Here is a 55,734-nt window from a genome sequence, read left to right on the forward strand (position 1 = left end):
CGGCTCATCGCGCGCATCAAGGAGAAGGGCGAGCGCCGGCCGCCCGAGACCGTCAAGCCGTCCTTCCGCATCGTGCGGCGCGAATCGACCGGCTTCGCCGACACCACGGCCGACTAGCGCCGTGGAGGATCACGGGTGCCGCCGCCCGCGGCATCCGCGATCCTTCGTCAGATGACCGCCTCCGACCAGGGGTCGGGGTTGCCGAAGCGGTGCGCCGTGATCGTCACAGACTGCTCACGCAGGAACGGGAGCAGCTCGAGCCGCCCGGCGGTGGTGACCTCGTTGTCGTAGATCGCGAGGTCGGGGTCGCCGCCCACAGCCGCTGCCACCGTGGCGTGCAGCGCCGCGACGGACTCCCGCGGGCCGATGAGGCGCGCGCGCGACGGCCGGGGAGCCGGGTCCGCGTCGGCGACGGCCGCCATGAGGTCGTCGCCCACCACGATGCGCTGCAGCCACTGCTCGTCGGTCTCGACGTACACGGCGACGTCCTCGTCGGCGAGCACGCGACGCACGGCGGCCGGGAGCCCGACGGGTGTGCTCAGCGTCAGACCGGAGCCCGCCCGGAGTCCGGCGACCACCACGCGCAGCACCGCCTGCCACGAGGCGTCCGCCGTCGCCCGCAGCGCGACGGCCGGGATCGGGCGGTAGCGGAACAGGTTGCGCTCGATGCCGAGGCCGGAGACGTCCTTCACCTGCCCGAACTCGCGATCCCACACGATCGCGTCCGAGAGCGCGCCGCGGCGCAGCCACTCGAACGCCTCGTAGTCCAGCGACGGCTGGGCGGCTTCGATGAGGGCGGCGATGCGGGTGTCGAGCCCGCGCAGGTGCAGCGTCGCCGACGGCGGCGCACCGGTGGTCGCGCGCCAGCGGCCGAGTCCGACGAGGTAGTTCGGGCCGCCGGCCTTCGCGCCGGCTCCCACCGATGACCGCTTCCAGCCGCCGAAGGGCTGCCGCTGCACGATAGCGCCGGTGATGCCGCGGTTGACGTAGAGGTTGCCGGCCTCGACCCGGTCGAGCCACAGGGCCAGGTCGCCGGGGTGCTGCGTGTAGAGGCCCGCCGTGAGCCCGTACGACACGGCGTTCTGCAGCTCGATCGCGTGCGCGAGCGATGACGCGTGCATGATCCCGAGCACCGGCCCGAAGAACTCCTCCTGGTGGAAGCGCGACCCCGGCTGCACGCCCGTGCGGATGCCGGGCGTCCAGAGCCGGCCCGCATACTCGGGCGGTCCGTCGACCTGACGGGGCTGGACGAGCCAGGACTCCCCCTCGTCGAGCGTGGTGAGCGCCCACCGGAGCTTGCCGCGCGGCGCCTCGACGACGGGCCCGACCTCGCTGAGCGGGTCGGACGGCGGCCCCACCCGCAGCGAGGTCGCGGCATCCACCAGCTGACGCGCGAAGCGCTGCGAGTGACCGACCGGTCCGACGAGGATCGCGAGCGACGCCGCCGAGCACTTCTGCCCCGCGTGACCGAATGCACTCTTGATCAGATCGGATGCCGCGAGGTCGAGGTCGGCGGTCGGCATGACGATCATGGCGTTCTTGCCGCTGGTCTCTGCGAGCAGCGGCAGGTCGGGCCGCCAGGATCGGAACAGCGCCGCCGTCTCCCATGCACCGGTGAGGATGACCCGGTCGACGTGGGGGTGCGAGAGGAGCGTCTGCCCGAGCCCGCCCTCGTCGATGTCGACCAGGGCCAGCACGTCGCGCGGCACCCCGGCATCCCACAGCGCCTCGGCGACCACGGCGGCGCAGCGCCGGGCCTGGGGCGCCGGCTTGAACACGACGCCCGACCCCGCGGCGAGCGCGGCGAGCACGCCGCCCGCGGGGATCGCGATCGGGAAGTTCCACGGCGGGGTGACGACGGTGAGCCGCGCCGGCTCGAACACCGCGCCGCTCACCCGGTCGAGCTCGCGCGCGGTCGCCGCGTAGTAGTTCGCGAAGTCGACGGCCTCGCTCACCTCGACGTCGGCCTCGGCGAAGACCTTGCCGGTCTCGGAGGCCGCGACCTCGATGAGCTCGCCGCGGCGGGCCTCGAGGGCCTTCGCGGCGGCGGCCAGCACGCCGGCGCGGTCCGCGGCGGGCAGGGCGCCCCAGCCCGCCGCCGCAGCGCGCACGCCCCCCACGATGTCCTGGAGCGCGGGCTCGTCGGTGACACGCGCGGCAGCGATGGTCGCGTCGCCCGCGCGGGAGGTCTCGACGCGCGACAGGATGTCGCGAGCCCACGCGCGGTTGCCCGGCAGTGCGGGGTCGCTGTCGGCCGTGTTCCGGAACCCCGGGGCTCCGGCGGCCCGGACGCCGCCCTCGCGCGGTGCGAAGACCGCCGTCTCGACGAACGCCTCGGCGCCGAACACCTGCTCGGGCACTGCGCGCTCGAGCGGCGCGGTGTCGCCGGGCGCGGCGGAGCGGGCGATCCCGATCACCGCCTGGGTCAGACCCGCCTCGTCGGCGGTGGCTGCGGCACGGCGCAGGCGCGCCTGCGCCCGCGGCGAGTCGGTGCGGTCGATCGACTCGGCTCCGTCGGCCGCGGTTGCTGCGGCCTCCTCGGCGGCACGGTCCTGCGATCGGTTCGGCCCGGTGGCGAGCCCGGCATCGCCGGCGCGCGCGAGCGAGCCGAGGAAGCGGTCGCGCTCCCGCTCGAACATCGCGGGCTCGTCGGCCAGGTCGAACGCGGCCGAGAGGAAGTTGTCGCTGGACGCGTTCTCCTCCAAGCGGCGCACGAGGTAGCTGATCGCCACGTCGAACTCGTCGGGACGCACGACCGGGACGTACAGCAGCACGTGGCCGACCTCGCGCGTGACCGCCTGCACCTGGCCCTGCGCCATGCCGAGGAGCATCTCGAACTCCACATCCGGCGACGCGCCGCTCAGGCTCAGCGAGCGCGATCGGGCGAGCAGCCACGCGTAGGCGATGTCGAAGAGGTTGTGGCCCGCGACGCCGATGCGCACGGCGGCGGTGCGCGCCGGCTGCAGCGCGTAGCGCAGGCACCGGATGTAGTTGGCGTCCGAGTCGACCTTCTCGCCGTAGGTGGCGAGGCTCCAGTCGTGCATGATCGCGTCCACGCGCTCCATCGCCAGGTTCGCGCCCTTCACGAGGCGCACCTTGATGCGCGCTCCGCCGGCGGCGACGCGCTGCTGCGCCCAGGCGGTGAGCTGCTCGAGCGCCGGCAGCGCGTCCGGCAGGTAGGCCTGCAGCACGATGCCCGCCTCGAGCAGGCGCAGCCGCGGGTCTTCGAGCAGCCGCGTGAACACGGCGATCGTGAGATCGAGGTCGCGGTACTCCTCCATGTCGAGGTTGATGAACGTGCCATCGGTCGCGGCGGTGAGGTACAGCGGACGCAGTCGCTCGACGACCTTGTCGACGACCTCGTCGAACGCCCACATCGAGATGTGGCTGGCGATGGCGGAGACCTTGACCGACACGTAGTCCACGTCGGGACGGCGGATGAGCTCGTGGATGCCCTCGAGCCGTCGCAGCGCCTCCTTCTCGCCGAGCACCGCCTCGCCCAGGAGGTTGAGGTTGAGCCGCGCCCCGCTCTCGCGCAGCGTCGCGATGGCCGGCCCGAGCTTGTCGGGGCGCGCGTCGACGACGAGGTGGCCGACCATGCCGCGCAGCACTCGCCGCGCGATCGGCACGACCGGCGACGGCAGCACGGGCGCGACCGCGCCACCGAGCCGGACGGCACCGCGCAGGTGCCACGGCAGGAAGTCGGGCACGAGCGGCGCGACGCGGTGCAGATGGGATGCCGCGGCCGAGAGGCTCTCGGGCCGCATGACGCCGTCCACGAAGCCGATCGTGAACGGCAGCCCGTTGGGGTCCTTCAGCACGCCGGCGAGCCGTTCGGCCGCCGGGTCGACCTCGACCTCGGCGCTCTCGGACACCCATCGCTGCGCGAGCGCCACCGCCTCGGCGGCCAGACGCTCCTCGACTCCGTCTTGCATGCGCACTCCAGACGTCACATCGATCGACTCCGTGAGTCCAGCCTGCACCTCGACGTGCCCAGCCTGCGCGTCCCCGGGCATTGCACGGTCAACTTGCTGCATGAGGTCAAGGGTGCGGCATCCATTCATTCGTGAAAAGCGATGATCTACGATCAGTATCGTTCGAGATTCTCGATGGGATGCCGATGTTCGAGCTGCGACGCCTGCGCCTGCTGCATGAGCTCGCGCTGCGCGGCACCCTCACCGCCGTCGCCGACGCGCTCTCGTACAGCCCGTCGACGATCTCGCAGCAGCTGGCGCTGCTCGAGAAGGAGGCCGGTGTGACCCTCCTCGAGCCGGAGGGCCGCCGGGTGCGACTCACCGAGCACGGGCACGTCCTCGCCGCCCACGCGGCTCGTGCACTCGACCTCGACGAGCGCGCCCGTGGCGAGCTCGAGTCGCTGCACCCCGGGCTCGCGCCCGTGCGCGTCGCAGTGATGCAGACCGCGGCGCTCGCGATCGTTCCCGCCGCGCTCGCCCTCCTGGCCGTCCGTGCTCCGCAGCTGCGCGTCGAGCTCGTCGAGATGCCGCCCGAGCTCGGGCTGTTCGAGCTGACGGCCCGCGGCGTCGATCTCGTCATCGCCGAGCAGTACCCCGGGCACACGCGCGCGCACACCGACGGCTTGGACCGCGAGACGCTCGGCATCGATCCGATCCGCATCGCCGTGGGTCCCGCCGATCCGGCCCGCTCGCTCGGCGACCTGCGTGAGCGGCCGTGGGTGATGGAGCCCGCGGGCACGGCGGCACGGCTGTGGGCGGTGCAGCAGTGCCGAGCTGCCGGCTACGAGCCCGACGTGCGCTACGAGCTCGCCGATCTCTCCGCGCACGCCCGGCTCGTGGCCGCGGGCCAGGCCGCCGCCGTGCTGCCGGATCTCCTCTGGGAGGGGACGCGTCCACCGGTGGCGCTGCTCGATCTACCTGGGCGGCCGACGCGCGAGATCTTCAGCGCCCAGCGCACGGCGTCCCAGGCTCGGGCCGGCATCCTCGAGGTGCGTCGCGCGCTGCGCGACGCCTTCCCCGCGGCATCCGGGGCCCGGCCGCTCTCGCCCTAGGCTGGCCTCGTGTCCGAGTCGCCGACCACCCCTGCCGAGCCGAAGCGTCGGTTCGCCTGGGTGCGCGCGGCGACCGATCGGGTCCCGACCAGATGGTTCGCGGGCATCGCCACCGGAGCATTCCTGCTCGTCACCGCGGCCTTCGGCGGGCTCGCCACGGCGGCGGCGCCTGCGCCCGCGAGTCTCGAGCCGGGGGACGCACACATCACGGCCGAACGATCGCTCACGGTGCAGCGGGCGGTCCTCATCGACGAACTGCCCGACGCGGGCGTCTTCACCGAGCCCGGCGAGCGTGTCTTCGCCGTCGTCGCCGACGTCGAGAACGAGTGGGATCGTCCGGTGACCGCGGGTGCCGGCGGCGTCGGGAGCTCGCTCACGGTGGAGGGCATCGACACCGAAGTCAGCGCCGCGCGGTACGACGACACGACTATCAGCCCCCGGCTGCAGCCGCACGTTCCCGCACGGATCGTCTTCGCGTGGGCCGTCCCCGCCGACGCGTTCGCAGCCGGCGACGAGGTGCCCGTCACGCTGTACGCACGATCGCTGTACACCGGTTCGTTCGTCACGACCGGCCAATGGTGGATCGACCCGGTGCGCGACGCGGTCGTCACCGTGGAGGTCGAGGACGTGGGTGCCGGTGCGGACGCGGAGGATGCCGATGGCCAGGGCTGATCGCACCCTCCCCCGCTGGGCGGCGTGGTCGGTCGGAGCGGGGCTCGTCGTGGTCGCGTGGTTCGTCGCACTCGTCACGCCCGGAGAGGAGCAGATCCAGGCGCCCATGCCGCTGATCGCGGCCGTCGGCGAGGAGGCTGTCGGCCGCAACATCGCCGCCACGATCAGCGACGTCCGCCGCACGTCGGAGCTGCACGCCGGCGACTGGTCCGCGGAGGGGAACTGGATCGTCGTCGATCTCGACGTCGCATCCGTGACGTCGGAGGATCTCGTGAGCCTGAATCACGCCGAGCTGGTCGTCGACGGCGTCCGCTACGGCGCGAGCGAGCGGCCGGACTCGCTGTTCAGGGAACAACTGTCAGCCGGCGTTCCGATCGGCGGCGGTCTGGCGTTCGAGCTGCCGGCCGACCTGGACTCGGGTGACGCCACTCTCGAGCTCGCACTGTCATCCGACCGCCGGCTCGACTCGATGATCGTCCTGGAGTTCGACCTCGGCGCGGTGCCCACCGCGCCGAGCGACGAGCTCCCCGAGACCGGATGGGCGAACCTGTGAGCGGGTGGTGGCGCAGGAACGCGGTGGCGGTCGGCGTGCTGGTGATCCTCGTTCCCGCGCTGGCGGCGACCGTCGCCTGGCACGAGTGGAGCGAAGCCAACTCCGGCGCGCCGGCCGTCCCCGCCGTGCTCGAACAGGGACAGCACACCAGCTACGGGGAAGCGGTCGTAGGTCCCGCGGTGGCGGAGTTCGTCGACGACCCGCTCGCGCCGCGCGACGCGCGGGTCCTGAGGGTTCAGATCGACATCGACCCCCGAGCATCGGAGCTCGCGTGCGCGGAGCCGATGCTCCGCGAGCTGCAGGGGGCGAACCGCGAGTGGGATGCCGACACCTCCTCGCTCACCACGGACTGGGACCCGCTGCGTCCGGCATCCTGCTCGTCCGACGTGACCGAACCGTACACACTCGACGTGCGCTACGTCGTGCCGCAGGACGCCGCCGGCCCATTCGCGGTGGACGTCATATCGGCGGATCTCTGGCCGGAGAACGTCCGCTTCATCGTCGAGCCCTGATCATGCAGATGCATCCGCTGCATCGGACGGCGCGGCGGACGCTGGCTCACTCGAGGGCGCGGCGGCGGCGCGGCGCGAGACGAGGCGGCCGATGACGGCGTCATAGCCGCCCGCCACCAGCGCGATGCGGATGGGCTCGATCAGCACCGGGACGACGAGGAAGATCACCTGATCGAACACCAGCCAGAACTCGTCGAGGTCGTGCGGGCCGACAAGTCGCAGCAGACCCCATTCCGCCCATCCCTGCACGGCGAGGAGCACCGTGTAGAGCAGCACGAACCCGCCGATGAGGACCGGGCCCGCGCGCCACATGAGCACGATCGCGTCGCCGATCGGGGTGAACCGCGACACGAGGTCCGCCCAGATGTCGCCCAGGCGCGCACGGAGCCGCCCCGGAAGCGAGCGGTAGCGGCTGCGAAGGCGTGCTCCGACCTCGCCCCCGAGCGAGTCGGCGGGCACGGGCTCGGGCGCGACGGCCTGCCCGTACACGACGCCGGCGATCGTGAGCCACGCGAGCGGCAGCAGAATGATGCCGCCGGCTTCCCCGACGAACCACTCGATGCCCTCCCAGACCCACGCGAGCGGCGCGAACGCAGACGAGACGGTGGCCCGGAAGTCGTCAAGCCACACCATCCCCTGTCGTGTCTGCACCCAGCCGGCGACGGACTCGATCGCGACGGACAGGACGAGGGCCGCGAAATACACCCAGACGGCCTCGAGGTACGCGGCGACGACGCCGAACCATCGCGGCAGTCGTTCGCGAGAGCGCTTCAGCACCCACCGCAGCGCGAACGCCACCACCACGATCGCGAACGTCACCGGAGTGAGGGTCAGCGCACCCGCCAGGCCGTCGCCCGCCGCATCGGTCTCGTCCACGATCGCCGCGAAGTTCAGTCCCGCGCTCACCTCGAGTGCACGAGCCGAGTACGCCGCAGCATCCTCGCGCAGGAATCCCCACGCCGCATAGAACGCGAAGAACGGCAGGATGCCGGCCAGGAGCGCGTCCGTGAACTGCCGGCGACGCGTCGCCGCGTCTTCGGGCAGCGGCGAGATCTCGTCGAGCTGCCGCATCCCGTCCCGCACGACGAGGAGCATTGCGACGAGTGCCACCAGACGGGAGAGGATCGCCAGCGGCAGCAGCAGGGATCCGGCGACGGCGTTATAGGCACCGACGAAGCCTGCCGCCTCGATCACGACATACCGACCGAGCACGCCCGCCGCGTACCACGCGAGCAGCACCGGCCAGTGCCGCCACAGCAGGCGGCCCGCGGTGCGGAGCACGTCGAGCACGGCGATCACGCACCCACGCTAGCGGGCGACGTGCCGTCGTGCTCGACGTGCGTGTCAGGCGCGGTCTGTTCGCGTCTGCGGCGCCGGAGGCCGCGTGATCTGCTCGTCCGCGGTGGTGCGCTCGTCGACCGTGCCGGCGTCGCGGACGGCGGCGCGGTCGTCTACGACGTCGCCATCGCGGACCGCCGCACGGTCGTCGACGGTGCCTCCATCGCGTACCGTCGCGCGGTCGTCGACAGTGCTTCCATCGCGGACCGCCGCACGGTCGTCGACGGTGGCTCCATCGCGTACCGCCGTGGCGGAACGAGCGTCGTCACCGACGTACGGGTCGACGTCGTCCGCCTTGCGCAGCGTCTCGGCCTGCTGCTCGCGCAGCTTCTCGGCTTCCGAGCGGTGATCGTCGATCGTTCCGGCTCGGCGCTCGGCGTCGATCGACGCCTCGGCGGCGCGGGCCTTCGCCGCCTCCGCCGCCGCAGCGGCCGCTGCGGCGTCCGCACGCGCGCGGGCCGCCTCGGCCTCGTGCTCGCGCGCTTGGAGCTCGGTCTCCCGGGCGTCCGCGCGGAGCTTCTCGGCGCGGTCGTGCTGCTGCTCCACCCGACGCGCGCGGCGCCCCCGTGCCGTCACCAGCAGGGCGACGACGACGACGATGAGCACGATGGCGATGCCGACGATGATCCAGATAAGGGTGGTCGTATCCACGGCGCACTCCTCCCCTCCCGCGCCGGCGGGATCGCCGGCGCCTCGATCGTCCACGCAACAGCACCTGGACCGGTCGGGCAAACCGCTTGCGCCGCGGATCGCCGTGCGCTAGCGGCCGCACCAGCCGGTGTGGAGAACACTTCGACGCCGAGCGGGGTCACGCATATGATTGAGAACCTCGCCAACGCAGTTCCCCCCGTTTCCCCATGCACCGAAGGGCATGCGTTGACCGACCTCTCTTTCCGGATTTTCGATGGCGACCACTCACGCGATGCCGCGGAGCAGCTGCGGCTGCAAGAGTGCGCGACCGAGCCCATCCGCACCATCGGGCGGATCCAATCCCATGGGATCCTCTTCGGCGTCGACGAGCCGACCGGTGTCGTCGTCGTGGCCAGCGAGAACGTCGAGCACTGGCTCGGCCGCGACCTGCGTGAGGCGGGAAGCGACAAGCTGACATGGGCGATCGGCGAGGGCGTCGCGGTGGACCCGGTTCGTGCCGATTTCGAGGGCCGGGCGTACGACGTCATCGCACACCGCGGCACGACCCCGCTGCTCCTCGAGCTGGAGCCTGTCGTCCCCGACCTCGACTACGTCCGCACCGGCGTGGTCAGCGCGATCCAGCGCCTGTCCGGCGTCTCCGATCCCGACGAACTGCGCCGGCGGGCGGCCCGTGAGATCAAGGACATCACCGGCTTCGACCGCGTCATGTGCTACCAGTTCCACGAGGACGGCCACGGCCAGATCGTCGCCGATGAGCGCGAGCCCGACATGGAGCCCTACTTCGGACTGCACTTCCCGGCATCCGACATCCCCTCTCAGGCGCGCGCCCTGTACATCGAGAAGCGGTCGCGGGTGATCGCCGACACGGACGACCCGGGGCTCGCCCTGCACACCCTCCTGCCGGAGGTGGCTCCCGCGGATCTCGGCATCACCGAGCTTCGGGCCGTCTCGCCGCACCACCTGCAGTTCATGCGCAACATGGGTCAGGCGTCGACGGTGTCGTTCGGCATCGTCATCGACGATCATCTGGTGGGCATGTTCACCTGCGCGCACCGAACGCCCCGCCGGATCCCCGTGCTCCTGCGGCGAGCGCTCGAGGTCATGGCCTCGCAGGTCGGCACGCAGCTGGCCGCCGCCCAGCAGATCCATCGCCTGCGCCGGCAGCTCGAGGCCCGTGAGCGGCGGATCTCGATCATCGCCCCGCTCTACAGTCGCGCCGACGTCGGAGGAGTGCTCATGAGCGGTGCACGCACCGTCCTCGACGTCGTGCCGGCCGACGGCGCCCTGCTGCGCATCGGAGACCTCGTTCACACCGTGGGCGTCGTCCCGCCGGCCGACCGCCTGTTCGCCGTGGTCGACGAGCTCGAAGTCGGCCGGTTCGTGTGGGAGGCCCTCCCACTCGAACGGCCGGAGCTCGCCGTCGAGATCCCCGACGTCACGGGCCTGCTCATCGTCCCGCTGGGAGGAGAGGGCGACCTGCTCGTGTTCGTCCGCAGCGAGGTCGCGCGATCCGTCGACTGGCTCGGCGACCAGCGCGCCGAGAACCGCGATCACCCGCTCTCGCCGCGACGGTCGTTCTCGGCCTGGCGCGAGAGCGTCACCGGACGCAGCCTGCCGTGGGGCGAGCACGCGCAGGACGCGTTCGAGCTGGGCGAGGAGATCCGTTCGGCCATGGCGGCGCGCACGCAGGCCGAACTCGCGGAACTCGCCCTGCGGGACCCGCTGACGGGCCTGCACAACCGCCGCTTCCTGGACGACCGTCTGGAGGAGCTCCTGCAGAACTCCGACAAGCCGCTGGCCGTCGTGTTCCTCGACCTCGACGACTTCAAGGCCGTCAACGACACGTACGGGCACGAGATGGGCGATGCGGTGCTGGCGGCGATCGGCCGGCGCCTGAGCGGCGTGGCACGAGGTTCGGACGCCGTCGTCCGGCTGGGCGGCGACGAGTTCGTGATGGTGTGCGTCGGCGCCGGAGCCGCCGAGGCCGCGGCGATCGCCGGCCGGGCGGTGGCCGCCATCCGGGAGCCGATCGTCGTCCGCGGCACCGAGATCTCGGTGAACGCCTCGGCGGGCATGGTCGCCGCCGAGCGGGGCGGCTCACCCGGTGAGCTGCTGGATGCCGCAGATGCGGCGATGTACCGGGCGAAGCGAGACGGCGGCGGACGCGTCTCAGCGTGAGCGGACGCGTCTCAGCGTGAGGGGAGCTCCGGCTCCGGCACGAGCCGCAGGCCGCTGGAGGAGTTCGCGGTGTCGACGAGGTCCTGCAGCCACAGCCGGTTGATCTCGGGCATCGGGCCGTCGTACTCGAAGCGCAGGGTGGTGACCGGTGAGATCCACATCGCCTGCCGCACGGAGGTCTTCTCGTCGACCAGCGAGAACGACAGGTTCTCGCGCCGGCGCAGCTTTGCCATCACCACGAGCTCGACGTGAGCGAGAGCTCGATCGTCGATCTGGAACGAGGCCGGCGGGGAGCCGTAGTGAAGTGTGCCCACCGCTCGATCCTAACCGGCGGCGATGGGCGGGTACTGTGGGGCCATGGCGATCGTGAACCGACTGACCGTCGACGGACGCGACTATTTCCTCCCCGACCCCGTGTCAGAGCTCAAGGGCAGGATCCTCGAGGCGATCAAGGCCGGGGGCGGCTACGTGAACATCCCCCCGCTGCGCGGAGGCCCCGGCGTCGACATCCTCTTCTCACCCGGGATGCCGGTCACCTGGTCCCAGTTCGAGGTCGGCGATTCGAGCGGCCAGGCGGACGACCCCTCCGACGACACGACCGACTACGGGCTCTGAGCACGCGTCCGCCTCGAGGCGGACCGGCGTCGTGACGACCCTGCCTGGCGCGGATCGTCAGATGCCTGGCGAGGATCGTCAGATCTGCGCGAGCCGCGTGTCCATCTCGCCGGCCGTCAGCGGGAGGCCCCACAGGTAGCCCTGGCCGCGGTGGCAACCCCGCGCGCGTGACCGTTCCAGGTCTGCGATGGTCTCGATCCCCTCGGCGACCACTCGCCAGCCGTGGTCGCCGCTGCTCTCGACCACGGCGGCGATCGCGTCGTCCGCGGCGGCGTCCGTGCGCTGCGTGAGCGATCGGTCGATCTTGACCTCGTCGATGGGGATGGCCTCCAGCATGGCGACGGTGGTGTCGCCGGCCGCGTAGTCGTCGACCGAGATGGCGACGCCGACGGCGTGGAGCGACTGGATCGCGGACAGCATCGGCGGACGGAGCTGCGGCGCGGGCGCCTCCGTGATCTCGATCGTCACGACGGCGGGATCGAGGTCGAGCTCATCGAGCCGGGCGAGCACCGCGTCGGCGTAGTCCGACGAGAAATGCGCCGGCGACGCGTTCACGGCAAGGCTGAGCAGGTGACCCTCCGTCCGCCACTGTGCGAGCTGAGCCGCTGCGCGGGCGAACACGTGCGCGTCCATCTCGTCGAGGAACTCCGCCTCCTCCGCGAGCGGGATGAACCGCTCGGGCGACACCGCGCCCAGCAGCGCATGGTTCCACCGGCAGAGCGCCTCCACGGCGACCGGCTCGGGAAGGGCCGCGCCGGGCGGTGCGATGGATGCCCCGAGGTCGAATTGCGGTTGGAACGCGACCGACAGCTCGCCGGCTGAGAGCGCCGCACGCAAATCCCGAGTGAGTTGAGGCGAGCTGACCATCCACCCAGAGTCGACGAGGCGGTCGATCCACGCAACACCAGACAACGGCACCCGAAACGCGTACAATGCCGCCTCGCATGTTCCGAGCCACACTCGCAGGCCCAGTTCCGCCAGACGGACGGCTACTGTGGAGGCGATGGGAACGCTCACGTACGACTCGCGGGTCACCGCCTCCTTCGACGACCGCATCCTCGCGCACCTGCAGGCAGTCATCTGGGCCAAGCTGCGGCGAGGCGAGGCCTTCCCCTTCACCTGGACCGACCCGATGCGCAGCGGCCTCGGCCGCACGTCGATCTGGCTGAGCCCGAACGTCACGCTGACGTTCGAGTACTTCGGCGGACGCCAGCCGCGCCTCAACCCGGCCTGGGTCGAGGCGCTGACCAAGGCCGCCAACTCCCCCGGTGGTCTGACGCTCGTTCCCGAGCCCGATCATCCCGCGGGCGCCGTCTAGCAGCCGAGGTCAGTTCCAGACGCTGGGCGCCTCGGCACGCGTCGGCGGGAGAGCGGATGCCGCCGCCCACTCGTGCACCCACTCGTCGACTTCCGGAACCCCCTCAGGGCGACCGACGGCAGCGAACAGCTCGTCGTGCGAGAGCGTGCCTCCGGAGCGCTTCATCATCCGCGCCCGGATGATGGCGCGGGCGTAGACCTCGCCGCCGACCACAGCGCGGTGCTCGAGGTAGACGGCTTTGTCGTCGTGGCCGATCATGCGCGACTCGACATCGAACCGCTGCCACAGATTCAGCGACTTGCGGAAGGTGACGGTCTCGCTCGACACGACCGCGTACCAGCCGCGCGTCTTCATGACGTCCCACAGCCCGGTGCGGACCAGAAGATCCCAGCGGCCGAGATCGAACAGCGACAGGTAGCGGCCGTTGTTCATGTGACGCAGCAGGTCGATGTCGGTGAGCAGCGTGGTGAGCCGGATGCGACTGATCTCGCTCGGCCCGAGCCGCCCGCCGCGGCGCAGGCGCCGGCGCGCGGTGAGCATCACGATCAGGGTCCGCCACATCACGTTCACGAGGTGCGATGGTAGCGATCCTCGACGGATAAGCCGATTCGATTGTCGATTCCCGACATCTGGGCCTTCACCGGTCCATCCGCCGCGCACAAGCCGGTCGCGCGGAGCCCACCCACCCAGAGCTGCGGCATCCGCTCGCCACCCGGTGTTCACCCGGCGTTGGCCGGATTTCGGGTCTCGCGCCGACGCGCGTAGAGTCTGGCCATGGAAGCCGAAACCCAGACCGACATCGTCGTCCGTCCGGTGCGCGACGTCGACGCGGAGGCCCTCGGCCGCGTTCACGCGACCGCCTGGCACGAGACGTACGACCACCTGATCAGCAAGGCCGCCCTGGAGGCGGTCTCACCCAAGCGCCTCGCCGAGCTCTGGACCCACTGGGCCGTCCAGGGTCCCGAGTTCAAGATGTTCGCCGCCCTCGTGAACGGCGAGATCGTCGGCTTCGCCGGCTCGGGTCCAGCCCGCGACAAGGACGCCCCGCGGTTCCGCGAGCTGTACTTCATCTACCTGCTGGACTCCTTCCACGGCACCGGCATCGGTCAGAAGCTGTTCGACGCGGTCGTCGAACCCGCCGAGGGCCTGTACCTGTGGGTCGCCGACGACAACCCGCGGGCGCACCGCTTCTACACGCGAAACGGCTTCACGCTCGACGGAGCCTCGCATACCGAGCCCTTCCTCGGCGAGACGCTCACCGAGGTGCGCTTCGTGCGCTGATCCACCGCTGTCCGCTTTCGCGAGGGGGCGTGTCCGGTTCGCCGGACGCGCCCCCTCGTCGCTTGCACGCGGTCGTTGAGCGAGCGAGGAACGAGCGAGCCGAAACGCCTCGGAGGCATCACAGGCGTTCGGCTCGCAGACTCGCCGACGACCGGCACTCGAGTTTCCGGAAGACTGGACCCATGCCGCCTCGCACCGCGCTCACCGTCTGGCCCCTCGAAGGCATCCCCGAGATCCAGGCAGGTGCCGACCTCGTCGATGTCATCGTGCAGGCCGCGGGAGACGAGCTCGCGGACGGGGACATCCTCGTTGTCACCTCCAAGATCGTGTCGAAGGCCGAGGACCGCTTCGTCGAGGCCGAGGACCGCGAGGACGCCATCACCGCCGAGACCGTGCGGGTCGTGGCATCCCGCACCTCGCCCAACGGCTCGACGACGCGGATCGTCGAGAATCGCCTCGGCATGGTGTCGGCCGCCGCCGGAGTCGATGCGTCGAACACGCCGGACGGCACAGTGCTGCTGCTGCCGGTCGATCCCGATGCGTCCGCCCGGGCGATCGCGGCGGGGCTGCGCGAGCGGCTCGGCGTCGAGGTCGGCGTCATCGTGTCGGACACGCTGGGCCGCGCCTGGCGCGAGGGGCAGACCGACCACGCGATCGGCGCAGGCGGCGTGCAGGTGTTCGAGGACCTTCGCGGGGGGACGGATGCCGAAGGCCGCCCGCTCGTCGTCACCATGCCCTGCGTGGCCGACGAGCTGGCAGCGGCCGCCGACCTCGTCAAGGGCAAGGCCACGCGCCGCCCGGTGGCCGTCGTCCGCGGGCGCGCCGACCTCGTCGGAGCCCTGGACCTTCCCGGCGCGCGGTCGATCGTGCGCCCGCTCGAGCGCGACATGTTCCGCCTCGGCGCCGACGAGGCCTACGCCGAGGGGTTCGCCGCGGGAGCGGCCGCCTCCTCGGCCTGACCACCCCGTCCCGACCCCGTGCCGCGTGCTTGGGGCGCGTCACGCGCGTTCGGGGCGCACACCGCACGCCCCGAACGCGCGTGACGCGCCCCAAACCCCCACAGCTGGGGGCGGGGCGTGCAGCGACACCTCAGGCGTCAGAGCCTCAGCGAGTCAGCGCCCGGACTGCAGCACTGCCTGACCGGCCGACACCTGCACCCGGATCGTGCTCGAGGCTCCCGGCGTCGAGCCGATGCCGTTCTCGAACTCGCCGGCCGACACGTCGGAGGTCACGTCGTAGTCGCCCTCCGGCACGGTCATCCGCAGGGTGCCGGCGCTCACGTCGGCCTCGATGACATCGGGCCGCGAACCGGTGAGGACGGCATCGAGCGAGCCGGCGCTGACCGTCAGCCCGGCCCCGCTCACACCGTCGAGTTCGAGTGTCCCGCGGCCGGCGCTGACGTCGGCGCTCAGCGACTGGGCCGACCCCGACACGTCGAACGACCCCGCCGCCAGCGACAGGTCGAGTGCGCCGAACTCGCCGTCGACCACGAATTCGCCGGCCGCGAGCGAGACGTCCGCATCGAGGCCCTCGAGGGAGGACGGCAGCCGCAGCACCGCGTCCGCTCCCCCGTCGCCGAACCACCCGCGCCAGCCGAACCAGCCCAGCCGATCGGGCGATGACACCTCGAGCGTGTCACCGTCGCGCTCGAACCGCCAGTTGTCCGCTCCCCATGAACTGGTCACCTCGAGTTCGGCCTCCTGCACGTCGGTGAACTCGACGCGGAGCGTGCCCGCCGCCGTGTCGATGTCGAGGTCTTCGACGCCGGCGGCGTCCACCGACCGCGTCGAGGTGTGGACGGATGCCGACGCGATCGTCCCGATCGCGGCCGAGGTCATCGTGCCCAGCAGCACGATGGCACCCAGCACGATGATCACGATCGCGACGACGCGCGAACCGCCGGCGGGCGGCCGAGGTGCCTCGGCGGTGCGTTCGGGAGCCGCAGGAGGAGGCGTCATGGTCGTGCTCATCGGTTCGTTCCTGTCTGCGGCCCGCGGCCGCCCTGTGTCGTCGAAGGAGGTGTCGGCGCGGGCGGCGTCGTGCCGCCGTGCTCGAGGTGGGCGATCGCGGCGAGGACGCGGCGGTTGCCCGACTCGTCGGGTTCGAGGTCGAGCTTCTGGAAGACGGCGGTGATGTGCTTCTCGACACTGCCTTCGGTGACGTGCAGCGTCTTCGCGATCGCCTGGTTGGAGCGGCCTTCAGCGATGAGCGCGAGCACTGAGGCCTCGCGATCGGTGAGGCGCAGCATCCGTTCGTCGCGCGTGCGACGGCTGAGCAGCTGCGCCACGACCTCCGGATCGAGCACCGTGGCACCGGAGGCGATGCGTTCGATCGCCTCGAGGAAGTCCGTGACGTCGGCGACCCGGTCCTTGAGGAGGTAGCCGAGCGCGCCGCCGCTGGACGAGATGAGGTCGGCGGCGTAGCGCTCCTCGACGTACTGCGACAGCACGAGGACGGCGAGCTCGGGCAGCCGCGCGCGCAGCGACAGCGCGGCACGGATGCCCTCGTCGGTCCACTTCGGCGGCAGGCGCACGTCGAGGATGCACAGCTCGGGGGCGGTCCTGTCGACGGTCTCGTCGAGGTGCGAGGCGTCGGGGAGAGCCGCGACCACCTGGTGACCGGCGTCCTCGAGCACGCGGACGAGGCCGGCGCGCAGCAGCGCCGAGTCCTCGCAGATCAGGATGCGCACGGGATGCTCACCTCCACGCTCGTCGGTCCACCGGCGGGACTGTCGATGCGTGCCTCGCCGCCGGCCGCCAGCACGCGGTTCACGATTCCGTCGAGCCCGCCGCCGGGGATGACGCGTGCGCCGCCTACCCCGTTGTCCTCGACGCGCGCCCACAGGGTGCCGGGCTCACGCAGGCGTGCGACGACCCGCACCTCGGTGGCCCGGGAGTGCTTGGCGGCGTTGGTGAGCGCTTCGGCGATCACGAAGTAGGCGGCCGCCTCGGTCTCGCGGCTGCAGCGCCCGTCGAGGCGCACGTCGGTGTGCACGGGCACGACCGACCGAGCCACGAGCGCCGACAGCGCAGCATCGAGGCCGCGATCGTCCAGGACGGATGTGTGGATGCCGCGGGCCAGCTGTCGCAGCTCGGTGATGGCCGCCTTGGTCGACGTGTGGGCCTCCGCGATCAGCGCCTTCGCGGCATCCGGGTCGGCGTCGATCTTCTGCTGTGCGAGGCCCAGCGTCATGCCGACCGAGACCAGCCGAGGCTGGACGCCGTCGTGGAGGTCGCGCTCGATACGGGTGCGCTCGACGTCCGCGGCTCGGACCGCACCGGCGTGCTGCTGACTCGACGCGCGCGCGGCGGCGGCCAGCTGCGCCTCGCGCGAGGGCACCATGATGGCCCGCGCGATGATGCCGTGGAGCACACCGAGGCCGACGAGGCCGGCGGCGGCGACGAGCACTGCGAGGATCCCCACCGGCACCGCCCACGAGAGCGGGACCTCGATGCCGGTGCGGGCCAGTCGCACCGAGCTCGACTCGGCGAACAGCGGCGTGAACGCCAGGACGGCGCCCGACACCAGCAGTCCGGCGAGCGCCACGACGACCCACCCGAGGATCGTGGCGATCGCCAGGTTCGCGAGCGCCCGCCAGGTGGCGGGGTCGATCGCCTGCATCCAGATCGTCCGCATGGCGCCGCCGAATCCGGGGCGGCCGCTGCGGCGCGGCCGCATCGCGGGAAGCCCGAACTCGTAGAGGCCGTCGACACGCGCGGTCTCGAGCCAACCGAGACCGAACAGCACGTACACGAGCGCGATGAGCACGAGCACGCCGATGCCGAGCACGAAGAGCAGTCCGATGCCGAGGCCCAGCAGCGAGAACAGCAGCGAGAACGCCGCGACGCCGATGACGCCGAGCGCGGCGAGCTGCGCGATGGCGCCCGCCACCTGGGCGGGCCGCGTCACCGGGCGAACGGCAGGAGAGTCCGAGGAGGTCATGCCCCTTACGGTAGGCGCGTGCGCCGCCGAGCGCGCCCGAGGCAGCCGGAGTCTTGTCTTCGGGTTATCCCCCGCACGGATCCCGGCCACGCGGTCGGCGCGCGTCCCCTGCGGCGTGGGTGCTCGTGACGTCAGCGCAGCTGGGCGAGCGCCCGCTCGTGCACGCGCGGGTCCGAGCCCATGCCGGCGGGCGAGTCGGGGCTGTAGACGACGAGCTCGTCCACTCCGAGACTCGCCGCACGCTCTGCGGCCGCGAGGTAGGCGTCGACGTCTGCGGTCGGACGCACGCGGCCGAAGCCCAGCAGCAGCGAGCGCCGCACGGTCGACGGGTCGCGCCCGACGCGATCGCACTCCGCCGCGAAGCCGGCGGCCTGCTGCGCGATCAGCGGCCAGAACTCGTCGGCATCGAGCTGCGTCGACCCCGGTCCGCCGTAGGTGTTCCACGTGTCGGCGTAGCGCGCGGCTATCGCCAGTGCCCGCGGCCCGTGAGCGGCCAGCAGCAGCTCGGGAGCGTCGACGCCCTGCGGGCGGCCCGTCGTCTCGAGGCCTGTGAACGACATCGTCCTGCCACGCCACTGCGTCGAGCCGTCGAGCACCGCCCGGTAGCCCTCGACGACGTCGGCGAAACGCGCGGACATCTCACCCATGGTCGAGTTCTCGCCGCGATCGGCGAGCTCGCACGGGGGCGCTCCCAGGCCGAGCCCGAGCACGAGGCGCCCTTCGGAGATGTCCTGGACGGTCATGGCCGCCCGCGCGAGCGCGACCGGCCGGCGGAAGACGGCGGAGGCGACGAGGGTCCCCAGCCGGATGCGCTCGGCGACCCCCGCCGCCGCAGTGAGGGTGGTGAACGCCTCGCCCAGCCACTCGCCGCGGGCCGTCGCATGGGTGAGGTGGTCGTAGGTGTAGGCGACGTCGTAGCCGACCTCGTCGGCCCAGCGGTACCAGCGGGCCTGTGCGCGCCACGGACCCACCGGAGGAATCACCAGACTGATGCGACTGAGGCTCATGCGACTCAGGATGGCACGCGGCGGCGCTCGTGTCGTGACGGCGGGCTAGGGTGCAGTGGTGGCAGCACGAACCAAGACACCGCGCGGACGCAGCGGAACAGAGGCCCCCCGGTTCGATTTCGACGAGGCCGCGCTGTCCGGCCTCGCCGAGCGGGACTCGACGGAGTTCGGGTCCACCGGCTTCGAGGGCCTCGCGTACAGCGACGTCGCCCTGGACGCGTGGGAGCTCGGTGTCGGCGACACGGTCGAGGCGTGCCGCTTCGACGGTCTCGAGGTCGCCACGTGGGGCTTCCGCGGTGCGCGTCTGGTGGAGTCCGTGTTCGTCGGTGCGAACATCCCCGTCGCGTCGGGAGCGCGCAGCGATTGGCGGGACGTCGAGGTCAGGGACAGCAGGTTCGGGTCCGTCGAGGCGTACGACACCGGGTGGCGCGGCATCCGCTTCACGCGCTGCAAGCTCGGCTACGTCAACCTGCGCGCCGCGGAGCTGCTCGACGTCGCGTTCGTCGACTGCACGATCGACGAGATCGACCTGCTGGATGCCTCGGCCCGGCGCGTCGCCTTCGAAGCCACCCGCATCGCCACGCTGAACGCCAGCGGCGCGCGGCTCACCGACGTCGATCTGCGGGGCGCCGACATCGGTCAGGTCGTCGGCATGGTGGGACTGCGCGGCGCGACGATCTCCTCCGAGCAGCTGCAGCTCATGGCACCCGCGCTCGCCGACCTCGCCGGCATCCTCGTCGAAGGCTGACCTCGGGCGCGCCCCTCGACAGGGAGCCCCCGGTCGTTGAGCGAGCGAGGAACGCAGTCGTTGAGCGAGCTTGCGAGTCGAAACGCAGAGACGAAACGCCCCGACCGCGGCACAGCGCGTTTCGTCTCGGTCGCTGGCGCTCCCTCGCTCAACGACCGGCAGGCAAGGCCCCGGTCGCTGAGCCAGCGGAGGAACGAGCGCGACGAAACGCCCCGACCGCGGCACAACACGGCGCGTCTCGGTCACTCGGGCTCCCCCGGTCAACAACCCGCGGGCAGCGCCCCCGGTCGTTGAGCGAGCTTGCGAGTCGAAACGCAGAGACGAAACGACCCGACCCGTCAAGCGATCCTCAGCGGCCGGAGACCTTGCCGAAGAGGCGGGCGATGGGGGCGAGCACGAGGGGGCGGGCAGCGATCCACGCGGCCGCGATCACGACGAGCGAGGCGACGAAGAACCAGAAGCCCGTCCAGTTGTCGGCGTACGCGTCCGGATCGACCGAGCCCTGTGCGGCGTACATGTGGTTGAGGTTGCGCAGCGCGCCGGTGGCGAACACGAGGAAGACGTGCACCGCGATGAACGCGACGAAGTAGAGCATCACCGGGAAGTGCACCGCGCGCGCCCACTCCACCGGATAGGCCTTGTTCAGCCCGGCGGCGTTCTTCGGCCACACGCCCGACATGCGCACGCCGGTGATCGCGGCCAGCGGCGCGGCGATGAACACCGTCGCGAAGTACGCCAGCTGCTGCAGCGAGTTGTAGTTCACCCAGCCGTTCTCGGTCGGCCAGTCCAGCGAGACGTACTGCAGCGCCGCCGACACGGCGTTCGGGAACACCTCCCACGAGGTGGGCACGATGCGCAGCCACTGGCCGGTCACGAACAGCAGCACCACGAAGACGACGCCGTTGACCAGCCACAGGATGTCGAGCGACTGGTGGAACCACAGGTTCAGGCTGATCTTGCGCCGGCCGTTGTTGCGCGGCGACCAGAACGCGGTCGGCCGCTTCTCGGTGCGCACCCGCAGGCCCGACCGGATGATGAGCACCATCAGGAACACGTTGAAGAAGTGCTGCCACCCGAGCCACGCGGGGAATCCGATCGGCGCGCCCTCGGGCAGGTGGTACTCGCCCGGGTACGTCTCGAGGAACCCGACCCCCCACGACGTCGACAGCAGCCACCGCACCGCGAGCACGGCCATGGCCGCGGCGTACAGGAGCCCTGCGCCGCCGACGATGACGGCACCGGCCCACTGGCCGCGCGTGAAGGGTCCGATCCGCTTCGGCTCCGCCGGCGGCTCCGGACGCGTGCGTGCCGCCGTACCCGCCCACACCGTCCGCGGGAAGGGCAGCGGCTCGGACAGCGGCACTCCCGTCACCGTCCCGGGAGAGGCCGGCGCGGCCGGTTGAGCTTCGGCTCGTGGAGCGAGGGGCGCTACAGCATCCGAGGGTGAAACGTCGCGAACCTCGAGATCCTCATCGGTTCGGGGCGTTTCGTCTCTGCGTTTCGACTCGCCAGCTCGCTCAACGACCACGTTCCTCGCTCGCTCAACGACCGGGACCGCCGGGCCGCTCGGCGCAAGGCCCGCAGGCGGCCAGGGCTCTCCGCCCGGCACGCGCGGCAGGCCTCGACGCAGGGGCCGCGCGCCGGACGCCGCCGCGTTCGTTCCGGCGGGCTCGGGGGTCACGTTCTGCGGGATCGCGGCCGCCGAAGCCACCGATTGCGCCACCTGAGCGTCGGTGCCCACCGCTTCAGGTGTCACGTTCTGCGAGATAACGGCCGCCGAGGCAACCGTTTGCGGCACCTGAACAGGGGCGACGGATGCCGGCGGCCATGGCTCGCCACCGGGCACGCGCGGCAGGCCACGACGGATGCGCCGGGCGGCGCCGGCGGATGCCGCGACCAGAGGTTGCTCGGTGGCTCGAGGCGTTTCGTCTCTGCGTTTCGACTCGCCAGCTCGCTCAACGACCGGGGTGTGGGCCGCGACGCCGGCCTCGCTCGCTCCAGCGCCCGCACCACCGGTCTCTGAGCTTGTCGAAGAGCCGTCCCCCGCAGGCGCTTCCACAGGCTCAGCGACGGGGCCGCCCCGTCCGTCGCCGTCGGGCACCGGCGCCGTGCCGGCGGGCGGCCACGGCTCGCCGCCGGGAACGCGGGGCAGTCCTCGCCGCACCGCAGAACCGAACGTCGCCATACCGGGTTACGCCTTCTTCGCCTCGAGAGCAGCGATCAGCTGCGGCACCACCTGGAACAGATCGCCGACGACGCCGAAGTCGGCGATCTCGAAGATCGGGGCATCCGCGTCCTTGTTGATCGCGACGATCGTCTTCGCGGTCTGCATGCCGGCCTTGTGCTGGATCGCGCCCGAGATGCCGAGCGCCACGTACAACTGGGGCGACACCGACACTCCTGTCTGGCCGACCTGGTACGAGTAGGGCACGTAGCCGGCGTCGACCGCGGCGCGCGAGGCGCCGATGGCGGCGCCCAGAGCGTCGGCGAGCTGCTCGACGAGCGCGAACTTGTCGCCGGAGCCGAGTCCGCGACCGCCGGACACCACCTTCGTCGCACCCCGCAGCTCCGGACGCGTCGACGACACCACCGTCTCATCGACCGACGTCACCGTTGCGGCACGGCGACCCGAGGCGCGCACCTCGAGCGGTTCGGCTTCGACACCGGCGACGGCATCGGCGCGGGCATCCATCGATCCCTGACGGATGGTGATGACCGGCGCCCCCCACGTGACCGCGGCATCGACGTTGTAGGCGCCGCCGTAGACCGAGTGGTGCGCGATCACGCCTTCGGGGTCGCGCGAGACGCCGACGGCATCGACCGCGAGGCCGGACCGGGTGCGCGCGGCGTACCGGCCCGCGACCTCGCGGCCCTCCACCGAGTGCGCCACCAGGATGGCGTCGGGGCGCACCTGGTCGGCGGCCGAGGTGAGCGCGTCGACCGCCGCCGCGCCGAGCCCCTCGCCAGGGGCGGCGACCAGCACCGCGGCGGCGCCGAGAGCGGCGGCATCCGCCGCCAGCGCGTCGTCGCCGACGATCACCGCGACCGGCGTGCCGACCGTGGCGGCCGCGCCCAGCAGCTCGGCCGCCGACTTGGCGAGCCCGCCCGACGGGGTCGTGTCGAGGAAGACCAGGATGGAGTCATCTGCAAACGTCATCACGCACGCACCCTCACGCAAGCCGGTTCTGGATCAGGAACTCCGCGAGCTTCTGGCCCGCGTCGCCCTCATCGACGATCTTCACGCCGGCTTCGCGCGGCGGCTTCTCGCTCAGCGCGATGACGATCGACCGCGACGCGGCCGGGTCGTGCGGCTCGATCTCGAGCTCGGCGAGCGACAGTGTCTCGAACGGCTTCTTCTTCGCCGCCATGATGCCTTTGAAGTTGGGGAAGCGCGCGTCGGGAAGCGCCTCGGTGATCGAGATCACGGCCGGAAGCGGTGCCGTCACCTGCAGGCTCGCACCGTCCGACGCGCGTGTGCCCGATACGGCGTCGCCGGCGATCTCGACCGAGCTGAGGTAGGTGGCACTCGGCACGTCGAGGATCTCGGCCACCATCGCGGGGATGACCCCGCCCGTGCCGTCGGTGGACTGGTTGCCGGCGATGACGAGGTCGAAGCCGGTCCGCTGCAGGGTCGCCGCGAGCACTTCGGCGGTCAGGCCCAGATCGGCGCCCAGGAGCGCCTCATCGACGACCTGCACGGCCGACGAAGCGCCCATCGCGAGGCCCTTGCGCACCGTCGCGGAGGCGGACTCCGGCGTCATCGAGAGCACGACGACCTCGGTGCCGGGCGTCTTGTCGGCGTACGACAGCGCGACCTCGAGGGCACGCTCGCCGATCTCGTCGAGCACCGTCTCGCTCGCGGCGCGATCTGCCAGGCCGGTCTCCAGCGACAGCTTGCGATCCCCGTAGGTATCCGGGACTTCCTTGACCAGGACGACGATCTTCATGACGATCTCCTCACGCTGGGCACGAGTCTATGGCGCGGCGCGCAATGTACCCAATCCCGCGGAATGCGCCGATCGGACCGACCCGTGACCCGCCGTGTGTATACATAAACACCCCTTCGTGGCCCCCGGATCGGGCGCTGCAACCGGGGACCGGTACGGTGGGAGGAGGAGGTCGTCATGGCAGCACCCAAGCGTCTTCCGGTCGACCCGATCGCCGAAGCCAAGCGCCAGTGGATCGCCCATGGCTGGGAACCCGCGGCTGCGGGCATGACCGCCGTGACGTCGATCATCAGGGCGCAGCAGCTCTTGTTCGCGCGCATCGACACGGCACTGCGGCCCTTCGGACTCTCGTTCGCCCGGTACGAGCTGCTGCGCCTGCTCGGCTTCACGCGAGAGGGACGGATGCCGATGGCCAGCGCCATCGCACGCCTGCAGGTGCACCCGACCAGCGTCACCAACACCGTCGACCGGCTGGCCCGCGACGGCCTCGTCTCGCGCGAGCCGCACCCGGGCGACGGGCGCGCGGCGATGCTCGTGCTCACCGACACCGGTCGCGAACTCGTGGAGCGGGCGACCGCGGCCCTCAACAGCGAGGTGTTCGAGGATCCCGGTCTCACCGACGCCGACACCACGGAGCTGGTGCGGATCATCGCCCGGTTCCGCAAGGACGCCGGCGACTTCACCGACCCGAAGCCCCAGCCCGAGCCCCTCTGAGAGACCGGTCGTTGAGCGAGGGAGCGCAGCGACCGAGACGAAACGCCCCGAACCGAACGGGTTCGCCGGGTGCAGCTTGTCGTCTCTGCGTTTCGTCTCGCAAGCTCGCTCAACGACCGGGAAGAGACGAAACGCACCTGACCCGGCGTCGACCCCGGGTGCGAGCGTTTCGTCTCCGCGTTTCGTCTCGCAAGCTCGCTCAACGACCGCGTTCCTCGCTCGCTCAACGACCGGAAACAGGTTCAGCGACCCTCGAACTCCGGAGCACGCTTCTCGCGGAAGGCGGCCATGCCCTCCTTCTGATCCGCGGTGTCGAAGAGGCTCGCGAACACGTGCTTCTCGAGGCGCAGGCCCTCGGCCAGCGACGTCTCGAGGGCGGCGTCCAGCACGGCCTTCGCGGCATACAGCGACGGCAGGCTCTTCGACGCGATGGCCTCAGCCGTCTTCTGCGCCTCGTCGAGCAGATCGGCGGTCGGCACGACCCGCGAGACGAGCCCGGAGCGTTCGGCCTCTGCGGCATCCATCACCCGTCCGGTGAGGATCAGCTCGGCGGCCTTGTAGTAGCCGACGGCGCGGATGAGCCGCTGCGAGCCGCCCATGCCGGGGATGACGCCGAGGTTGATCTCGGGCTGCCCGAACTTCGCGCTGTCGGCCGCGAGGATGATGTCGCACATCATCGCCAGCTCGCACCCTCCGCCCAGCGCGTACCCCGAGACGGCGGCGATGACCGGGGTCCGCACCGCGGCGAACTGCGCCCAGCCGCCGAAGTGGTCGCCCATCAGCATCTCGAGCCCTGACTTGGACTCCATCTCCTTGATGTCGGCGCCGGCCGCGAACGCGCGTTCCGAGCCGGTGAGCACGATGGCGCCGATGCCCTCGTCGGCATCGAACGCCGATGCCGCGGCCACGACCTCCCAGCACACCTGCGTGTTCAGCGCGTTGAGCGCCTCCGGCCGGTTCAGCGTGATCCACCCGACTCGGCCGCGGGTCTCGACGAGGATCGTCTCGTACTCGGTCATCTCTACTCCGTCCCGCTTGCGCGTGCGCTGCTCCGCTGTCACATTGTGTCGGCTCCGCCTGCAGATCGTGACAGGTGAGCAGATCCGCCTCCATGCATCGGCCGCTCGACTGTCACGTCCTGTGGGCTCCGCCGCCACAGGGTGACAGGCGAGCCGACCGAGGTCAGGCGCTCTCGGCGCGGATCGTGTTGATGATCCCCGAGAAGTCCTGGCCGGCGCCATCGCCGGCAGCGTACTGCGCATAGATCTCGCGGGCGAGCATACCCATCCGCGCTTCGACGCCCGTCGCCGAGATCGCGTGCTCGGCGAGCCCGAGGTCCTTGTTCATGAGCGCGCCGGCGAAGCCCGGCTGGTAGTCGCGGTTGGCGGGGCTCGTGGGCACGGGTCCCGGCACCGGGCAGTTCGTCGTCAGCGCCCAGCATTGGCCCGACGCATTCGATGCGACGTCGAACAGCGCCTGGTGCGAGAGCCCGAGCCGCTCCCCCAGCACGAACGCCTCGGCGACCGCGATCTGCGATACCGCGAGGATCATGTTGTTGCAGACCTTCGCGGCCTGCCCCAGCCCTGCGCCGCCGCAGTGCACGGCGCGGCGTCCCATCGCCTCGAGCAGCGGGCGCGCGGCCTCGAAGTCCTCGTCCGTCCCGCCGACCATGAATGCGAGCGTGGCGTTCTCGGCGCCGACCACTCCGCCCGAGACCGGGGCGTCGAGCGACCGGTGCCCGGCCGCCTCGGCGAGCGCGTGAGCGGCGCGCGCCTCGTCGACGGCGATGGTCGAGCAGTCGATGAAGAGTGCTCCGGATGCCGCGACACCGAGCAGCCCCGCAGTGCCGTCCGAACCGCGATAGGCGTCGAGCACCTGCGCACCGGTCTGGAACATGGTGATGACGACGTCGGCGCCGGTGGCGGCATCCGTTCCCGACTCCGCGGTGGTGAGTCCCCCGTCATGCGCTGCGGCGACGGCGGCAGGCATGACGTCGAAGCCCGTCACCTCGTGACCGGCGGCCGCCAGATTCTTCGCCATGGGCAGGCCCATATGGCCGAGCCCCAGGAATGCGATCTTCATTTCGGACCTCCTCGTCGGTGCTTCTCGAACGCGCGGCGACCGTCAGTCGGCGAGCAGCTGGCGTCCGATGATCACGCGCATGATCTCGTTGGTCCCCTCCAGGATCTGATGGACACGCAGATCCCGCACCACCTTCTCGATCCCGTACTCGTGAAGGTAGCCGTAGCCGCCGTGCAGCTGCAGTGCCTGGTTCGCGACGGTGAAGCCGGCATCGGTCGCGAAGCGCTTGGCCATTGCGCACTGCAGCGACGCATCGGGCGCCTTGGCGTCGAGCGCCGCCGCGGCACCGCGCACGAGGGCGCGCGCGGCGTGCAGTTCGGTAGCCATGTCGGCGAGGGTGAACACGACGGCCTGCTTCTCGGCGAGCGGCTCGCCGAACGTGAAGCGCTCGTGCACGTAGCGCAGGGCGCGGTCCAGTGCCCACTGCGCGCCGCCCAGCGAGCAGGCGGCGATGTTGATTCGTCCGCCGTCGAGCGCCGACATCGCGATCTTGAAGCCCTGGCCCTCGCCGCCGAGGATGCTCGCGGCGGGCACGCGCACCTCGTCAAGGATCACCTGGCGGGTCGGCTGCGCGTTCCAGCCCATCTTGTGCTCGATCGCGCCGAACGACAGTCCGGGGGCGTCGGCGGGAACGAGGAACGCCGTGATGCCGCGAGCCCCCGGCTCGCCCGTGCGCGCCATGACGATGTAGACCGATGCCTCGCCCCCGCCCGAGATGAACTGCTTCACACCGGTCAGCACGTAGTCGTCGCCCGACCGGATCGCGCTGCTGTTGATGGCCGCGGCATCCGATCCAGCCCCCGGCTCGGTGAGGCAGTAGCTGCCGAAGCCCGACATCGAGGTGAGGAGCGGCAGCCACTCGCTGCGCTGCGCGTCACTGCCGTACGTGTCGATCATCCACACGACCATGTTGTGGATCGAGATGTAGGCGGCGATCGCAGGGTCGCCCTGCGCCAGCTCTTCGAAGATGGCAGCCGCATCCGAGCGCGACAGCCCTGATCCGCCGAGGTCGTCGCGGGCGTAGATGCCGCCGAGCCCGAGCTCGCCGGCGCTGCGCAGCGTGTCGCGGGGGAAGAACGACTTCGCGTCCCACTCCAGCGCGTGCGGCGCCAACTCGTTCTGCGCGAACTCGCGGACGGCATCGAGGATCGCGGTGCGCTCCTCGGTGGTCAGGCTCGAGGTGAGAGGGGTGATCGTGGACACCGTTGCTCCTTCAGAGATGCAGCACGCCCTCGTAGGGCATCCTGATCAACGCGATCGTGCCGGCATTGGCACCTCGATCATTTTACATGGACTTCCAACTATCTGTTAGGTGAACCATGGAACAACCGTCGGTCACGCTCGCCCGCCCCGTCGAAAGGGCGACTCCCGCAGGAGCCGCCCTTTCGTGATCGCGGATGCCGCCGCTCAGGCCCCGGCGGCCGGCTCCGCCTCGGGCCAGACCATGAACGGCCGCAGCTCGAGCTGTCCGTTGCGGGCCATCGGATGCCGCGACGCGATCTCGATCGCCTCCTCGAGGTCGTCGACCTCGAGGATGTCGAAGCCGCAGATGACCTCGGCCGTCTCGACGAAGGGGCCACGAGCGGTGAGGACCTTGCCGCCGCGGACCTTCACGACGGTGGACTCCGCCTGCGGGGCGAGCACTTCGCCGATGACGCGCTTGCCGCTGGCGTCGAGGGGATCGACCCACAGGTCGACGTCTGAGTCGTCCGCTTCGGTGTCGGGCTCGAGCGAGGTGACGACGAACATCATGTACTTCATGGTCTGATCCTTCCGTTGCGGGCGGGCGCTCGCCAGCCTCACTCCGGTCGTCGCGCGGGGTCGGACGATGTCGACACTTCTCTCGAGAATCTTTTCTGGCTCGGCTCGGGCTCGGCGCCGACTCCGACGGAGCGCGGACGCTCGCGCGACGAGCATCATCCTCTGGACGGACGACGATGAGACTCAGGAGGGACGCGGCAGGACGGGCGGCTCCGTAGCGTCGAAGCATGGCCAGCACCACATCGACCGTCCCGATCGCCCGCCGCCGCGAGTTGCCCGCGGCGGCCGCGCTGCTGCTCACGATCGGCGGCAACATCCTCGTCCTCGCGATCTCCGCCGTCGCCGTGGCCGGTGTCGCCGTCGCAGCGGTCGCCGTCTTCGGCCCCGGCATCCTCGACGCCCTCTGATCCCCTGTCGCCGGGCCCCCCATCGGGCTAGCCTGCGTCTGTGAACGAGCGCGCCGTCCCGATCCTCCTCAGCCGTGACCTTCGTGAGACCCTCGCGTTCTTCGAGAGGCTGGGGTTCGAGAATCGCGGAGCGCCGCCCGAGGAGTGGGGCTACCTCATCATCGGCCGCGGCACCGCCGACCTGCACTTCACCGAGGACCTCTCGGTCGATCCGCTGCGCACATCGTCGATGTGCTACCTCTACGTCGACGACGCGCAGCGCGTATACGAGGAGTGGGCGGACGCGGTCGATCCCGACCCTGCGACCGGCAGCCGGATCGTCGCGCCGGTCACCACGGACTACGGCATGCGCGAGTTCGCCGTCGTCGACCGGAGCGGAAACCTCGTCCGCGTCGGAAGCCCGCTCTGACGCTAGGCTCGCGCCATGACGGACGTCGCGACGAAGCCCCGGCCCGGAACGAGCCTGCGAGGTTTCTCGGCACCCATCCTGCTGGTCGGCGCTCTCGTCGTCGTGCCGGTGGCGTTCGGCCTCCTCTTCAACAGTTGGACCGCGCCCGACGACGAGGCCCACGTGCGGATGGCCTTCGCGACCGTGGCGGGGGCGACCCTCGCCATCGCCACGGTGCTGGGGCTGCTCGTCGACCGGATCATCCGCCGCGCGACCGTCTCGACGATCGCGATCTTCACCGTGATCGCGTTCGTCGTGGTGCCATACGAGCTCAACGCGATCTCGCGCGCCGCGGAGCTGCTGCTCACCCGACTGAACATGTGACGAGCTCTCGGCGCTCGCCCGCCACGTGACGGGCGAGCGCCGGGAGCGTCAGCGACGCTGGGCTTCGACGAGCACCACCGCGGTGCGCGCCGGCACCGTGATCGTGCCGGTCGCGGCATCCCACGTCGTGGTCTTCACGACGGGGTCCGAGCCCTGGGCGAGCGCCGGCGTCAGCGAGAACTTCCGGCCGGCGAGCTCGGCGACCGTCTGCGTGGTGGGCTCGGTGCCGGCGTTGAAGACCACCAGCGCCCCCTTCAGCTTCGGGTCGACGTCCTTGCCGACGAGGTCGTCGATGAGCATCACGATGACGCCGGGAGCGGCATCCGTCCCGCTGTTCGGGAACGAGACCTTCTGCTCGATGAGCGCGGCGGATCCGAGTCTCAGCAGACCGACCTCGTCGCGCACCCGCAGCAGATCGAGGGCGGATGCCTCGGCCGTGGCGATGTCGGATGCGCCCGGCTTGTTCGCGGGATCGGCCAGGAGCGGCGCCAGGTCGTCCCAGTGGTCGCCGTTGTCGTCCTCGCGCGGCAGGCCCGACCCGAAGGTGGACTCCTGCCCGGTCCAGTCGATGCGGTTGAACCAGTCGCCGGAGTTGTAGCTGTTGCGGTCGAGCGACTTCGAGCGCAGCAGCTCCGTGCCGGCGTGCCAGAACGACGGCGTCTGGGCGTAGGCGGTGGTCGCGAGCGACAGCGTGTTCATGCGCACGCGGTCCGCCATCGAGGTGTCAGCCGGCAGTTTCAGCACCGAGAGGTCGTACAGCGTCTCGTTGTCATGCGCGTCGACATACGTGATGACCTCGTCGGGCTGGTCCGCGTAACCGGCGGGCGAGCCGTTGTAGTCCAGCTCGTCGCCCGCCTTGAGCGTGCCGTCCGCCGACATGAAGGTGAAGTCGCGCAGGTTGCCCGCGAGCCCGAGCTTGACGAGATCGGTCTTGTGGGCGAGATCGGCGAACGGATCGCCGGGTGCCGACTGGTCGCTGCCGTTGGGATCGGTCGCGAGGCCCGTGCCGAAGCCCTGGGAGAACTTCGAGCCGGCGTCGACCGGGCTGCCGCCGTGCACGGCATCGCGCAGCCGGTCGCTGAACGTGCCGATGCCGGTGCCGCCGAGCTGACCCTGCGTGGCCTGCTCGAAGAGGGCGTTGTTCGCGACCTCGCCGAAGTTCCAGCCCTCGCCGTACAAGTAGATCGCCTTGCCGTCGACGCCGTCGCGCTTGAGCGTGAGCTCGTCGAGGGCGTCGCGGATCGCCAGCATGTTCTCCTTCGAGTGGTGGCCCATGAGGTCGAAACGGAACCCGTCCACCTTGTACTCGCGGGCCCACAGCACGACGGAGTCCACCATGAGCCGCTGGGCGACCTCGTGCTCGGTGGCCACGTTCTGGCAGCACGTCGACGTCTCGACCCCGCCGGCCGCGTTCAGGCGCTGGTAGTAGCCGGGCACGACCTGGTCGAGCACCGAGGTGTCGGCCTGTCCCGACGCCGAGGTGTGGTTGAACACCTGGTCGAGCACGACCTGCAGGCCCATGCCGTGCAGCGCGCCCACCATCGAGCGGAACTCGGCGACGCGTGCGCCGCCCTCCGGGTCGACGGCGTACGAGCCCTCGGGCACCGAGTAGTGGTACGGGTCGTAGCCCCAGTTGAAGCCGTCGGCATCCACGATGTTCTCGATGCAGGCCTGCTGCTCGGTGCTGTCGGCCGGCATCGATGCGAGGTCGCAGTCGGGCACGGCCTGTTGCGTGCGGTCCTCCTCGATCGTGGCGATGTCGAAGGTCGGCAGCAGGTGCACCGTGTTGATGCCGGCGTCGGCGAGCTGGCGCAGCTGCGCCGTGCCCGCGCTGTCACGCGTGAACGCCCGGTACGTGCCGCGCTCTGCCGCGGGCACCGACTCGTCGGTGACGGAGAAGTCGCGGACGTGCAGCTCGTAGATGGCGCGGTCGACGGGCCGGTCCACGATGGGCGCCTTCGTCTTCTCCCACGCCTTCGGGCGCCACTGCTTGTCGTGCAGGTCGATCGCGACCGACGCTTGCGAGTTGGTCGTGAGCGCCACCGAGTACGGGTCGGTGACCTGGTTCGTCTCGACCACCCCCGTGGTCGGCGCGTAGACGACCACCTCCCACAGGTACTCGTCGCCCTTCAGAGCCTTGGCACCTGCGACGGTCCAGATTCCGGATGCCGCATCCCACGTCGCCTCGTGACGCACGGGGTCGCCGGCCTCGGCCCCTGAGCCCGTCGAGGGCTCCCACGTGAGCAGCGTCGCGCTCTGCGCGGTCGGGGCCCACAGGCGGAACGTCGGCTTGTCCTTCGCGAACGTCACGCCGAGGTCGGCGTCGGCGACGGCATCCGCGTAGAGGTCGTCGAGCACGCCCGGGATCTGCACCCCGGTGAACGCCCGCACGGTGCTGTCCGCGTCGCGCTGCGAGACCAGGAGCTGGCCGCGCAGGAGGGCCGCGGCATCCGTCCCATCCGCCACCCGCAGCGCGACGTAGCCCGCCAGAGCCGGGAACCGCTCCTTCTGCGCGTCGGTGAGATCGCCCTCGACGCGGGTGAGCTCGACCGTCTCACCCCCGACGACTTCGCCGTCTTCCAGAGCGAGGGATGCCGCCGCCGACGCGTGCAGCTGCCACGACGCCTCTGCCGGGTCGGCGCCGAGGTCGGCAGGCCACGCGAGCGTCTCTTCGTCGATCCAGTGCGCGCGCTCCTCGCCGAGGCCGGGGAGCCCGTCGCCGATCTGCAGCACGTGGGTCGCGAGCGTGTACCGGAACACCACGGGCACGCCGTCCTCGGCGGTGAACGAGTAGTTGGACCCGCCCGCAGCACCGCCGACGCCGTAGTTCTCGCTCCAGCTCATGCCGTGCGCGACCTTGCCCTCGTACGCACCGGCGGGGAGGTCGACGGTGAGCTCGTAGACGCCGTCCTTGTCTCCGTCTGCCATGAGGCTCGCGAGGCAGTCCGGCGCCCAGTCGCCCGTGCAGCCGCTCTCGCTCTGGTGCGAGCCCGGAACCGTCACGATGGGGCCTTCGGCGCTCGACTGCACGATGTTCGTGCGCGGGTCGAAGTAGAACGAGATCGGGCCGCCGGGGTGCGTGATGGCGATGTTCCCGCCGCCGAGCACGCCGTTCGCGCCGTAGTTGATCGTCCACGAGCCGTCGATGGCGACCTTGTACTCGTAGTCCCCGGGCGCCAGGTCGAACGTACCGGCCCAGATGCCGTCGGCGCGCAGGGTGAGCTTCGCGGCCTCGCAGCCGGGCGCCCAGTCTCCGGCGCAGCCCATCTCGGAGTTGAGGCTGCCGGGCACCGTCACCATCGAGATCGGCGACTCCGGCTCCTCCGGCACGTCGAGCGTCACGGCGTTGCCGACCGATGCGTAGGTCGAAGCGGCGGCGTGGGCGCCGGCGGCATCCGTCGTCACGGCGCGGTACTCCACGAGCGTGCCGTCGGCGAGGCCCTCCGCAGTGTGGAACACGCGGGGGTCGGTGTCTTCAGCCGTGCCGAGCGCGTGCCATTCGTCCGAACCGACCACGCGCCACCCGAAGCTGGTCTCGGTCCACGTCGCATCGTCGACGTCGGCGGCGATCGGCGCCGAGCCGGTGACCGCCGCGCCGGCGGCGGGCGCCGAGACGGTGACGGCGAGCGGCGCCTCCGGCGCGGTCACCGGCCGGTCGGCGCGGTAGACGACGGCCGACAGAGCCGGGACGGTGACGGATGCCGTGGCTGCGGCATCCGTCGAGATCGCCGTCGTCGTGCCGTAGACCGGCTCGAGGGACGCGCCGCGGGTGAGTGTGGTGAGGCTCACGGTCTTGTCCGAGGCGGTGTTGTTGAGGGCGACCAGGTACTCCACCTTCTCGTCGCGGTCGACGCGCGAGAAGGCGTAGACGCCCGCGCCGCTGTCGGCGTAGCGCTCGATCTGTGCGCCGGTGACGAGCGCCGGGTGTGCATCACGGAGCGCGGCGAGCGCGGCGATCCGCTCGTAGATCGGCGCGGAGGTGTCGTAGCGGTCGACCGAGCCGGCGGTGGCACCCGTGATGAGGTTCTGGTTCTGGTACGCGGCGACCTCGGTCGCGAAGAGGCTCTGGCGGGCGTCCTTGTCGCCGCCCGCGCCTGCGAAGCCCTGCTCGTCGCCGTAGTAGACGACGGGCTGGCCGCGGCCCAGGAACATCAGGTCGTGCGCGAGCAGGTCGCGCTCAAGCGGGTTCGACATCGACTGCAGCATGTAGCCGACACGGCCCATGTCGTGGTTGCCGAGGAACGTCGGCAGCGCCGTGGCCGATGAGTCGGGCGTCGTGTACCAGTCGTCGCCGGCGTAGAGGCTCTGCAGCCCCTTCGCGCTGTTGCCCGACGCGTAGCTCACGGCCGAGGACTGGAACGTGAAGTCGAGCACGCTCGACATGTCGGTGTCGCGTACGTACGGCGAGAGTTTCACCGGATCGGCGTCGTAGACCTCGCCGAACATGAAGAAGTCGGTCTTGCCCTTGACGTCGCGCGCGTAGTCGAGCACCTCGGTGGTCCACTGCTCCCAGAACTCGAAGTTCACGTGCTTGGCGGTGTCGATGCGGAAGCCGTCGATGCCGAGGTCGATCCAGTCCTGATAGACCTCGACGAAGCCGTTCACGACCGTGGGGTTCTCGGTCATCAGGTCGTCCAGGCCGTCGAAGTCGCCGTACGTCACCGACTCGCCCGTCCAGGTCGAGTTGCCGCGGTTGTGGTACAGCGTGGGGTCGTTGAGCCAAGCCGGGGTCTTCGCGTCCGCGTCCTCGGCCGCGATCACCGGCGGGTGCGGGAACGAGGTCGCCGGGTCGAGCGCCGGGAACGAGTCGGTGCCGGCATAGGTGGCCGGGTCGAACGCGGTGCCGGCGGCGTCGCGGTAGGGGGTGGTCGCCTGGTCGACGTAGCCGTACTGTCCGTCGGCATACGAGACGACGTCGGCGGTGTGGTTCGTGATGATGTCGAAGTACACCTTGATGCCCTTGGCGTGCGCCTCGGCGATGAGCGCCTCGAGCTCCGCGTTGGTGCCGAGATGCGGGTCGATCTGCGTGAAGTCCGTGATCCAGTAGCCGTGGTAGCCGGCGCTCGCGTTGGCGCCCTCGCCCTGCACGGGCTTGTTCTTGAAGCTCGGCGTCAGCCAGATCGCGGTCGTGCCGAGGCCGTCGATGTAGTCGAGCTTCTCGCGGAGACCGGCGATGTCGCCGCCGTTGTAGAAGCCCTTGTCGGTCGGGTCGAAGCCGGTCGTCAGGCGGTCACCCGTCAGGCCGCCCTCGTCGTTCGACTCGTGCGCGTTGGCGAAGCGGTCGGTCATCACGAAGTAGAACTGCTCCCGGCTGCCGGGCTGCCGCACCGGGGCCGTGACGAGGGCGTCGTCGTCGGCGGTGTAGCCGGCGCGCAGGCTCTTCACCTCGACGCCGACGCGGTGGGTGCTGTCGTCGAACACGAACCGCAGCGTCGACGGGCCGTCGACCGTGAGCGGGATGTCATCGTCGCCCCCGTTCAGCCCGTACGACTCGTCCCACGCGTCGTTCACCGCGACCTTGTAGGCATACGAGCCGGCCGGCACCTCGAACTCGGTGGCGTAGATGTTCGCCGTCGCGGTCGGGGCGAGCTCGGTCGCGGCGCAGGCGGGCTGCCAGTCATCGGGGCAGCCGAGCTCGGACTGAAGGCTGCCGACGAGCGCGAACGTGCGCTCGGCTGCGGCGGCGGGAGCGATCGCGACCACTCCCCCGGTCAGGATGAGGGCCGCCGCGGTGAGGCTTGCGGTCACGATGCGGGCACGGGCTGAGGTCGACTTCGACACAGGAGCTCCTGAGTGGGGGGCACGGCGACGTGCCCGTTGTGGTGCGATGTGCGGCCGACATTAGCAGTGCGTTCGACCCAACTGCAAGCGCTTACATGATGAGAACGCCCTCATCCGGCGGATGCTGGGCGCCGCGGCATCCGTTTCATCTACTATCCACGCAATCGCTTGCAGAGTGGTGTCTCCGCGGGGCCGGCGAGATGCGGAATACTTCCGGGATGCCCGTCTTCGACCACCTCGGCGTCAGCGTCGACGACCTTCCGTCCTCGATCGCGCAGTTCGATCCGGTCTTCACGGCGCTGGGATTCACCAGGTACGACGCCGACAACGGCGTGTCGTGGCACACCGAGGGCGAGACGGAGTTCATTCTGCTCCCGGCCCGCGAGCCCGGCACCGGCCCTCACCGGCATGGACGAGTGGGGTGGCAGCACCTCGCGTTCGCCGTCGACTCCCGCGCCGAGGTCGATCGCCTCCACGGAGTCGCCGTCGAGGCCGGCTGGTCCGTCGTGCGGGAGCCGAAGCTGTACCCGCGCTTCAACGATCGGTACTACGCGTCGTTCGTCGAGGACGACAACGGCATCCGCATCGAGTTCATGCACAATCCCCCGCGGGAGCCCGCCGAGGCGAGCTGATCCGGCCGACGCCCGAGCGGGCAGCGTCTCTGCACCGCCGGGGCGCGGGTTCGTGGCGACCGCGACGACCGCGACGTACTCGCCGAGCCGGCGCGAAGGGAGGACAATGCCTGCATCGACGCAGAGCGGAGTCGTGCATGGCGAACACGGTGCTGTACATGTCCATGTCGCTCGACGGGTTCATCGCAGGACCCAACGAGACCGACGAGAACGGTCTCGGCGATGGCGGCAGCCGGCTCCATGAATGGGTGTTTCCTCCCGAGGGCGGAGCGAACGCGCAGATCGTCGACGAGTTCATGTCCACCGGCGCCGTGGTCGCCGGTCGCGGCACGTTCGAGCCGGCCGAGGGCTGGCACGGCGACCACCACGGTGGCGTGCCGATCTGGGTCCTCAGCCGCCGGCCGATGCCGGCGTGGGCACGCGACATGGCCGCCGTGCACTACACGAACGACATCGCCGCGGCGTTCCGCGACGCACGACAGGCGGCGGGCGACAAGGACGTCCTGGTGCACGGCGCCGCCACGGCCCAGCGCGCCATCGCGGCAGCCCTCCTCGACGAGATCGAGATCCACCTCATCCCCGTGCTGCTCGCAGAAGGTCGCCGGCTCTTCGAGCACCTCGGCTCGCCGCGCCGGGAGCTCGAGCGGATCAGGGTCCTTCCCGGCGAAGGCGGTGTGACGCACCTCCGCTACCGCATCAGGTACTGACGGAGGGTGCGACTGCGCACCGGTCCCGACGTCGGTGTCACCCTTCGCGGGTGATGAGCGGACGGGCGATCCGGAGGATGGTGGCATCAGCGCGAACCGCTGAACGCGGACGCCCGCGCGGTACGCCGCCCGAACGAAAGGCACGTCATCATGACCGGCAGCTTCTGGGACTTCCTGCTGTGGATCTTCTGGTTCTATATCCTCTTCGCCTGCATCTGGATCTTCATCACGATCATCATGGACCTGTTCCGCGACCACACCCTGAACGGCTGGGGCAAGGCCCTCTGGGTCATCTTCCTCGTCGCCGTCCCGTTCCTCGCCGCCTTGATCTACCTCATCGCCCGCGGCCGTGGGATGAGCCAGCGAGAGCTCGAGCGCCGCGGACAGGCCCAGAGTGAAGCCAACGCCTACATCCGCGGCGTCGCAGGCGCCCCGTCGGCTTCCACCGAGATCGAGTCCGCCAAGAAGCTCCTCGACTCGGGCGCCATCACCCAGGACGAGTACAACGCTCTGAAGGCGAAGGCCCTCGCCGCCTGAGCCTCGCCGAGCGGGTCCCGCCGGCGCTGTCCGCAGCAGCTGGTCGCCGACGGGACCCCCGCCCGGGAACATGACGGTGTGACGATCCCGGGCGAGCAGGGCATCCCGCTCGCTTCACAGCGTGCGCCGTGCCGGTCAGGTCCATAGGCTGGCCGCATGACGGTGGATGCTGCGGATCCGCGATCCTGCCCGACCTGCGGAGACGCTCTGAGGTTCGAGATCCTCGACGATGAGCGATTCCTCGTCGCATGGTCGTGCGTGAACTGCGGCCTGATCCGCACCACCGAGCCGGTGTAGCGGCGGGCGGCTGCTTCGTCTTGCTCTGCGCGCCCGGCGCGCCGGACCCGGGGTCAGCCCGGGGCAGGTGGGACCGTCTTGCGCATCACGGTCTTGCTCTTGCCGATATGGCGCTCGAAGGTGAATCCCGCCTTCTCGAACATGGCCCTCGTGCCGTTGTGGAGGAACGAGGACGACGTCTTCTTGCCGGGGACGAGCTCGTTGGGGAATGAGACGACTTCGCCGCCGCCGGCCTGCGCGATCAGCGCGAGTGCGCCGTCCAGAGCCTCCCGCGCCACTCCCGAACGCCGGTGGTCGCGGTCGACGAAGAAGCAGGTGATGCGCCACGGCGCCGGGTTGACCTCACCGGCGTCGTACTGCTTGCGGTGGTAGATGCCCGGCAGCTCGGCCGGACTGCCGTACTCGCACCACGCGATCGCATCCTCGCCGTCGAAGACGAGCGCCGCGTGAGCCACTCCCTCGTCCACGAGTCGCTGCTTGAACGTCGGACGGTCGTACTCGCTCTTGACGGTGTGCTCGGTGTCATCATGGAAATACGAGCAGTAGCACCCGCCCCAGACCCCGTTGTGCTTCTGCGCGAGCGCCAGCCAGGCCGGGAAGGTCTCGGGCGTCAGCGGCTTGATCACGTGCGATGTCGTCATGCACAGGCCTCAGCTCTCGGTCCAACGCGGCGGGGACGGCGCCGCGTTTTCGAGTGAGACGAGTGAACGACCACGGAGGATCACCCGCAGGGCGCGTGCCATGCCGTCATCCTGTCAGCATCACCGATCGATGTCACGGCTCTCATCGCCCGACCCAAGCACGCTGATCGAGCCGGCGCTCTGTTCACCCTCGGTTCGAGATCTCGCCCGATCAGCGTCACCCGCGCGCGGTACGTTCTGTGCGATGACCACAGCAGGTGTTCTCTGGAGATGCGATGCCGAGGACCGTTACGACAGAACCGAGCCCTGCGCCGGGAGGTGAGCACGCCGGTCGCCCACCCGCGAAGATCACGAAGCGCGTGTGGCTTTCGGGCCTGGTGCTCGCGATCGCCGGCTTCGCCATCGGCGCCGCTGTCTTGTACGGGTGGATGATCGACGAAACCCACTTCGACCGTCCGAGTCAGGAATTCGACCGGCTCGAGACTCAGCTCGAGGACATTCCCGGGGTCGTCGGCGTCGCCACGGAGCGATGGGTCGAAGCGCCGACATTCTCGAACCCGACCTCATGGGTGTCAGTCACGGTCGACGAGGCCGGCTTTCCCGGTCTGCTCGAGGCGGCCTGCTCGACCGACTATCCCGATCCCGTCACGTGGTCCATCCGCGTGCGGACGCCCGCGGCAGCCGAGGTCTCGCTCCATTCGGCGCCGACCGTCGCGAACAGTGCCGATGGCGACGAGCGATGCCCTGACTTCGGGTTCGACGCAGCGCCCCTCGTCGACGAACTCGACCGGGCCGCCCCGGGTCTCGCTATTCAGCCGTCGATCTGGGAGAACGGCAGATTTGCGCTCGTCGTTGTGGAGGAGGAGGAGATGCCTGCGGGGTTCATCCACCTGCTGCCTCTCATCGAGCACGCCGACGACCTGCTCGTCGCCGCCGGTCTCGATGCGAACGAGGCCGTCGAGATCAACTCGGCGAATCTCGGCTTCGTACTCGAACCAGGCGAGAGTGACCAGTACCTCGCGCTGCTCACCGAGCTCACCGAAGCCCGCGCGGTCCGCAGTTACTGGGCCGACGGCGGGGGCACGACTGTCGACGGAGTCGAAAAGGTGCAGATCGTCGCCCCGGATCAGCAGCACGCAGCGATCGAAGAGGTCATCCGGTCTTCGGGGCTGCACATCGCAGATCTCCCGGTGAGGTTCGTCGGGCAATGAACTCGTGACTTCGATGGGCCTCAGTTCTCGTTCGACTCCTCGGCACGCATGACGAGAATGCGATGCCGCGGCTCGCGGCGAGTGAGGGGTCCGTACGTTTCGGCGCTGCCCCCGTCGCCTATACTCCACTGAAGTATCCCCCCACGTACGATGCCGTATTCCCCCGATACGACGCCGTATCCCATGCGGGCACCACCCGCCGTCCATCGGAGTGCTTGTGGTCAGAGAGCAGCCGAACACGCCCGCCAGCGACAGTGCGCCCACGCGCGCGGCCGCGCGTGCTGCGCAGCAGCGGAGGCGCTCGCTGATCCTCCTGGGCGTCATCATCGTTCTCGCCGTCGCCGTCGCGGTCGTGCTCGGCGTGTTCTTCCTGCGCGGAGCCCCCGGTGAACCCGAGCAGGACGCGTCGTCGACGTCGACGAGTGACTGTCTGCCGGCGAGTCTGCGCATCACTGCGGATCCGGCAGTCGCGGGCGCGATCGAGGCGACCGTCGCCGAACTGACCCGATCCCGCGCTGACTGCCCCGGCGTGACGATCAACGTGGAGGACAGCTCGGCCACGGCGGCGGCGCTGGCCTCGGGGTCTGCGCCGGAGTTCGACGTCTGGGTGCCCGACTCCGCGATGTGGCCCGCGCGGGCGACCGGTCAGGCGGAGCTCACCGGGGTGGACGCCGCGGAACTGGTCGTCAGCGACCCCGTGGCCAGCACGCCCGTCGTCTTCGCCGCGACCGAGGCGACGGCGGCTGCTCTCCAGACCGCCGGGGCCGGGTTCGCGAGCCTGGCGGCACCTTCGGTCGCCGCCGTGCTGCCGGATCCGTCGACGGTCGCGGCGAGCTCCGCCGCGCTGCTGGCTCTGCAGACGGCGGTCGCCGGAGACGCGCGGATGTTCACGGCGATCGCGCTCGGCCTCGACGCCGGCGTCGTTCCCACCGCCGCCGACGCGCTCGCGGCGGCCTCCACCGCGACGACGCCGACGATCGCCGTGACCACCGAGCAGGCCGTCCTGGAATACGACGAGGATGCCGAGACCCCCCTCGTGCCGATCTATCCGGCCGACGTGAAGCCCGCGGTGAGCGTGTCCCTCGTGACGCTCGCCGACGCCTCGGACGACACACTCGCGGCCGTGAAGCAGCTCTCCGCTTCCCTGGTGGGCGGGAGCGACCGGCTCGCCGAGTACGGACTGCGCGATGCGGCGGGCAGCACGCTGGACTCCACCACGGAGGACGCCGGTGCGGCATCCGAACCCGTCGACAGCGCCAACCAGGCCGAAGCGCTGCGCACCTGGCAGATGATCACGGCGCCGTCGCGGATGCTCTCTCTCAACGACGTGTCGGGTTCCATGCTCCAGCCCGCGACCGCCGACATGCGGCGCATCGACCTGTTCGAACAGGCCGCGGTCCGGGCGATCAACTCGCTGTCGACCGACTCGTCGCTGGCCACCTGGGTGTTCTCGAGCCGGCGGATCGGCGGGCAGGACTGGCAGGAGATCGTCCCGTTCGGTCCGCTGGGCGATCCGGCGCACAAACAGCGCACGATCGACACGGCGAACGGGCTCGACAGCCTGGTCGGCGGCGGGACCGGGCTCTACGACAGCGTGCTCGCGGCGGTGCAGTACATGCGCGAGACCTACGTCCCCGGTCAGGTCAACCTGGTCCTGCTCAACACCGACGGGTACAACGAGGACGACGAAGGCCTCGACCTGCCGGGGCTGCTCGCGCAGCTCGAGACGCTCCGCGACCCGGCGAAACCCGTCGCCGTCATCGCGATCGGCTACGGACCCGACACCGACCAGGCCGCCCTCGAGCAGATCGCCGCCGCCACCGACGGTGCGGCTTATCAGGCGCTGCAGCCGACCGACATCGGCACGGTGCTGGTCGACGCGGTCACCCAGCGCGGCTGCCGCCCGAACTGCGGCTGAAGACGAGGTGACGTCCGCGTCGACGCCCTCACGGGCAGACGCGCACCCGTCGTCCCTCGAAGCCGACGATGTCGCCGAGCTGCAACTGGCGTCCGCGACGGCGATCGACCTCGCCGTTCACGAGCACATAGCCGTCGATGATGGCCTCTTTGACGTTTCCGCCGGAGTCGAGGAGTCCGGCGAACTTCACGAACTGCCCGAGGCGGATGTCGTCACCGCCGATCGAGACATCTTCGATCGGCGGCAGGTTCGTCATCCCCGAATGCTAGCCGACCGGGCGCCGGCCGGTGCGGGCGATCGGCCTACTCGGGCGCGTACTTGAAGGACAGCTGGACCCGGGAACGGAACAGCAGCGTCCCGTCGTCGCCGACCACGACGTCCTGCTTCGTCACCTCGGCGACGCGCAGGTCGTGCAGTGATCCCGCGGCGGTGGTGATGGCCTCTCGTGCCGCCTCCTCCCAGGACGAGGCACTGGTGCCGATGACGTCGATCACTCGGTAAACGCTCATCTTTGAACCCCTCATCGCTCGATGCCGACGAACCCATACTGATCGCGCTTGCGCCCGGATGGAAGGGCTGCACCCCTTTCGACGCGCGGCGCGCCGCGCGAGGAGGTGCGCGCATCGCGGTACGGCGCGAGGCTCCCGTGGCCGGCGTCAGTTCGTGGTCGTCCGAGGCCGTCGCATGGTCACCAGCACAACCGCCCATGTGACGAGGAGCATGCCCGTCAGCACGAACCCGAGTCCGTCGATGCCCACCGATGCCACCCAGGGAAGCGGACCTCCGATGTTGAGATTCGCAACGAGGACGTCCGACAGCTGGACGATCGCGATCAGCACGGCGGCCACCACCGATATGCCGGTCATCACGAGCGCGTACACCTCACCCAGGTGGCGCCGACCGGGCTGCCAGCTGTACGCGCGGCGCATCACGGCGCCTTGGGTGGTGTCGAAGGCGCTCATTCCGGCGGCGAACAGAATCGGCAGGGTGAGCGCTGCCCACCAGGGCACGGCTCCGAAGCTGGCGGCACCCGCGAGCGCGAGCAGCCCGATCTCCGTCGCGGTGTCGAAGCTCAGCCCGAACAGCAGTCCGACCACGTACATGCGGGACGGCCGATCCACCGCTCGCTCGAAGGGCCCGAGCATCCGCAGCACCGGACCGCCTGCGTGCCCGTGGCGGCGCCGCAGCGACGCGATGTTGATGGCGGCGATGATGAGGAGGAAGACGCCCGAGACGGTGGGGCCGATGATCCCGGTCCAGGTGCGAAGGGCGGAGGAGTCATCGGCGAGCGACGTGCCGATCGCCGTGATTCCGAGTGCCAGCAGGATGCACAGCACGACGACGATGGTCGAGTGGCCGAGCGAGAACCAGAATCCGACGGTGTTGGCCGGCTTTCCGCGTTCGGCGAGGCGGCGCGTGGTGTTGTCGATCGCAGCGATGTGGTCGGCGTCGAACGCGTGGCGCACTCCGAGGGCGTACGCGGTGAGCCCGACGCCGAGAGTGACGAGCGTGCCCCCGCCGCCACCGAGCGGGATGCCGGCGGGGATCACCAGGAGGACCAGGACTCCCCAGCCGAGCACGTGCAGGATCGCGATCAGCGAGATGACGCCGATCGTGCTCCGCCGGATGCGTGGCCCGGTCTGATCATCGCGGAGTGCTGTCAATGTGAGTCCTTTCCGGCTCAGGCGTGAAGGGGCGCTCCTGCGCGTGCGAGACCCAGGCATCCCACACGCGGTCCAGGGACGAACCGTGCGTGTGGTCGGAGAGGTGACGCGCCATGGATCCGGGCCGATCGAACTCGAGGTCGCCCGCACGGGCGGGCGGGCGGAATCCGACCGCGATCACGGCATCGATCACCCGGTTGCTGCCGAGCACCCCGGGCTCGGGCATACTGCCGGCTGCCTCCAGCCGTTCCACGAGGAGGGGTCCGCCGCTATCGGAGACCGCGAGCGCCGAGGCGAGTCGCCCGCCCCGTTCGCCGTGCCTGCCGAGCACGAGCGTCTCGCGGATCACCGCTCGCGCGTCGGAATCCAGGGTGATGCAGGTGCGGCGTTCGACGTCCGCCCCGTCCGTGACCACGAAGGGCAGACCGTGCCACAGCAGCGTCCCGCCGGCTCCGACCGCCACGTCGAGGATCCACGACGAACGCGCGCCGCGATAGGCGACCGTCCCCCCGACGTCCTCGATCTCGACCGTGCACCCCGGTCCGACGTCGATCTCCATGTGCACCTGATCGCCGCCGAGCAGCACCATGCCGGCTGCGGCGACCGCGATCTGCGCGTGTGTGCGATCGCGCGAGATGAGGCGCGGTGCGAGCGCGCCCACGGCGAGCTCCACATGCGCCCGCGGCTCACCCGCGACGACCGCGATGCGCGTCGAGGTCACTCGTTCGTCTCAGCGCCCCGCGGCCTGCGTGCGGGAGTGGTCATGGACGTGGGTGGCGTCGGCGGCATCGTGGTCGTGGGAGTGGACGAACCCGCCCTCGGGATGCTCGTCATCGGCGTGGAAGTGCGGGGCCATCGGCCCGGGGTCCTGCGCGATGTGGGTACCCGCCCGGTGGCTCGCGAGGATCATCAGCACCCAGGCACGCAGCGCCGCGACCGAGGCTGCGTCGTGCCGCGACAGGGCCAGCACGGCGCGGCCGTCTCGTGCCCCTTCGGCATCCGTCACCATCTGCGCCACGTCGACGCCGACATACGGCGCCAGGTCGGTCTTGTTGACGACGAGGAGGTCGGCGCGACCGATGCCCGGGCCGCCCTTCCGAGCGACATCGCCTCCGCCGGCGACGTCCAGGACGAAGATCTGCGCGTCCACCAGGGCCGGCGAGAACGTCGCCGTCAGGTTGTCGCCGCCCGACTCGATGAGCACGACGTCGAGGGGCGCGAAGTCCCGCTCGAGGTCTTCGGCGGCCAGAAGGTTGGTGGTGATGTCGTCGCGGATCGCGGTGTGCGGGCAGGCACCGGTCTCGACGGCCCGGATGCGCTCGGGGTCGAGCACACCGGCGGAGCGGAGGAACCGGGCGTCCTCATCGGTGTAGATGTCGTTCGTGATGACGCCGAGGCGAAGGTCGGTCGCGAGCGCGCGGCACACCGTGGCGATGAGCGACGACTTGCCGGTGCCGACGGGGCCGGCGACGCCGAGCCGGAGCGCGCGGGGAGCGAGTGGTGAGTCAGGCACGGAAGAGTCTCCTGTTCGTTGCGGCGTGGGCTTCTGTCCACGCTTCGGATTCGGGGGCGCTCGCCGCAGGGATCGCCTCGGGTGAGTCGAGTGCCGCGAGCTGCAGGATGAGGGGATCGACCGCTGCGCACGCGTCGATCACGAGCCGCACGCCGTCGACCGGGTCGCCGGGTTCGAGCTTGAGGAGAGCGGCGACGCCGCCGGCCATGTCGTCGTACACGGCGACGCGCACGAGAGTCTCGGCATCGAGCCCCGCGTGAGCCGCGATCGCGCCGAGGACGATCGGGCGAGGCGGCGTCGCCGTGTCCCCTCCGGTCAGTGCGGCGATCGCCGGCGACTGCGGCCACAGGCGCTGCGCGAGTCGCAGCAGCCCACGGCCGAGGTCGATCGAGGCGGTCCGCGCTGCGCGGCTCGGGGTGCGCGCCGCCCACGCCCGTTCGACCGGCGTATAGGGCGCACCGCTGAGGCCGGCCCGCCGCGCCACGACCGCGGTCGCGGCATCCACGAGCGTCGTCGTGCGCGCCCGGGCACGCAGGAACGCCCCGACGTCCGCTCGCGCGAGCCCGCCCTGGACGGCCGGCTCGACGCCCGCCGAGAACGCGTGCCCGCCCGAAGGCAGACGTGCGTCGGCGAGCAGCATGGTGACGGTGTGCGCGGCGGAGTCCATGGAGCGTCTCAGAACATGGTGTACAGCTGGGCCAGCGGGAGGGATGCCGCGGGTGCCGGTTCGACGTCCTCGCCGTCGATCGCGATCTCGAACGTGTCGGCACGGATGCGGATCGACGGCAGACGGTCGTTGTTCTTCATGTCGGCCTTGCCGATGTGACGCGTGGGCTCGACCGCCGCGAGTCGGCGGCGCAGCCCGAGCGTCTCGGCGAGGCCGTCCTGCAGAGCCGCGGGTGAGACGTAGGTGACCGACAGGTCCGCCCCGATCGTGTCGCCGAAGGACGGTCGCATCATCACGGGCTGAGGTGTCGGGATCGACGCGTTCGGGTCGCCGAGCGCGGCCCACGCGATCGCGCCTCCCTTGACGACGACGTCCGGGCGGACGCCGAAGAACTTCGGGTCCCACACCGTCAGGTCGGCGAGCTTGCCGACCTCGATCGATCCGACGTCGTAGGCGATGCCGTGGGCGATCGCGGGGTTGATCGTGTACTTCGCCACATACCGCCGTGCGCGTTCGTTGTCTGCCGGCATCCCGCCGTCCAACGCACCGCGACGGTGCTTCATGACGTGCGCGACCTGCCAGGTGCGCGTGACCACTTCGCCGATGCGGCCCATGGCCTGTGCGTCGGAGGAGGTCACCGACAGCGCTCCGATGTCGTGGAGGATGTCTTCCGCGGCGATCGTGGTGGCACGGATGCGGGACTCCGCGAACGCGAGATCCTCCGGCACGGCGGGGTTGAGGTGATGGCAGACCATCAGCATGTCGAGGTGCTCGGCGACGGTGTTCACCGTGTGCGGGAGCGTCGGGTTCGTCGAACCGGGGATCACGTTCGGCAGCCCCGCGATCGAGAGGATGTCGGGCGCGTGACCGCCGCCCGCTCCCTCGACGTGGAATGCGTGGATCGACCGGCCGCCCATCGCCGCGATGGTCGACTCGACGAAGCCCGCCTCGTTCAGCGAGTCGGAGTGCAGCGCGACCTGCAGCCCCCACTCCTCGGCGGCGCGCAAGGACGCGTCGATCGCGGCGGGGGACGAGCCCCAGTCCTCGTGCACCTTGTAGCCCGCGGCGCCCGCGAGCGCCTGCTCCTTCAGTGCGGCCATCGAGACGGTGTTGCCCTTGCCGAGCAGCAGGACATTGACGGGGAGGGGATCGAGCGCGCGGTGCATGGCGGACAGATGCCATGCACCGGGTGTGACGGTCGTCGCCTTCGATCCCTCGGAGGGGCCGGTGCCCCCGCCCACGATCGTGGTGATCCCGGTGGCGAGGGCCTCGTGGATCTGCGAGGGCGAGAGCAGGTGGACGTGCGAGTCGATGGCGCCGGCGGTGACGATGCGCCCCTCGCCCGAGATGACGTCGGTCGAGGGCCCGATGACCATGTCGATGCCATCGCTGATGTCGGGATTGCCGGCGTGCCCGATGCCGACGATGCGACCGTCACGGATGCCGATATCGGCGCGGATGATGCCCCACCAGTCCAGGATGACCGCGTTGGTGATGACCGTGTCCAGCGCTCCTTCCGCCCGCGTCGCCGTGGCCTGGGCCATGGATTCGCGGATGGACTTGCCGCCGCCGAAGACGGCTTCCTCCCCGCCTGCGGTGAGGTCGCGCTCGATCTGTATCCACAGATCGGTGTCGCCGAGGCGCACCTCGTCGCCCACCGTCGGACCGTAGATCGCGGCGTACCGCGACCGATCAAGCCAGACCATCGAGGAGCTCCTCTCCGTCGGTCTTGACCCGGATGCCGGGAACCCGCCGCGCTCCGCGCAGCGCGACGGCGTCGAGCTCTCGTGACGCGCCCGGCTCGAAGCGCTGCGAGGTTCCGGACGCGATGTCGAGGCGGAATCCGTGTGCGAGCGCGCGGTCGAACTCCAGGGCCGCATTCACATCGGGCAGGTGGATGTGCGAACCGATCTGGATCGGCCGGTCTCCGGTGTTCACGAACACGAGCCGGATGCGCTCCGCCTCGCTCCGATCGGCATTGAGCTCGATGCGTCCCGGTCGGATCCGGTAGGCGCCAGGGCCTTGGGAGGTAGCGGATGCCACGGCGACTCCTCAGTCGATCGGATGGTGGACGGTGACGAGCTTGCGACCGTCGGGGAAGGTCGCCTCGACCTGCACGTCGGCGATCATCTCGGGAACGCCCGGCATCACCTGGTCACGCGTGAGGACGGCGCGGCCCTCCTGCATCAGCTCGGCGACGCCACGGCCTTCTCTGGCCCGTTCGATCACCCAGCAGGACAGCAGCGCGACCGTCTCGGGGTGGTTGAGCAGGATGCCGCGCTCGAGCCGATCGCGCGCGACCATCGCGGCGACCGACAGCAGGAGCTTCTCGGTCTCGGCGGGAGTGAAGTGCATTCGGGCCTCCGGCTGGTGATGTCAGAAGTGTGCCACAACGCCCGTATTCGCCGACGGCTGCCGAGAGCCCTCACTTCGGCATTCATTCGCGGTTTCCCGGAATTACGCGCTTCTGCGGCCGAACTACGGCGCACGATTAACAGAACCGGAACAATCGAGAAATGTCAGAGTAATGTCACGCGCCCATGCTGGCAGGACCGCAGCAGTCGGCGACCACCTTCCGCCGATCTGAACCGGCACGCGAAGCCCGGCACCAGCAGGCATCGAGACGCACCGCACCACCGGCCCACCCCTGCACCACACCGCTGACCCACCGATCAGCCCGCGCCACCACACCCTCGACGCGCCTCCCTTTCGGCGTTCCCGAGGACAGTGCCGGTGCGACGGCGTCATTCGGCGTGCCCGCAGGGCGGACCGGCCCACCCGAGAACGCATCACCTGCATCACACAGAAACGGAGTTCCCATGACAACGAACAGGACACGGCGGGCGCGAAGCCTGCTGGCTGTTCCCGCCCTCGCGGCGACGGTCGCCCTCGTTCTCGCCGGCTGCGGTTCCCGCGCCGGCGATGCCCCGGCGGCGGCCGAATCGGATGCCGCGGCACCGGCGAGCTGCATCGACACGTCGGGCGACACGATCAAGCTGGGCTTCCTCAATTCGCTCACCGGCGGCATGGCGATCTCGGAGCAGACCGTCTCCAACGTCCTGCACATGGCCGCGGATGAGATCAACGCCGACGGCGGCATCCTCGGCAAGCAGATCGAGTACATCCAGGAAGACGGTGCCACCGACTGGCCGACCTTCGCGGAGAAGACCGAGAAGCTGCTCACCCAGGACTGCGTCGCCGCGATCTTCGGCGGCTGGACCTCGTCCTCCCGCAAGGCCGTCAAGCCGGTCGTCGAGGAGAACAACGGACTGTTCTTCTACCCGGTGCAGTACGAAGGCCTCGAGTCGTCGCCGAACATCTACTACACCGGCGCGACCACCAACCAGCAGATCATCCCCGCGATGGACTACCTCGCCGCGCAGGGTGTGGAGACGCTGTTCCTGGCGGGCTCCGACTACGTGTTCCCGCGCACCGCGAACGCGATCATCAAGCTCTACGCCGAAGAACTCGGCATCGAGATCGTCGGCGAGGAGTATGTTCCCCTCGACAAGGACGACTGGACCACTCAGGTGTCCAAGATCGTCGCGGCGGACCCGGACTTCGTCTTCAACACGATCAACGGCTCGTCGAACGTCGGCTTCATCAAGGCCTACTACGACGCCGGTCTCACCCCCGAGACGACCCCGATCATCTCGGTGTCGATCGCCGAGGAGGAGGCACCGGCCATGGGACACGAAGTCACCGGCAACTACGCGTCCTGGAACTACTTCCAGTCGATGGACACTCCCAACAACCCGGCTTTCATCGAGCGATGGAAGGCCTACCCCGGCAGCAGCGGGGTGACCTCCGACCCCATGGAGGCGGCGTACATCTCGATGTACCTCTACAAGGCGCTGGTCGAAGCGGCCGGCTCCTTCGAGGTCGACGACGTGAATGCGGCAGCCGCGGCAGGCGGGATCACCGTCGACGCGCCGGAGGGTGTCGTCACGCTGGACGGCGAGAACCACCACATCTCGAAGCCGGGCAACATCGGCAGGATCAACGCCGAGAACCAGTTCGACATCGTCTGGTCCTCCGACGGCTTCATCGAGCCGGACCCGTACCTCGAGGGCTACGACTGGTTCCCCGCTGACGTCCGCGATGCTCTGGTAGCCGCCGCGGGCTGATCCTCACCGGATGCGGGGTCCCGTGTCCCCCGGACGCGGGACCCCGCACCATCACCACCGAAGAACTCCCGACCGCACAGAGAGCGAAAGCACGTGGATGCACTCTTACCGCCCCTGCTGAACGGCACCGCGCTGGGTGCGCTGCTGCTGCTGGCCGCGCTCGGGCTCACCCTCACCTTCGGCCAGATGGGGGTGATCAACATGGCGCACGGCGAGTTCATCATGGCCGGCGCGTTCATCGCCTACATGACCCAGCTGGTCGTCACCTCGAGCAACATCTCGATCCTGCTGGCCCTGCCGCTCGCCTTCGTCGGCGCGGGCCTGCTCGGCCTTCTTCTCGAGATCGGCATCATCCAATGGATGTACCGACGGCCGCTGGACACCCTCCTGGTCACGGTCGGGGTGGCTTTGATCCTGCAGCAGCTCGCGTTGCAGATCTTCCCGGCACAGGGCGTGCCCGTGGAGGCGCCCGGGTGGCTCGACGGGCAGATCGACGTCTTCGGCTACGCGTGGCCCCTTCGCCAGGTGTTCACCATCGTGCTGGCCGCCCTGTGCCTGGTCGCACTGGCGGCGTGGCTCAAGTACTCGTCCTTCGGACGCCGGATCAGAGCGACGGTCCAGAACCGCGACCTCGCCGAGACCAGCGGCATCCGCACCCGCAACATCGACCGCATCACGTTCTTCGTGGGTTCGGGCCTGGCCGGTGTCGCCGGAGTCGCGGCATCCCTGATCGGCGGCACGAACTCTCAGATGGGCACGCAGTACATCATTCCCGCCTTCCTCGTGGTGGTCGCCGGCGGCGTCGGCCAGATCAAGGGCACCGTGATCGCCGCGTGGGCCTTCGGCATCGCGCTGTCGTTCTTCGCCGACTGGACGACCGGAAGCATGGCCCAAGTGCTGGCCTTCGTGCTCCTCGTCGTGTTCCTGCAGTTCCGTCCACAGGGCCTGTTCACGGTCCGCACCCGGGGGTTGACATGACGAGAATCAGACCGTGGCTTCCGCTCATCGGCATCGCGGTGTTCGCCGTGCTGCTCCTGGTCGTCGCGCCGGCAGTGCTGTCGATGCACTGGCTCAACAACCTCGGCAAGTACTGCTGCTGGGCGATCGCCGCGGTGGGGATCGGGCTGGCCTGGGGTCGTGGAGGAATGCTGGTCCTCGGCCAGGGGGTCTTCTTCGGGCTCGGTGCGTACGCCATGGCGATGCACCTCACACTCGAGAGCACGGCACCCGGCAGCCTTCCCGTCTTCATGATCCTGTACGACCCGTCGGCGTCCCTTCCCGCCTTCTGGGAGCCGTTCCGCAGTGACGCGTTCACGCTGGCGGCCATCGTGCTGCTGCCGGTGATCGTGGCCGGGGTGCTCGGCTACGCCCTGTTCAAGCGCAGAATCAAAGGCGCGTACTTCGCGATCCTCTCCCAGGCGCTCGCCGTGGCGCTCGCGGTCCTGATCAGTTCGACGATCCGCGAGACCGGCGGCGACACCGGGCTCAGCGACTTCAAGTACTTCTTCGGGTTCGTCCTGAACGACGACGCGAACAAGGTGATGGTCTTCATGATCGCCGCCTCGCTGCTCATCCTGTGCCTGCTCGCGGTGTGGCAGCTCAATCGCAGCCGCTTCGGCGAGCTGCTGATCGCCACGCGCGATGCCGAAGAGCGCGTGCGGTTCCTCGGCTACGACCCCGCCAACATCAAGCTGGTCGCCTACGTGGTCGCCGCGGTGATGGCCAGCATCGCGGGAGCACTGTTCGTCCCCATCGTGGGCATCATCACCCCGGCCGAGATCGGCGCCTCCGCCTCGATCCTGATGATCGCCGGCGTGGCGCTGGGAGGCCGCGCCTCGCTCTTCGGCCCGGCTCTCGGGGCGATGGCGATCGGATGGGGCCAGTCGAGTCTCGGTTCCAACTGGCCCGACGGGTGGATCTACATCCTGGGCCTGGTCTTCATCCTGGTGACGCTCTTCCTCCCGATGGGGCTGTCCTCGCTGTTCGGGAAGGCGAAGGGTCTGGTGTGGCGCCCGCGCGAAACACCCCCCGCTGCGCTCGCCGATCCCGCTCCCGTGCTCGAGCCCGTCGGTGAAGAGGTGACGAAGTGACCGCCGCCGAGGGTTCGCTCGTCGTCACCGACCTGCGGGTCGAGTTCGACGGATTCGTCGCCGTCGGCGGCGTCTCCTTCGACGCCCACCCGGGCGAAGTCCGCTTCCTCATCGGTCCGAACGGTGCCGGCAAGACCACGTGCATCGACGCCATCACCGGCCTCTCCAAGGGCACGGGATCCGTCACGCTCGCGGGCCAGGAGCTCCTGGGCAGGTCGACCCAGAAGATCGTGCGGCTCGGCGTGGGCCGCACCTTCCAGACCGCGAGCGTGTTCGAGCAGCTCTCCGTGCTGCAGAACCTCGACATCGCGGCGGGGCTGCACCGCTCTTCGCTCTCGCTGCTGCGAGCCCGCCGCGGCGTCGACCCGGCGATCGAGTCGGCGCTGGAGGAGACCGGCCTCAGCGATGAGCGCGAGACTCCCGCCGGCATCCTGTCCCACGGCCAGAAGCAGTGGCTCGAGATCGGCATGATGCTCGTTCAGGAGCCCCGCGCGCTGCTGCTGGACGAGCCCGTCGCCGGAATGAGCCAGGACGAGCGGACCGCCACGGGAGAGCTGCTGCAGCGAATCGCCCAGCGCCGCATCGTCCTCGTCGTCGAACACGACATGGACTTCATGCGCCGCTACGCGTCGCGCGTCACGGTGCTGCATCAGGGAAAGGTCCTCTCGGAGGGGGCCGTCGCCCAGGTGCAGGCCGACCCCAGGGTGCAGGAGGTCTACCTCGGCACCGCCGGGGCCGCGACCACCGCCGCCATGTTCGTGGTGCCCGACGGGACGACGGATGCCGCAATGCAGGAAGAGGGAGCCTGACGTGCTCGAGCTGAACGAAATCCAGGCAGGGTACGGCCCGACGCTCGTGCTGCACGGCGTGACGCTGCCCGCCGCCAAGGTGGTCGCCGTGCTCGGCCACAACGGCGCCGGCAAGTCGACTCTGCTGCGCGTGGCGATCGGACTCATCAAGCCGCGCAGCGGTCGGGTGATCTTCGACGGAGACGACGTCACGTCACTGCCGCCCAACAAGCGCGTCGCACGGGGCATGGCGTATGTGCCGCAGGGCCAGCAGTCGTTCCCGCAGCTCACCACGATGGAGAACCTGCAGCTCATCGCCGACGGTCGCAAGCGCGGCAAGGCGCTCATCGAGCAGCAGCTGTCACGGTTCCCCGCCCTGGAGAAGTTCGCGAGCCGCAAGGCCGGGCTGCTCTCCGGCGGTCAGCGCCAGCAGCTCTCGATCGCCCGGGCGCTCATCACCGAGCCGAAGATGCTCATCCTCGACGAGCCGACGGAGGGGATCCAGCCCACGATCGTCGCCGAGATCGAGCACACGGTGATGCAGCTTGCGAGCGAGGGACTCTCCGTCCTGCTCGTCGAGCAGCACATCGGCTTCGCACTGGAGGCGGCGGACAAGTACCTCGTGCTCGCGAGCGGCTTCGTCTCGAGCGTGGGCGAAGGCGGAGCGTCCGCGGCCGAAGGCGTGCGGGCGGCAATGGCGATCTAGCGCTGTCTCTTCGCAATGCGGCTGTAACACGCGGGGCGCAGAATGAGCCTGACGCGAGCCGCAGGGGGTCCGACGTGGGCAGGGCAGACAACGCGCGGGCAGCCGCCGAGGACAGCCTCGAAGACTACGCCTTCCGCTACGTCCCCCGTTCGTTCCGGCGCTGGAGCGCGGGTTCCATCGGGGTCACCGCCCTCGGCTCGATCGCCTTCCTCGCCGACTTCTCCATCGGGGCCAGCGGCGGGATCGAGCACGGCACCAACAACGCCGTCCTCGGCATCCTGTTCGCATCGATCACGATCTTCATCGTCGGTCTGCCCATCGCCTACTATGCCGCTCGCTACAACCTCGATCTGGACCTGATCGCGCGCGGATCGGGGTTCGGCTACTACGGCTCGTCGATCACGACCGTCATCTTCGCGGTGTTCACGTGCATCTTCTTCGCCCTCGAGGGGGCGATCATGGCACAGGGACTCCACATCGCGATCGGCATCCCGCTCCCGATCGGCTACCTCGTCTCCACGGTGGTGGTGATCCCGATCGTGATCTACGGAATGCGCGCACTCGAGCGACTGCAGTTCTGGACCACGCCGCTGTGGCTCGCGCTCGCCCTGCTGCCGCTGCTCTGGGTGATCGTGACCGATCCCGATGCGGTGAGCGCGTTCGTCGCGTTCCCGGGCGAGTCCGATGGGACTGTCAGCTTCCAGGCGATCGTCGCCACTGCAGCCCTCTGCTTCGCTCTGACGCCGCAGCTCGCCGAGCAGATCGACGTCATCCGGGCGATGCCCCCGCGCACGCGCCTGAATCGGCGGGTGTGGTGGGCTTCGCTGTTGTTCGCGGGACCCGGCTGGGTGCTCTTCAGCGGCATCAAGCAGGTCATCGGCGTGTTCCTCGCGGTCTACCTCATCACGCGTGTCGATCCGGAGCTCGGTCAGAGGGCCGCCGAGCCGGTCCGCCAGTTCATCGCGCTCTACGAATCGATCATGCCGGAGTGGCTGGCGATCGGGCTGGCGCTCGTTCTCGTCGTCGTCGCGCAGGTGAAGATCAACGTCACGAACGCGTACTCCGGGTCGCTGGCGTGGTCCAACGTGTACACCCGCCTCACCAAGACGTACCCCGGCAGATCCGTCTTCATCTTCTTCAACCTCGCCATCGCGCTCGCGCTGATGTGGATGGACGTCTTCAGCCTCATCAGCTTCGTGCTCAGCCTCTACGCCAATGTCGTGATGGCGTGGCTGGTCACGATCGCCGCCGACATCGCGATCAACAAGCACGTCCTCCGCATCTCGCCGTTGTTCCCCGAGTTCCGCCGCGGGATGCTGCGCGATTGGAACCCGGTCGGCCTCGTGTCGGTGAGTCTGGCGTCGCTGCTGTCGCTCGCGGCATTCGCTGGTGTGTTCGGGGAGGATCTGCGGCCCCTCTCGGTGCTGATCGCGATCGGCGTGGCGGTGATCACGACCCCGCTCATGGCGCTGCTGACGCGCGGCAGGTACTACCTGCGACGCCAGACCGATGGCATCGCGTCACCGATCCTCGATGTCGACGGCAACCCGTCCGGTGAGCGGCTGCGCTGCCACGTCACCGGCTATACGTTCGAGCGGCCGGATATGCTGGCATCGGCGGAGCGCGGGGCATTCGGCGAGACCCAGTACGTGTCGTCGCTCGCACTCACGCTGGACGACTCGGATCGCTATGTCCTGCCCGCCGAGCCGGCGTCATCGCAGGACAGCTCGCCTGGGCGGACCGCCGAGCAGGCCAGACGGCAGAAGGAACGAGGCTGACGATGGCGGAGGGCGTCGACACTCCGACAGCGATCCTCGCCAACGCCGCCGCGGCTCTGCGCGAGCACCCGTTCGACGACATCTCGTACCGCACGCTCGGCGACGCGGTCGGCGTGTCGGAGCGGACGGTCTACCGTCACTTCCCGACGAGATCGCACCTGCTGGAGGGTGTCGCGGGGTGGATCGAGTCCACCGAGTTCCCGCTTCCGCCTTTCGTCACGATCGCTCAGTTCCGGGCCGCCTCGCGCGCCAGGTTCCACGCTTTCGATTCGTCACCGGCGTTCGCTTTCGTGTGTGCGCGGGCGGCGACGATCTCGCCGACCGGCGAGGCGGAGCCGACCTTCCTCACCAGAGCCCTGGTGGCGATGCTCGCCACGAATCACCCTTCTCTGAACGAGCGGGATCTGCAGCGCGTCGCAGCGGCACTGCGCTATTTCGCGTCGCCCCAGTTCTGGGCCCGCATGCGCACGGGCTTCGACATGAGCGCGCCGGAGATCGCGGACGTCTTCGACCGCACGTGCGCCGAGGTCCTGGGCGACCTGCTGATCCCGAGAGAGACCGAAGTGGGCGCGGCGCGACGGGGAGGCGGATGACCGTGCCGGCGACCTCCGACATCGATGCGCAGGCAGCGCACGAGGTGAGCCGCACCCAAGAGGCGATCCTCGCCGCCTACGCCGAGCTGATCGAGGAGCTCGGCACCGACGACGTGTCATTCCGGCTGATCGCCCGCCGAGCGGGCGTCGGCGAGCGAACCGTCTTCCGCAACTACGCGACACGGGTCGATCTGCTGCTCGCGACGGCGGCATGGATCGAGAGCAGGATCTTTCCCCGGCAGGACTCCGCGAGCATCTTCGACATGCCACTCGCGATCCGGGCGGCGATGGAGTCGTACGATCACCGCCCGGAACTGGCCCATGTGGTGGCTGAGACGACGATGCGAGGGATCAGCGGCGCGGCGCCCAGCCCCACGCGGGCGAGACTCGAGCAGATGGTCGATGCCGAGATCCCCTCTCTCGAAGACGCCGAACGCACCGCGATCGTCGCGGGCCTGGCGCACCTCGACTCGGCTGCGACGTGGGTCACCTTCCGACGGGAATTCGGAATGAGCCGTCGCGACATCGCCGACGCCGCCGCTTGGGCGGCGGAGGCGGTG

At 70.1% G+C, this 55,734-nt stretch carries 57 protein-coding genes (2 of these 57 only partly in view); 29 read left to right on the forward strand and 28 right to left on the reverse strand.

Annotation, left to right across the window (positions count from 1 at the left end):
* A protein-coding gene (locus tag MRBLMI12_RS06855; protein WP_363355069.1) for a LacI family DNA-binding transcriptional regulator crosses the window boundary here: on the forward strand, positions 1-117 show its 3' end. The gene continues 912 nt to the left of window position 1, outside the view; 117 of the gene's 1,029 nt are visible here — the last part of the coding sequence; the start codon falls outside the window, past its left edge; its stop codon occupies positions 115-117.
* A gap of 50 nt (positions 118-167) precedes the next feature.
* On the opposite strand, the gene MRBLMI12_RS06860 is transcribed toward MRBLMI12_RS06855, so the two are convergent.
* Positions 168-3,935 carry a bifunctional proline dehydrogenase/L-glutamate gamma-semialdehyde dehydrogenase gene (locus MRBLMI12_RS06860; protein ID WP_363355071.1) on the reverse strand — a complete coding sequence of 1,256 codons (3,768 nt, stop codon included), beginning with the start codon at positions 3,933-3,935 and terminating at the stop codon, positions 168-170.
* Between the two features lie 185 nt (positions 3,936-4,120).
* Between MRBLMI12_RS06860 and MRBLMI12_RS06865 the strand changes: the two genes are divergently transcribed.
* From MRBLMI12_RS06865 to MRBLMI12_RS06880, 4 genes are read left to right on the forward strand one after another with little or no spacing between them, the layout of a single operon-like run.
* Positions 4,121-5,026: a LysR family transcriptional regulator gene (locus MRBLMI12_RS06865; RefSeq protein ID WP_414686211.1), complete on the forward strand. Its 906-nt coding sequence runs from the start codon at positions 4,121-4,123 to the stop codon at positions 5,024-5,026.
* Between the two features lie 9 nt (positions 5,027-5,035).
* Positions 5,036-5,698 carry a hypothetical protein gene (locus tag MRBLMI12_RS06870; protein WP_363355075.1) on the forward strand — a complete coding sequence of 221 codons (663 nt, stop codon included), beginning with the start codon at positions 5,036-5,038 and terminating at the stop codon, positions 5,696-5,698.
* Positions 5,685-6,251 (forward strand): hypothetical protein, encoded by a 567-nt coding sequence (locus MRBLMI12_RS06875; protein WP_363355077.1) that lies wholly within the window; start codon positions 5,685-5,687, stop codon positions 6,249-6,251. The genes MRBLMI12_RS06870 and MRBLMI12_RS06875 overlap by 14 nt, the downstream gene beginning before the upstream one ends.
* On the forward strand, positions 6,236-6,763 hold the full coding sequence (locus MRBLMI12_RS06880; protein ID WP_363355079.1) for a hypothetical protein: 528 nt from the start codon (positions 6,236-6,238) through the stop codon (positions 6,761-6,763). Before MRBLMI12_RS06875 ends, MRBLMI12_RS06880 begins: the two co-directional genes overlap by 16 nt.
* On the opposite strand, the gene MRBLMI12_RS06885 is transcribed toward MRBLMI12_RS06880, so the two are convergent.
* The gene (locus tag MRBLMI12_RS06885; protein ID WP_363355081.1) at positions 6,764-8,062 is read right to left on the reverse strand and encodes a hypothetical protein; all 1,299 of its coding nucleotides are present in this window, start codon (positions 8,060-8,062) and stop codon (positions 6,764-6,766) included.
* Positions 8,063-8,107: 45 nt separating this feature from the next.
* Positions 8,108-8,752: a hypothetical protein gene (locus MRBLMI12_RS06890; RefSeq protein WP_363355083.1), complete on the reverse strand. Its 645-nt coding sequence runs from the start codon at positions 8,750-8,752 to the stop codon at positions 8,108-8,110.
* A gap of 225 nt (positions 8,753-8,977) precedes the next feature.
* Between MRBLMI12_RS06890 and MRBLMI12_RS06895 the strand changes: the two genes are divergently transcribed.
* On the forward strand, positions 8,978-10,930 hold the full coding sequence (locus MRBLMI12_RS06895) for a bifunctional diguanylate cyclase/phosphodiesterase (protein ID WP_363355085.1): 1,953 nt from the start codon (positions 8,978-8,980) through the stop codon (positions 10,928-10,930).
* 11 nt (positions 10,931-10,941) lie between these two features.
* Here MRBLMI12_RS06895 and MRBLMI12_RS06900 read toward each other — a convergent pair whose 3' ends face one another.
* Positions 10,942-11,244 (reverse strand): hypothetical protein, encoded by a 303-nt coding sequence (locus tag MRBLMI12_RS06900; protein ID WP_301115050.1) that lies wholly within the window; start codon positions 11,242-11,244, stop codon positions 10,942-10,944.
* 43 nt (positions 11,245-11,287) lie between these two features.
* Here MRBLMI12_RS06900 and MRBLMI12_RS06905 point away from each other — a divergent pair, with 43 nt between their 5' ends.
* Positions 11,288-11,545 (forward strand): hypothetical protein, encoded by a 258-nt coding sequence (locus MRBLMI12_RS06905; protein WP_349425350.1) that lies wholly within the window; start codon positions 11,288-11,290, stop codon positions 11,543-11,545.
* Positions 11,546-11,623: 78 nt separating this feature from the next.
* Here the strand turns inward: MRBLMI12_RS06905 and MRBLMI12_RS06910 are convergent, their stop codons facing one another.
* On the reverse strand, positions 11,624-12,412 hold the full coding sequence (locus MRBLMI12_RS06910; protein ID WP_363355088.1) for an EAL domain-containing protein: 789 nt from the start codon (positions 12,410-12,412) through the stop codon (positions 11,624-11,626).
* 136 nt (positions 12,413-12,548) lie between these two features.
* On the opposite strand from MRBLMI12_RS06910, the gene MRBLMI12_RS06915 reads away from it, so the two are divergent.
* Positions 12,549-12,863 (forward strand): ATP-dependent DNA ligase, encoded by a 315-nt coding sequence (locus MRBLMI12_RS06915; RefSeq protein ID WP_301115044.1) that lies wholly within the window; start codon positions 12,549-12,551, stop codon positions 12,861-12,863.
* Positions 12,864-12,872: 9 nt separating this feature from the next.
* Here the strand turns inward: MRBLMI12_RS06915 and MRBLMI12_RS06920 are convergent, their stop codons facing one another.
* A complete protein-coding gene (locus tag MRBLMI12_RS06920; RefSeq protein ID WP_349425352.1) occupies positions 12,873-13,433 on the reverse strand; it encodes a thioesterase family protein in 561 nt (186 codons plus the stop codon).
* Between the two features lie 204 nt (positions 13,434-13,637).
* Between MRBLMI12_RS06920 and MRBLMI12_RS06925 the strand changes: the two genes are divergently transcribed.
* Together MRBLMI12_RS06925 and MRBLMI12_RS06930 are read left to right on the forward strand one after the other, a co-directional pair.
* Positions 13,638-14,144, forward strand: coding sequence for a GNAT family N-acetyltransferase (locus tag MRBLMI12_RS06925; protein WP_349425353.1), 507 nt, complete (start codon positions 13,638-13,640; stop codon positions 14,142-14,144).
* A 182-nt stretch (positions 14,145-14,326) separates the two neighbouring features.
* Complete coding sequence (locus MRBLMI12_RS06930) at positions 14,327-15,103, forward strand: coenzyme F420-0:L-glutamate ligase (RefSeq protein WP_363355091.1); 777 nt, start codon at positions 14,327-14,329, stop codon at positions 15,101-15,103.
* Between the two features lie 153 nt (positions 15,104-15,256).
* On the opposite strand, the gene MRBLMI12_RS06935 is transcribed toward MRBLMI12_RS06930, so the two are convergent.
* The 4 genes from MRBLMI12_RS06935 to MRBLMI12_RS06950 all read right to left on the reverse strand — a co-directional run bounded on the left by MRBLMI12_RS06935 (position 15,257) and on the right by MRBLMI12_RS06950 (position 19,093).
* A complete protein-coding gene (locus MRBLMI12_RS06935) occupies positions 15,257-16,114 on the reverse strand; it encodes a hypothetical protein (protein WP_363355093.1) in 858 nt (285 codons plus the stop codon).
* Positions 16,111-16,833, reverse strand: coding sequence for a response regulator transcription factor (locus tag MRBLMI12_RS06940; RefSeq protein ID WP_349425356.1), 723 nt, complete (start codon positions 16,831-16,833; stop codon positions 16,111-16,113). The genes MRBLMI12_RS06935 and MRBLMI12_RS06940 overlap by 4 nt, the downstream gene beginning before the upstream one ends.
* Positions 16,821-18,086: a sensor histidine kinase gene (locus MRBLMI12_RS06945; RefSeq protein ID WP_363355095.1), complete on the reverse strand. Its 1,266-nt coding sequence runs from the start codon at positions 18,084-18,086 to the stop codon at positions 16,821-16,823. Before MRBLMI12_RS06945 ends, MRBLMI12_RS06940 begins: the two co-directional genes overlap by 13 nt.
* 131 nt (positions 18,087-18,217) lie before the next feature.
* Entirely contained in the window at positions 18,218-19,093 is an 876-nt protein-coding gene (locus MRBLMI12_RS06950; RefSeq protein ID WP_363355097.1) for an LLM class flavin-dependent oxidoreductase, read from the reverse strand.
* Between the two features lie 58 nt (positions 19,094-19,151).
* Here MRBLMI12_RS06950 and MRBLMI12_RS06955 point away from each other — a divergent pair, with 58 nt between their 5' ends.
* A complete protein-coding gene (locus MRBLMI12_RS06955; RefSeq protein ID WP_363355099.1) occupies positions 19,152-19,841 on the forward strand; it encodes a pentapeptide repeat-containing protein in 690 nt (229 codons plus the stop codon).
* 349 nt (positions 19,842-20,190) lie between these two features.
* Here the strand turns inward: MRBLMI12_RS06955 and MRBLMI12_RS06960 are convergent, their stop codons facing one another.
* The 3 genes from MRBLMI12_RS06960 to MRBLMI12_RS06970 all read right to left on the reverse strand — a co-directional run bounded on the left by MRBLMI12_RS06960 (position 20,191) and on the right by MRBLMI12_RS06970 (position 23,788).
* Positions 20,191-21,204: a cytochrome b/b6 domain-containing protein gene (locus MRBLMI12_RS06960; protein ID WP_363355101.1), complete on the reverse strand. Its 1,014-nt coding sequence runs from the start codon at positions 21,202-21,204 to the stop codon at positions 20,191-20,193.
* An 828-nt stretch (positions 21,205-22,032) separates the two neighbouring features.
* Complete coding sequence (locus MRBLMI12_RS06965) at positions 22,033-22,998, reverse strand: electron transfer flavoprotein subunit alpha/FixB family protein (protein WP_363355103.1); 966 nt, start codon at positions 22,996-22,998, stop codon at positions 22,033-22,035.
* Between the two features lie 13 nt (positions 22,999-23,011).
* Positions 23,012-23,788 (reverse strand): electron transfer flavoprotein subunit beta/FixA family protein, encoded by a 777-nt coding sequence (locus tag MRBLMI12_RS06970; protein WP_363355105.1) that lies wholly within the window; start codon positions 23,786-23,788, stop codon positions 23,012-23,014.
* A gap of 177 nt (positions 23,789-23,965) precedes the next feature.
* On the opposite strand from MRBLMI12_RS06970, the gene MRBLMI12_RS06975 reads away from it, so the two are divergent.
* Complete coding sequence (locus MRBLMI12_RS06975; RefSeq protein ID WP_363355107.1) at positions 23,966-24,502, forward strand: MarR family winged helix-turn-helix transcriptional regulator; 537 nt, start codon at positions 23,966-23,968, stop codon at positions 24,500-24,502.
* Positions 24,503-24,744: 242 nt separating this feature from the next.
* On the opposite strand, the gene MRBLMI12_RS06980 is transcribed toward MRBLMI12_RS06975, so the two are convergent.
* The 4 genes from MRBLMI12_RS06980 to MRBLMI12_RS06995 all read right to left on the reverse strand — a co-directional run bounded on the left by MRBLMI12_RS06980 (position 24,745) and on the right by MRBLMI12_RS06995 (position 28,345).
* Positions 24,745-25,521: an enoyl-CoA hydratase gene (locus MRBLMI12_RS06980; RefSeq protein ID WP_363355109.1), complete on the reverse strand. Its 777-nt coding sequence runs from the start codon at positions 25,519-25,521 to the stop codon at positions 24,745-24,747.
* A 163-nt stretch (positions 25,522-25,684) separates the two neighbouring features.
* The gene (gene mmsB / locus MRBLMI12_RS06985; protein WP_363355111.1) at positions 25,685-26,584 is read right to left on the reverse strand and encodes a 3-hydroxyisobutyrate dehydrogenase; all 900 of its coding nucleotides are present in this window, start codon (positions 26,582-26,584) and stop codon (positions 25,685-25,687) included.
* A 42-nt stretch (positions 26,585-26,626) separates the two neighbouring features.
* Positions 26,627-27,787 (reverse strand): acyl-CoA dehydrogenase family protein, encoded by a 1,161-nt coding sequence (locus MRBLMI12_RS06990; RefSeq protein WP_414686203.1) that lies wholly within the window; start codon positions 27,785-27,787, stop codon positions 26,627-26,629.
* A gap of 204 nt (positions 27,788-27,991) precedes the next feature.
* Positions 27,992-28,345, reverse strand: a complete 354-nt coding sequence (locus MRBLMI12_RS06995; protein WP_349425366.1) for a YciI family protein — start codon at positions 28,343-28,345, stop codon at positions 27,992-27,994.
* A gap of 227 nt (positions 28,346-28,572) precedes the next feature.
* Here MRBLMI12_RS06995 and MRBLMI12_RS07000 point away from each other — a divergent pair, with 227 nt between their 5' ends.
* The 3 genes from MRBLMI12_RS07000 to MRBLMI12_RS07010 are packed head-to-tail and all read left to right on the forward strand — an operon-like array spanning position 28,573 to position 29,524.
* Positions 28,573-28,752, forward strand: a complete 180-nt coding sequence (locus MRBLMI12_RS07000; RefSeq protein WP_363355113.1) for a hypothetical protein — start codon at positions 28,573-28,575, stop codon at positions 28,750-28,752.
* Between the two features lie 40 nt (positions 28,753-28,792).
* Positions 28,793-29,161 carry a bleomycin resistance protein gene (locus MRBLMI12_RS07005; protein WP_363355115.1) on the forward strand — a complete coding sequence of 123 codons (369 nt, stop codon included), beginning with the start codon at positions 28,793-28,795 and terminating at the stop codon, positions 29,159-29,161.
* A gap of 15 nt (positions 29,162-29,176) precedes the next feature.
* Positions 29,177-29,524, forward strand: coding sequence for a hypothetical protein (locus MRBLMI12_RS07010; RefSeq protein WP_363355117.1), 348 nt, complete (start codon positions 29,177-29,179; stop codon positions 29,522-29,524).
* 48 nt (positions 29,525-29,572) lie between these two features.
* On the opposite strand, the gene pulA is transcribed toward MRBLMI12_RS07010, so the two are convergent.
* Positions 29,573-35,305 carry a pullulanase-type alpha-1,6-glucosidase gene (pulA, locus tag MRBLMI12_RS07015; RefSeq protein ID WP_363355119.1) on the reverse strand — a complete coding sequence of 1,911 codons (5,733 nt, stop codon included), beginning with the start codon at positions 35,303-35,305 and terminating at the stop codon, positions 29,573-29,575.
* Between the two features lie 218 nt (positions 35,306-35,523).
* Between pulA and MRBLMI12_RS07020 the strand changes: the two genes are divergently transcribed.
* From MRBLMI12_RS07020 to MRBLMI12_RS07035, 4 genes are all read left to right on the forward strand, one after another.
* Complete coding sequence (locus MRBLMI12_RS07020) at positions 35,524-35,937, forward strand: VOC family protein (RefSeq protein WP_363355121.1); 414 nt, start codon at positions 35,524-35,526, stop codon at positions 35,935-35,937.
* Between the two features lie 137 nt (positions 35,938-36,074).
* Complete coding sequence (locus MRBLMI12_RS07025; protein ID WP_363355123.1) at positions 36,075-36,644, forward strand: dihydrofolate reductase family protein; 570 nt, start codon at positions 36,075-36,077, stop codon at positions 36,642-36,644.
* Positions 36,645-36,794: 150 nt separating this feature from the next.
* Positions 36,795-37,181: an SHOCT domain-containing protein gene (locus MRBLMI12_RS07030; protein WP_349425373.1), complete on the forward strand. Its 387-nt coding sequence runs from the start codon at positions 36,795-36,797 to the stop codon at positions 37,179-37,181.
* Positions 37,182-37,337: 156 nt separating this feature from the next.
* Positions 37,338-37,478, forward strand: coding sequence for a hypothetical protein (locus tag MRBLMI12_RS07035; RefSeq protein WP_349425374.1), 141 nt, complete (start codon positions 37,338-37,340; stop codon positions 37,476-37,478).
* 53 nt (positions 37,479-37,531) lie between these two features.
* Here MRBLMI12_RS07035 and MRBLMI12_RS07040 read toward each other — a convergent pair whose 3' ends face one another.
* On the reverse strand, positions 37,532-38,119 hold the full coding sequence (locus tag MRBLMI12_RS07040) for a GNAT family N-acetyltransferase (RefSeq protein WP_363355126.1): 588 nt from the start codon (positions 38,117-38,119) through the stop codon (positions 37,532-37,534).
* Positions 38,120-38,478: 359 nt separating this feature from the next.
* On the opposite strand from MRBLMI12_RS07040, the gene MRBLMI12_RS07045 reads away from it, so the two are divergent.
* Together MRBLMI12_RS07045 and MRBLMI12_RS07050 are read left to right on the forward strand one after the other, a co-directional pair.
* On the forward strand, positions 38,479-39,330 hold the full coding sequence (locus MRBLMI12_RS07045) for a hypothetical protein (RefSeq protein WP_363355128.1): 852 nt from the start codon (positions 38,479-38,481) through the stop codon (positions 39,328-39,330).
* A 217-nt stretch (positions 39,331-39,547) separates the two neighbouring features.
* A complete protein-coding gene (locus MRBLMI12_RS07050; protein ID WP_363355130.1) occupies positions 39,548-41,248 on the forward strand; it encodes a substrate-binding domain-containing protein in 1,701 nt (566 codons plus the stop codon).
* A 28-nt stretch (positions 41,249-41,276) separates the two neighbouring features.
* On the opposite strand, the gene MRBLMI12_RS07055 is transcribed toward MRBLMI12_RS07050, so the two are convergent.
* The 9 genes from MRBLMI12_RS07055 to MRBLMI12_RS07095 all read right to left on the reverse strand — a co-directional run bounded on the left by MRBLMI12_RS07055 (position 41,277) and on the right by MRBLMI12_RS07095 (position 47,447).
* On the reverse strand, positions 41,277-41,504 hold the full coding sequence (locus MRBLMI12_RS07055; RefSeq protein WP_349425377.1) for an RNA-binding S4 domain-containing protein: 228 nt from the start codon (positions 41,502-41,504) through the stop codon (positions 41,277-41,279).
* 46 nt (positions 41,505-41,550) lie between these two features.
* On the reverse strand, positions 41,551-41,757 hold the full coding sequence (locus tag MRBLMI12_RS07060; RefSeq protein ID WP_331905830.1) for a dodecin family protein: 207 nt from the start codon (positions 41,755-41,757) through the stop codon (positions 41,551-41,553).
* Between the two features lie 147 nt (positions 41,758-41,904).
* Positions 41,905-42,912: a HoxN/HupN/NixA family nickel/cobalt transporter gene (locus MRBLMI12_RS07065; RefSeq protein ID WP_363355132.1), complete on the reverse strand. Its 1,008-nt coding sequence runs from the start codon at positions 42,910-42,912 to the stop codon at positions 41,905-41,907.
* Positions 42,893-43,633, reverse strand: a complete 741-nt coding sequence (locus MRBLMI12_RS07070) for an urease accessory protein UreD (protein WP_363355134.1) — start codon at positions 43,631-43,633, stop codon at positions 42,893-42,895. The genes MRBLMI12_RS07065 and MRBLMI12_RS07070 overlap by 20 nt, the downstream gene beginning before the upstream one ends.
* A 9-nt stretch (positions 43,634-43,642) precedes the next feature.
* Positions 43,643-44,425, reverse strand: coding sequence for an urease accessory protein UreG (ureG, locus tag MRBLMI12_RS07075; RefSeq protein ID WP_363355136.1), 783 nt, complete (start codon positions 44,423-44,425; stop codon positions 43,643-43,645).
* Positions 44,418-45,092: an urease accessory protein UreF gene (locus MRBLMI12_RS07080; protein WP_363355138.1), complete on the reverse strand. Its 675-nt coding sequence runs from the start codon at positions 45,090-45,092 to the stop codon at positions 44,418-44,420. The genes ureG and MRBLMI12_RS07080 overlap by 8 nt, the downstream gene beginning before the upstream one ends.
* Positions 45,093-45,100: 8 nt before the next feature.
* Positions 45,101-46,798 carry an urease subunit alpha gene (locus MRBLMI12_RS07085; protein ID WP_363355140.1) on the reverse strand — a complete coding sequence of 566 codons (1,698 nt, stop codon included), beginning with the start codon at positions 46,796-46,798 and terminating at the stop codon, positions 45,101-45,103.
* Positions 46,785-47,135, reverse strand: coding sequence for an urease subunit beta (ureB, locus tag MRBLMI12_RS07090; protein WP_349425384.1), 351 nt, complete (start codon positions 47,133-47,135; stop codon positions 46,785-46,787). The genes MRBLMI12_RS07085 and ureB overlap by 14 nt, the downstream gene beginning before the upstream one ends.
* 9 nt (positions 47,136-47,144) lie before the next feature.
* Entirely contained in the window at positions 47,145-47,447 is a 303-nt protein-coding gene (locus tag MRBLMI12_RS07095) for an urease subunit gamma (protein WP_349425385.1), read from the reverse strand.
* 464 nt (positions 47,448-47,911) lie between these two features.
* On the opposite strand from MRBLMI12_RS07095, the gene urtA reads away from it, so the two are divergent.
* From urtA to MRBLMI12_RS07135, 8 genes are all read left to right on the forward strand, one after another.
* Positions 47,912-49,219: an urea ABC transporter substrate-binding protein gene (urtA, locus tag MRBLMI12_RS07100; protein WP_349425386.1), complete on the forward strand. Its 1,308-nt coding sequence runs from the start codon at positions 47,912-47,914 to the stop codon at positions 49,217-49,219.
* A 93-nt stretch (positions 49,220-49,312) separates the two neighbouring features.
* Positions 49,313-50,197, forward strand: coding sequence for an urea ABC transporter permease subunit UrtB (gene urtB, locus MRBLMI12_RS07105; protein ID WP_363355143.1), 885 nt, complete (start codon positions 49,313-49,315; stop codon positions 50,195-50,197).
* Positions 50,194-51,309, forward strand: coding sequence for an urea ABC transporter permease subunit UrtC (urtC, locus tag MRBLMI12_RS07110; RefSeq protein ID WP_363355145.1), 1,116 nt, complete (start codon positions 50,194-50,196; stop codon positions 51,307-51,309). The genes urtB and urtC overlap by 4 nt, the downstream gene beginning before the upstream one ends.
* Complete coding sequence (gene urtD / locus MRBLMI12_RS07115) at positions 51,306-52,118, forward strand: urea ABC transporter ATP-binding protein UrtD (RefSeq protein WP_349425389.1); 813 nt, start codon at positions 51,306-51,308, stop codon at positions 52,116-52,118. The genes urtC and urtD overlap by 4 nt, the downstream gene beginning before the upstream one ends.
* Before the next feature lies 1 nt (position 52,119).
* Positions 52,120-52,803 (forward strand): ATP-binding cassette domain-containing protein, encoded by a 684-nt coding sequence (locus MRBLMI12_RS07120; protein WP_363355147.1) that lies wholly within the window; start codon positions 52,120-52,122, stop codon positions 52,801-52,803.
* A gap of 74 nt (positions 52,804-52,877) precedes the next feature.
* Positions 52,878-54,581: a purine-cytosine permease family protein gene (locus tag MRBLMI12_RS07125; protein WP_363355149.1), complete on the forward strand. Its 1,704-nt coding sequence runs from the start codon at positions 52,878-52,880 to the stop codon at positions 54,579-54,581.
* 2 nt (positions 54,582-54,583) lie between these two features.
* Complete coding sequence (locus MRBLMI12_RS07130) at positions 54,584-55,174, forward strand: TetR/AcrR family transcriptional regulator (RefSeq protein ID WP_363355151.1); 591 nt, start codon at positions 54,584-54,586, stop codon at positions 55,172-55,174.
* Positions 55,175-55,176: 2 nt separating this feature from the next.
* Positions 55,177-55,734 carry the 5' portion of a TetR/AcrR family transcriptional regulator gene (locus MRBLMI12_RS07135; protein WP_363355153.1) on the forward strand. The gene runs 30 nt beyond the window's last position, so the window shows 558 of its 588 coding nt (coding positions 1-558); it begins with the start codon at positions 55,177-55,179; the stop codon falls past the right edge of the window.

The sequence above is a fragment of the Microbacterium sp. LMI12-1-1.1 genome (assembly GCF_040676455.1).
In the GTDB taxonomy this organism is placed as follows: Bacteria; Actinomycetota; Actinomycetes; order Actinomycetales; family Microbacteriaceae; genus Microbacterium.

Coding starts and splice junctions, on each gene's coding strand:
- MRBLMI12_RS06860 (WP_363355071.1), bottom strand. CDS start 3,935: ATGCAAGACGGAGTCGAGGAGCGTCTGGCCGCCGAGGCGGTGGCGCTC.
- MRBLMI12_RS06865 (WP_414686211.1), top strand. CDS start 4,121: ATGTTCGAGCTGCGACGCCTGCGCCTGCTGCATGAGCTCGCGCTGCGC.
- MRBLMI12_RS06875 (WP_363355077.1), top strand. CDS start 5,685: ATGGCCAGGGCTGATCGCACCCTCCCCCGCTGGGCGGCGTGGTCGGTC.
- MRBLMI12_RS06880 (WP_363355079.1), top strand. CDS start 6,236: ATGGGCGAACCTGTGAGCGGGTGGTGGCGCAGGAACGCGGTGGCGGTC.
- MRBLMI12_RS06905 (WP_349425350.1), top strand. CDS start 11,288: ATGGCGATCGTGAACCGACTGACCGTCGACGGACGCGACTATTTCCTC.
- MRBLMI12_RS06910 (WP_363355088.1), bottom strand. CDS start 12,412: ATGGTCAGCTCGCCTCAACTCACTCGGGATTTGCGTGCGGCGCTCTCA.
- MRBLMI12_RS06915 (WP_301115044.1), top strand. CDS start 12,549: ATGGGAACGCTCACGTACGACTCGCGGGTCACCGCCTCCTTCGACGAC.
- MRBLMI12_RS06925 (WP_349425353.1), top strand. CDS start 13,638: ATGGAAGCCGAAACCCAGACCGACATCGTCGTCCGTCCGGTGCGCGAC.
- MRBLMI12_RS06930 (WP_363355091.1), top strand. CDS start 14,327: ATGCCGCCTCGCACCGCGCTCACCGTCTGGCCCCTCGAAGGCATCCCC.
- MRBLMI12_RS06935 (WP_363355093.1), bottom strand. CDS start 16,114: ATGAGCACGACCATGACGCCTCCTCCTGCGGCTCCCGAACGCACCGCC.
- MRBLMI12_RS06945 (WP_363355095.1), bottom strand. CDS start 18,086: ATGACCTCCTCGGACTCTCCTGCCGTTCGCCCGGTGACGCGGCCCGCC.
- MRBLMI12_RS06950 (WP_363355097.1), bottom strand. CDS start 19,093: ATGAGCCTCAGTCGCATCAGTCTGGTGATTCCTCCGGTGGGTCCGTGG.
- MRBLMI12_RS06965 (WP_363355103.1), bottom strand. CDS start 22,998: ATGACGTTTGCAGATGACTCCATCCTGGTCTTCCTCGACACGACCCCG.
- MRBLMI12_RS06970 (WP_363355105.1), bottom strand. CDS start 23,788: ATGAAGATCGTCGTCCTGGTCAAGGAAGTCCCGGATACCTACGGGGAT.
- MRBLMI12_RS06975 (WP_363355107.1), top strand. CDS start 23,966: ATGGCAGCACCCAAGCGTCTTCCGGTCGACCCGATCGCCGAAGCCAAG.
- MRBLMI12_RS06980 (WP_363355109.1), bottom strand. CDS start 25,521: ATGACCGAGTACGAGACGATCCTCGTCGAGACCCGCGGCCGAGTCGGG.
- mmsB (WP_363355111.1), bottom strand. CDS start 26,584: ATGAAGATCGCATTCCTGGGGCTCGGCCATATGGGCCTGCCCATGGCG.
- MRBLMI12_RS06995 (WP_349425366.1), bottom strand. CDS start 28,345: ATGAAGTACATGATGTTCGTCGTCACCTCGCTCGAGCCCGACACCGAA.
- MRBLMI12_RS07000 (WP_363355113.1), top strand. CDS start 28,573: ATGGCCAGCACCACATCGACCGTCCCGATCGCCCGCCGCCGCGAGTTG.
- MRBLMI12_RS07010 (WP_363355117.1), top strand. CDS start 29,177: ATGACGGACGTCGCGACGAAGCCCCGGCCCGGAACGAGCCTGCGAGGT.
- MRBLMI12_RS07020 (WP_363355121.1), top strand. CDS start 35,524: ATGCCCGTCTTCGACCACCTCGGCGTCAGCGTCGACGACCTTCCGTCC.
- MRBLMI12_RS07025 (WP_363355123.1), top strand. CDS start 36,075: ATGGCGAACACGGTGCTGTACATGTCCATGTCGCTCGACGGGTTCATC.
- MRBLMI12_RS07030 (WP_349425373.1), top strand. CDS start 36,795: ATGACCGGCAGCTTCTGGGACTTCCTGCTGTGGATCTTCTGGTTCTAT.
- MRBLMI12_RS07035 (WP_349425374.1), top strand. CDS start 37,338: ATGACGGTGGATGCTGCGGATCCGCGATCCTGCCCGACCTGCGGAGAC.
- MRBLMI12_RS07040 (WP_363355126.1), bottom strand. CDS start 38,119: ATGACGACATCGCACGTGATCAAGCCGCTGACGCCCGAGACCTTCCCG.
- MRBLMI12_RS07055 (WP_349425377.1), bottom strand. CDS start 41,504: ATGACGAACCTGCCGCCGATCGAAGATGTCTCGATCGGCGGTGACGAC.
- MRBLMI12_RS07060 (WP_331905830.1), bottom strand. CDS start 41,757: ATGAGCGTTTACCGAGTGATCGACGTCATCGGCACCAGTGCCTCGTCC.
- MRBLMI12_RS07080 (WP_363355138.1), bottom strand. CDS start 45,092: ATGGACTCCGCCGCGCACACCGTCACCATGCTGCTCGCCGACGCACGT.
- MRBLMI12_RS07085 (WP_363355140.1), bottom strand. CDS start 46,798: ATGGTCTGGCTTGATCGGTCGCGGTACGCCGCGATCTACGGTCCGACG.
- MRBLMI12_RS07095 (WP_349425385.1), bottom strand. CDS start 47,447: ATGCACTTCACTCCCGCCGAGACCGAGAAGCTCCTGCTGTCGGTCGCC.
- urtA (WP_349425386.1), top strand. CDS start 47,912: ATGACAACGAACAGGACACGGCGGGCGCGAAGCCTGCTGGCTGTTCCC.
- urtC (WP_363355145.1), top strand. CDS start 50,194: ATGACGAGAATCAGACCGTGGCTTCCGCTCATCGGCATCGCGGTGTTC.
- MRBLMI12_RS07130 (WP_363355151.1), top strand. CDS start 54,584: ATGGCGGAGGGCGTCGACACTCCGACAGCGATCCTCGCCAACGCCGCC.